The following is a 54,445-nucleotide window of genomic DNA, read 5'->3' as shown; positions in this document are numbered from 1 at the left end:
TTCTTTTCTTTCTAGCCATCGTGTACTCACCTCTTGATCTTATTGTAGAAAAAGAAAAACCGCGAAGCAACCACCTACCTAGGATTAATGGTTACTTACACGGTTTATATTACACTCTCATTTTATATGTCCACTTCTACATTATTATTCACATGTACCCTTTAATTACCGACTATTAAACTAGTTTAATATTACCTTAAAATCGCTATTTTTATATTGATCAATGATAATTTGATTTCTGAAAATAGAAGAAAGTGTTCGCCCATCAACTCTAGATAAATCTAAGTCTTCCCTAAATATGATTTTCACTTGTTCTTTGACAGAAATTAAAACATATTCCTCAATTTTTTCATACAATTCATCAATATTATCGTCTAACCAATTTTTTAGTTCTTCAAAATTGTCATGAGTTATTTTTTCTAATCTTATACCGAAATAACTTAGAAGTTGATCACCCATTATTAATGCAATAAAATAGTTGCTAAATCTTCTAATAGCTTGAATTTCAGAATTCATAGAATTTTTTTTCCTGTAATTATCACAATATCGATAAATTTCTACTGCTAAAACCATCTGTGAGGCATTTAGATTGGAGAATATTTCTGAGTAATAGGTAGAAAAGTGTTCACTTTTCTTACTCTTTGCAATATTAGGATGCTGTCTCCAGACTGTCAAAATAGCTTCTGCCGCCACGGATGAAGGTATTCCTGCGCTACTAGAGTTATCTCGTTTACGTTTGTAGTTATATCCTAGCAATTCAGCGTCCTTCTCCAAAGAAACTTGCATATCTTCATTTGCTTGTAGGTCTCTTAAATCAACAGGATTTTGACTATTTGTAGCTAAAGTAATATCTCTAATTAAATCTTTATCATCATCAACCGAATATATTCTTACTAATACTGATACATCAGAATAATCTCTGTCTGGATTATTTTTAATTGTATCATGAATAGTTTTACAAGTTTGCCCACCGTTGATAATTTGCAAATCATCGATTTTTAATTTCCAATCTTTTTCTGCCAAATAATTCCCCGTAAATTTTTCACAAGTGATTGTAATACCGTTATTGTAGAAGAAGAAATTAGTATTTTTTTCCTCATCAAGTAATGTAGTTCTTATTGCATCATTTACTTTGTTTTTCCCTAAATAATTTCTTATGTTCTTTTCCAAAAGAGTGTCCCCAAACTCTTCAACTAATCGATAAACTTGCATAACATCTATTTTTCCAACAATTACGGATTTATAATTGAAATCTTCTCTCAAGGCAACTCCATTTAAATCCAGTTGTGTAGAAATTTTCTTATGTTTGTTACTACTACGTAAAATATCATCATGGTTATAGTGTTCAAAACAAATCTGAGAAGAATTAGAGAATGCATTATTAATAAAATCATCTCCCTCTCCTTTCCACCGTAAACCATTATTCAAATTCACAAAAGTGATATCTGGAATATATCCTTCATCTAGAAAAGATCGAATTTCATCAACTACTGCTTTGCTGTTATCGTTCAAAGCCATTGATTTTGATGGATCGAAAATTGTTTTTATTGAATTGATTGATTTTTCTATCGAATTTGAAGGGAAATTGGAATCTTTTTCCAAATCTCTAACATACTTTGACTGAAAAAGAACAACTTTTATAACACTTTCCGATGCTTCTTGTATTGATGCTGCATCAAATCCGCCATCCCTACCTCCATCAGTTACGCAAGAGTTAGCGCTCTCCACATCAATATCTAAATAAGAAGCTACACCTAAAATTAAAAATGCTTTTGATAGCGCCCTTGATTTATCTAGACCATCAAATAGTTCTGGTGATTCCTCCAACATCTTTTTCACTTGGTTATCAACGATTTGTTTATTAATATCAAATACCAATGTTATCCCTCCGTTGTTCTATATAATTAAATCAACTTTTTCATTATAATATCACAGAAAAACCTGAGATACTATTAGATTTCACTTCATCAAAACATCAGTTGCTGATTAAGAATATACTCTTAACCAAGTAAATCTTAAAAATATTATGAAACAGAACTACTTGGCAATTTAACGACAATCAATTTAGATTCTTCATGTCTCTATAATGAAGAAATAAGATATGTTAACTTATTATGCAGGTATGATGTATAAGTATGCTCCTGTGTCACATTTCACTTTAGTGTCAATTACCTTGTCATTCCTAAATTCTTTTTTTCATATCACAACACACAATTTATTGAACAAAACATTTTTTATAAGAGGTTACAATAAATTAAGTTCTATATTAATCCGTATTGATATCTCTGGACAATGTTTTTTTATAGCAGGCATCTTTAAAAATATCAAATTTTCTATACAGAGTCTTTTTCATACCTTTTCTATTATCTTTGTTTTTGCATTTAATCTGGACTAATTTAAAAACTAATTCTGAAGAGTGGTTTGGAACTTTAATACTTCTTTTCCTTGGAAATTCAACTTCAATAGTGCACTCTCCATTAGCAGTTTTAGTTTCAAACTCATAGACTATCTTTAATGAAGATAAAATTAATGAAGAATGATAACCCGTATCTTGTAAAACTTCAGTTTCATGAAGAGAGTCCCCTTCAAACCTTGCCATTCTTACTTTATCTTGCATCCATTGCAGATTATTCGTCAACTCCTTATCAGGATCAAATAGAATATCAACATTAGTTATTTTAGAAAATTTGAAAGTATCACTTTCATCTAATGTATCGTCCACAAAATTCAATAAAAAATTAATTCTGTTTTCATTTGTAAAATTTCCAAACGTTATTGACTTTTCGGAGCCTTTTTCAATATATCCTTCTGTTTCTAAGATCCCTTTGGCTTCTTTCAAAATCAAATTATTCAATTCTTTTGTTTCTTCAGAAGAATGTTCAGAAGAGAGAATAAGATTTTTTGAATCATTATCTACAGAAAATTCAAGTGAACCAACATGTATACTCTCTTGGTTATACCAGTCTTTTGCATAATTTTGTCTTATAATTTTATATTCATAAACTATACTATCTTTGTATCGACTAAAAGTTCCCTTATCATAGATTTCGTAATTTTCGGTATCCCATCTTTTTAAATCAGTTATATCTATTTTATTGAGCATAGGAATTGCTTTGATAACCTTCGTTTCTTCGTTGAAACTATAAGTTTTGCTTCTTCTTTTCGGAATAGATTCTCGATCTTTTCTACGCTCTCTCAGTTCATTGAATTCATAAGGTGATAAAAGTGATGTTAACATTAATGGAATTATCTGATCCTTATCTTTTGAATTAATGAAAATACCTTTTTGAGCTAAACAACTCCTTATTTCAGATATACTGAGTTCTGAGGCAGTAGTTATTAGCGGTTTTAAAGTATTTCCAAATGGAAGTACAGTTTCAGTGTTCTTTAATTTCTCTCTATTCATATTATTTTCTCCCTAATGAACTAATTCCTTCGTTAAAAGATAGAACTTCTACATTTTTAATAAAATCATCTGTTTCGAATAATCCCTTAATGCTACTAGTATCGTTACCATTATCTAACTCATTATATTCTGGGTATAAGATATATGTTTTCTGAGGCCAATCGTTTCCTAAAACTTTTGCAAATCCGAGTACTTTTTTTAAAGATTCAGCACTATAGTTTTCATTAAGAAATACTGCAAGAGAAGGTTTTCCTTCTTTCGTTACCCTAATAGGTAACATATTAGTTGTTAAAAGTTGGACAGGAAAAATTTTCCCACACGATTTCATTCCTGTAGGATCAGTATTATTGTACCCGGTAAAATGATATTCAAAATTATAATCATCAAAATGATATTTCGCATAATTTATTACCTTAGTAATAAAGAACAATTTTTCATTGTCCACTAAATAAATCGGCCCAAAATCATATTGATTTGTGTTTCTGAAATTATAAATTTCTTTTGTGATACTCTTGCTATCCTTTTCATCCTTAGCAAGCCAAAATAGAACTCCTGATAATTTTCTTTCAAGGATATGATTCATTTTTTTTGCTCCATAGTTTTTATCTAAGGGAAAACAATCCATCCACTTTGCTATTTCGTATAAATGCTCTTTAAACTTAATTGAGCTCTTTGGATACTCATTAACAGTGTGTTTCGTCGAAAAAAGAATATCTTCTTGGACAGAACTACTAAATAGATTGCTTCTATATCTAAAGTACCCATCCACACCATGAGTACTAGATTTTGATTCGTGCTCTTCTTCAACACAGTCAATAGTTATATTTTTTTCCGCAGATTCCCAACCTATAAGGTTTAAAAAATTTATTACAATTCGTTCACCATAATCACCAGAACTTTTTGACTTTTCACCTGACACTCAATATCCCTCCAAATATTTATTTTTTTTTATTATAAAAAGTTTTTATATAGTACATATTTTTTTCCTCATCATATCCCTCCTCTACACAATCAAAGCTCGAGATACTCAAATCTACTCCTGTATCTAATTTATAAGTTGTTCTTGGCTTAAACTTACTACGGTCAAAAGTATCGCGATCAATAGAAAAATTTTCTATTGGTAATAAATCATTTTGTTTCTCATAATCATTTTTATATTTTAAAAAAACTTTTTTTTCTTGGTCATCTTTAAAGGTTCTCTCACTAAACAGAGATTCGTTATATTCATCAGATAAAGATAAATAGTTCGCCGCTTCTTTTTTAAATTTAAATATATCTTTAGAACTTCGGTCTAACTCTTTTTCTAAAATATTTTTAGAGAAATCATTTACCAGTTTTATTATTTCTTTAGTCTTAACTGAGTCAGTTTGTGTTCTCCTAACATTCAAAAAATTCTCTTTCCAATATTTTGCTATCTCTTTTTCTTTTCTTGAAGATGAATCAATGATGAAGACTTGCAATTCTTCATTATACTGTTCGTTGAGTATGAGGCATCCTTTATCTATTCTGTTTAAATTCAACCCCTTTTCACATGAAAAAGAAAAGAAGTCGAGTTTTGATTCTATTTTCAAAAAAGTATCCATATTTTCAGCTTTGAAAATACCTAATGCTTTTTTTTTCTGTTCATTATCAACAAAAAGAGCCATATAAAAATCACCTGACTTAATGTTGACGTTTGCTGAAGTATTGTAAAGATGCTTAACAATACTAATTGATTGCTCATAAAAATTATTTGGATCTTGAAAAATTTTTTTAGAAAAGCAATAAACTTCATTCAAATTTAAATCTGAATCATGATAAAAATGGTGTTCTTCTCTATTTGTAAAAAGTCTTAAAAAATATTTTTCAAGAATACCTCTCAGATTTTCATTTTCTATCCTATCCTCTTGATTCGATAAGTGATATGATTCGTCTCTTAATTTATTTCCTACTTTATGAATTACAACTTTATCTAAAAATAATTCTTCAAAATCTAGCATATCTGACTCCTTTTTAAAAACACTATTTATTTATCATTTTACCAAATATAATTTTTATTATAACTATTTTGTGGAAACATTCATTTTGAACGGCTGAAAAATCTTTTTATAACTTTTTTAATTTTTTATCTTTAGAAAACAGAAAAGCGTCCAAAAAATTATTTTATCAGTTTTTGGATACTCTATTTTTTATACTTTCTTTAATGGTTAGGGTGTCAAAAGTCATAGTTAACGGAGAAATTGAAGATTAAGATGGTATAATTACTTCAACAAATCATTAGTAGAAGGTGATTAATATGGGGTTCAAACGAAATGATGAACATCAGCTCGATTTATTAAACGATACCTTTCTCAGAACTTCAGAACGAACTCAAAAAATCGTTGAAAAATCTTGGGCAAGACCATTTGCCGAAATTATTTTTTCTTCGATTAATGAAGACCGTTTTGAAGTCTTATATAGCGAAAATAAAGCGACCAGACCTAATACACCTGCCAATATAATGATTGGTTCTCTAATCTTAAAACAAATGTTTTCCTTGACTGACGAGGAGTTGCTTGAAAGTGTGATTTGCGATGTTCGTTTTCAATACGCGCTTGGTACAACCAGTTGTAAAGAGCAGCCTTTGAGTGATCGAAGTTTTAGCCGATTTCGCGAACGGTTATACAATTACTATGAAGAAACAGGGACAGATCTAATCAAAGAGGAGATGGAATCCTTAGCGGATACCTTCTGCTCTTTTTTTGATCTTCAACCAACGATGAAACGAATGGATAGCTTTTTAGTAGCCAGCAATTGTCAAAAAACTAAATCGATACGCTCTTTTTTATAGATGTGTATCTAATTTAGCAAAAACACTGCACAAACTTGGTGCAGATGAATTATTAAAAGAAAAAGAGCATTATTTAAGCAAAGATTATTTCAACAAGGTCGTATTCTATAATAAGCATAATGATATCGAAAAAGACTGGCAGAAATGTATTGGAGACGGATTGATGCTTCTGCAAGAAACCAAAGAATTATTAGAAGAGAACCCCGACTACCAAAACTTAGACCGATTAATTAACGAACAGATCACTTTCGTAACAGGTGAACCAAAATTAATTAGCAAAAAAAAGTTATCACCAAACGCTTTACAAAATCCTAGTGATCCCGATGCAAGCTACAAAAAGAAAAATAGAAAGACATATATCGGCTATGCAGCAAATGTCATCGAGACCTTTAATCCAACGCTAGCCCTCATTACCTCCTACGAATTTGAGAAAAACACAGTTAGTGATTATCAATTTATCTACCGTTTTATTGAGCAGTGGGACCCAACAGTTCCTTGCACACTGATTACAGATGGAGGGTATGGAAGTGAGGAAACGTTTGTAAAATCGGTTGAAAAAAATATCGATTTATATACAACCGCACTAGGTTCCAAATCTCTTCAAACTTGGGAAACCGATTTTTTATTTGATAAAGAGACACATGAACTATTGCGTTGTCCTCAAGGACACACACCTAAGAAAACAAACTATTATGAGTATCTTCAACAAACCAGATCCACCTTCGATAAGGCAACATGTAAAGCCTGCCCATTCTTTAAAGATTGTGTATATCAAGAACAGAAGAAAACAGCAGTAGTAATAAAATCAGAAAAAACTGTATTTCGAGCACAACAAGTTCAAAAATGGCGACCAAAGAGTACAAAAAACTTGGAAATCTTAGAAATGGCATTGAGGGAATCCCCTCAGTTATGAGAAGAAGATATAAAGTGGACACAATGCCATTCAGGGGACTCATACGCACAAAAATAGATTTCGGATTCAAGATAGGTGCAATAAACGCAAAAAGAGCAATCAAAAAGATAAAAGAATCAACTAGTTTCTATTTTCAAAACAAAAAATCGCTAAGAAGAACAAGCTGTATCATCGGGCTTGTTCTTCTTAGCGATTTTTTTGTGCTTTTGACACCCTAACCTTTAATGCAAAAAAACTCGAAACGCTGATATAACAACGTTTCGAGTATATGTTTAAGTACTACCCCACAGACCCTTCCATCTCATACTGAATCAGACGGTTCAACTCCACAGCGTATTCCATTGGTAATTCCTTCGTAAATGGTTCCACAAATCCCATAACGATCATCTCCGTCGCTTCTTGTTCAGAAATTCCGCGACTCATTAGATAATACAATTGTTCCTCAGAAATTTTTGAAACCTTCGCTTCGTGCTCTAAAGAAACATTTCCATTCAAAATCTCGTTGTACGGGATCGTATCGGAACTTGATTGATCATCCATGATGATCGTATCGCACTCGATGTGGCTGAATGAACCTGCACTGTTTCGTCCGAAGCGAACAGTTCCGCGGTAGTCTACCGCGCCGCCGTCTTTGGCGATGGATTTTGAAACGATCGAGCTGGAGGTGTTTGGTGCGTTATGGATCATGCGGGCACCGTTATCTAGCACGATGTTCTTGCCGGCTACGGCGATCGATAGCATCGTACCGCGGGCGCCTTTGCCTTCCATGTAAACACTTGGGTATTTCATGGTTACTTTTGAGCCTAAGTTTCCATCGACCCATTCCATTGTCGCGTTTTCTTGGGCTTGACCACGTTTCGTTTCCAAGCTGTAAACATTGTTTGACCAGTTTTGGATCGTAGTATAGCGGCAATAACCGTCTTTTTTAACGAAAACTTCTACGACTGCGGCATGCAGGCTGTCAGAAGAGTACGTTGGTGCGGTACAGCCTTCGACATAGTTAATACTTGCGCCTTCGTCCACGATGATCAGTGTCCGTTCGAATTGTCCAGTGTTGGCCGAGTTGATTCGGAAGTAGGACTGGATCGGAATATCGGTCTTCACGCCTTTTGGTACATAGATAAAGGTTCCGCCTGACCAAGCTGCTGAATTTAACGCAGCCAACTTATTGTCTGATGGCGGTACTAATGTTCCGAAATATTCTTTGAATAATTCAGGGTATTCCTTCAAGGCTGAATCGGTGTCCGTAAAGACGATCCCTAATTTGGTGAACTCGTCCTTCATGTTGTGGTACACCACTTCTGATTCGTATTGGGCAGAGGCACCCGCCAAATAAGCACGTTCTGCTTCTGGAATCCCTAAACGTTCAAAGGTCGTTTTGATTTCTTCTGGTACATCATCCCAATCACGAGCAGGTTTGTCGCTGGAACGGATGAAGTAGTTGATTTTATCGTAATCCAGTTCGGATAAATCTGGTCCATAACCGGGCATCTCTAATTTTCTGAATGTTTCTAAGGATTTCAAACGGAAATCCAACATCCATTCTGGTTCTCCTTTTGCGCGGGAGATCTCGCGAATGACTTCTTCCGATAGACCTTCACCAGTCGTAAAGACGGGTTCGATATCATCGTGGAAGCCAAATTGATATTCCTCTTGCATTTCAGGTACACTCATGTAGTCCCGCTCCTTATTCGTATTAATGTATTTATTTTCCCTTCAGAAAAATAAGTTTGATTCTCATGCCGTATACCATTCTACTAAATCTGCTAAAGCAGAAAGTAGAACTGACATCCTCATTCATATTAAAGTATTTATCTTGCTAATCTTTATGATATTGCCCTTCCCGAGCTTTGCCTTGTTCATCGGTCAATGCTTTGCCTAAGGCTTTCCACGCTAAGGTCGAGCATTTGATGCGGGCTGGGAATTTTGCGACCCCGCTAAGCATTGCTGCGTCTCCCAATGCTTCTTCATCCTTTTCAGGAATCGGATTGCCTTGAACCATTTGGGCAAAAATAACTGCTAAATGTTCTGCTTCTGAGACTGGTTTGCCGATTACTGCGTCCGTCATCATAGAAGCACTAGCGGTTGAAATCGAACAGCCGCTGCCGGAAAATGCGATATCTGTGATCACGTCGTCTTTGACAATTAGTTCAAGCTCGATCACGTCGCCGCAAGTAGGATTGTTCATCTCGATCGTTTTCGTAGAGTCACTTAGCTTTCCACGATGATGAGGATGAGCGGAATGATCCAAGATCACTTGCCGATATAAATTGTCTAATTTATTTAGCGCCATCTTTGAAAAACTCCTTCGTCGCCTGAATTGCTTCGATCAAACGGTCCGCATCTTCTTTCGTATTGTAGAAATAGAAGCTGGCCCGCGCCGTCGCTGGCAGATTCAAATAATTCATTAACGGTTGCGCACAGTGATGACCGGCACGCACCGCGATCCCTTCCATATCCAAAGCAGTTGCTACGTCATGAGGATGGATGCCATCCAGATTAAAGGCAATCACACCGGTATGATGTTTTGGATCTTGTGGTCCATAAGTCGTGATTCCGTCGATCTCATGTAGCTTCGGTAAGACGTAGTCAACCAATTCTTGTTCGTAGCGATGGATATTCTCCATCCCGATCTCGTTCAAGTAATCAACCGCTGCGCCTAAAGCGATGGCTCCTGCGATGTTCGGTGTGCCTGCTTCGAATTTCCATGGCAGTTCTTTCCAGGTACTATCAAACAGATTGACAAAATCAATCATCTCGCCGCCGAATTCTACCGGTTCCATCTGTTCTAACCATTGACGTTTGCCATATAATACACCGATTCCCGTTGGTCCGCACATCTTATGCCCGCTAAAAGCAAAGAAATCGGCATCAAGTGCTTGAACATCAACGGCCATATGTGGAGCAGCTTGCGCACCATCCACGATCATTACCGCGTTATTGGTATGAGCCATTTCTGCTAATTCTTTGATCGGATTAATCACACCCAGCACGTTTGACACGTAGGCCAATGAAACGATCGCTGTTTTTTCGTTGATGATGTCTTTTGCGGCTGCCATATCAATGAAGCCTTGATCCGTTAATGGCAAATAACGCAAAACTGCACCTTTGCGTTCGACTAATTGCTGCCACGGAATAATATTAGAATGATGCTCCATATAAGAAATGACGATTTCATCGCCTTCTTTAATAAAAGCCTCACCATAACTGCGAGCCAACCAGTTCAAGCCGGTGGTCGTTCCACGCGTGAACAAGACTTCTGCTGTTTCCTTCGCATTGATAAAGGCTCGGACTTTTTCGCGACTATTTTCATAATCGGCTGTCGCCCGTTCAGCTAACGTATGCACCCCACGATGAACGTTGGCATTGTCATGTTCATAATAATAGCGCAAAACATCCAAGACTTGCGTCGGCTTTTGCGTGGTCGCCGCATTGTCTAAATAAACAAGTGGTTCGTCATTTACTTCTTGGAAAAGAATCGGAAAATCTTTTCTAATAGTAGAAAAATCCCTCATTATTTACTCAACTTCCCTTCGATCGTATCGATCAGTTGCTCTTGAGTGGCTTTAACTGGAATAGCAGTAATAACAGGTCCTAAGAATCCGCGAATAACCAAACGCTCCGCTGTCGCGCGCTCTAGTCCGCGACTCATTAAATAGAAGAGTTCATCTGGGTCAACCCGACCAACGCTGGCAGCATGTCCGGCAGTAACTTCATTTTCATCGATCAGAAGAATCGGATTGGCATCGCCGCGAGATTTCTCAGACAGCATCAATACACGACTTTCTTGTTGTGCGTCCGCACCCTTCGCTCCTTTTAAGATATGCCCGATCCCGTTGAAGGTCAAGGTAGATTTATCAAGAATAACTCCGTGTTGTAAAATATGCCCGATCGTATGTGGGGCCTTATTGGTTACATGAGTATCGATCCCTTGAATCTGTTTGCCATCGCTGATCGCCACGATCTTGACTTCTGAATGTGAGCCTTCACCCACCAAATCAGAATCAAAGTCTGCAATCACATTGCCGTCATTCATAATACCGATTGCCCAATCGATCATAGAATCGCGCATTAGGTAACCACGACGGTTCATATAAGTCGCGATATTCGTTCCCATTGAATCTACCGCTGAGAATTTCACGCGAGCACCTGGTTTCGTGATCACTTCGACCACTACGTTCCCAGAAAGTTTCTTCGCTGTCTCGCCTTGTGATTCAAAACGTTCTAAGTAAGAGAACTCACTATTATCTTCAGCCACGATCAAGACGTGCTTGAAGAAATGCACATCGTCATCGCCGTTATGCAAGAAAAGACTTTCGATTGGTTCTTCGATCACCACGTTTTTCGGTACATATAGGAAGATCCCATTGTTCATGAAAGCGGCATGTAACGCCGTCAATGAATTTTCTTCAACGGGTACCGCTTTTTGCATGTAGTATTCTTTGACTAATTCAGGATGCTCTTGCATCGCTGTCACTAAATCAGTGAAGATCACCCCTTGATCCGCAAGCTTAGGTGAGATTTGTTCGAAAACAGTCGTCTCCCCGCTTTGCACGATCATCGGATTGTCCTTCATTTGATCAAAGCTTGGAATGGTCCCCGCTGCTTCTTGATGCTCAGGTTTTACATTATAAAGATTCCAACGAGCGAATTTTACCTTTTCAATCACTGGTAAAGGCAGCTCATCGATTTTTGTTAACGCATTGACCCGTAGATCGGTCATCCATTGAGGTTCGGCCCATTCGGCTGAGAAAGCTTTGACGGCCTCAAGATATTCTGTCCATTTTTTCATCTATCTTGCCCTCCTAAACTTCTTCTTTGTAATCGATACCTAATTCAGCAGAGATACCTGCGTAGCCTTCAGCTTCTAAACGTTTCGCTAATTCTGCATCGCCAGTCAAGACTACTCGGCCATCCATCATAATATGCACCACATCAGGTACGATGTAGTTCAATAGACGTTGGTAGTGGGTAATGATCAACGCGCCAAACTCTTCGCCGCGCATTTCATTGATCCCTTTCGCTACGACCTTCAAGGCATCGATATCAAGTCCTGAGTCGATTTCATCTAGGATTGCAAAAGTAGGTTCGATCATCAATAATTGTAAAATCTCATTGCGTTTCTTTTCCCCACCAGAAAAGCCTTCGTTCAAATAGCGTTCCGCCATTTCTTCCGGCATATTCAACAATTCCATTTTTTTATCTAATTTTTTCAAAAATTGCATCACGGTGATTTTTTCATCTTCTTCACGACGAGCGTTGATCGCTGCTCGCATGAATTCAGCATTACTGATTCCCGGGATTTCGCTTGGATATTGCATCGCTAAGAATAATCCTAGACGTGCGCGTTCGTCGACTTCCAAGTCTAAGATATTTTTTCCATCGAAAAGGATTTCGCCTTTCGTTACTTCATAGTTTGGGTTGCCCATGATTGCTGCAGATAAAGTTGACTTACCAGTCCCATTTGGTCCCATGATGGCGTGGATTTCGCCTGTCTTCATCTCAAGGTTTACGCCTTTTAAAATTTCTTTATCGTCAATGGCAACGTGCAAGTCTTTGATTTCTAAAACTGACATGAAAGTACCTCCAAAATTTTTTTCTCGTTCTCACATATTTTAGACTAAATGAGAATGGAATACAAACCGATTCACCAATTTTCTTCTAAAAAACTATCCTTTATTTAGAATAATTATAAAAATGCTTTTTCTCGACTGAACTAATCAGAATCTGTAAAGAGTTTTTGTAAGAACGCTTCCTCGGTTAATTTTTCTGTCGGCTCCTTAAAATGAAAGAAAGCCGGCTTCTGATCATAAAAAATTTCCGTCGTCAGCTTCGCTTGATCGATTTCATCAAACAAGCCTACTGGAAAATAATATTCGTCATCTGCCAAGCTATGATAAAATAGACTGCTGCCGCATTGTTTGCAAAATCCCCGTTCCGCCCATTCCGATGACAGATACCGCTGAATCTGTTCTTCTCCATCAATCTCAACATCCTTTGGCAACACACCCGCTAACGACAAGAATGGTCCACCAAAGAATTTTTGACACATATGACAATGGCAGACAGTGATTTCTGGTTCAACTTCTTCTATTGTAATCGTCACCGAATTGCACAAACAACTTCCATTTAGCTTCATATAGTCCATCCTTTCGAGCTGATTTAAAATTTATATTTCCAGTGTAACAGCTAGTAGTTAAGTAAAGTATGATTTTTTTTATACCTTTTCAGTAGAAAATAGGCTGAAAAAAAGCGCTGAAAGGTTTTACTCCTTCAGCGCTTAATTAAATTATTTATCAACTGGTTTTACAGAACCGTCCCATTTTTCTAAGATCCAATCTTGAACATCTTTTTCATGTAGGACTTTGTTCAGTTTTTCAATCCGAGGATCGTCTTTATCCTCTGTACGAACGGCTAAAATGTTGGCATATGGAGAAGTATCTTTTTCAAGTAAAACGGCATCCTTCACTGGATTTAAACCAGCACCATAAGCGAAGTTGGCATTGATCGCTACTAGATCGCCTTCATCATTGCTGTAAGTCGTTGCTAGCAAAGCAGGGTCAATTGAATGATCGAATTTTAATTTCTTAGGATTTTCAGCAATATCATCAAATGTTGCTGTTTCCAAATCAACACCGTCTTTGACTTTGACTAAACCAGCATCTTGCAGGATCGTAATGATGCGTCCCCAATCTGATTCAGAGCTTGAAGTGATCACTGTCGCTCCCTCTTTTAAATCTTTGATGTCTTTGATCTTTTTAGAGTACAAGCCCATTGGTTCGATATGAACAGCACCCGCATCCGTGAATTTGTAGTCATTTTCTTTCACTGCCTTTTCAAAGAAAGGTTTGTGTTGGAAGTAGTTTGCATCGATATCTTTGTCTGCTAGCGCTTTGTTTGGCAACACATAGTCATCAAATTTTTTGATTTCCAAAGTTACGCCTTCTTTTTCAAGCAATGGCTTTACGTGCTCCAAGATTTCCGCATGCGGAGTTGGTGATGCACCGACGACTAATGTGTCTCTCTTTTCTTTACTGCTGCTGTCTGCTGAGTCTGAACCGCCATTTCCGCAAGCTGCCAAGCCGACTGTTAATAACGCTGCTGCCGCAAAACCTAAAATTTTCTTTTTCATTGATAGTTCCCCCTATATTTTTGGATTTATTTTTAAGAATAATTGCTATTCTGTGTTAACGCTTGTCTGTTCGTTTTGTCAAGAAATCACCAAGACCTTGAACGATAAATACGATAATCAAAATAATTACTGTCGCTACCAGTGTGACTGTGTAATTCCCACGTTGATAGCCTTCTTGCCAGGCCAATGCTCCAAGTCCACCTGCACCAATTGCACCCGCCATCGCGGTAAAACCGATCATCGAAACCGAAGTAACTGTTAATCCAGAGATCAACGCTGGTAAGCTTTCTGGAATTAAAACCTTATAGATTGTTTGGAAATAACTAGCTCCCATCGAATCTGCCGCCTCTAACACACCGGAATCAACTTCACGAAAAGCAATTTCAACTAAACGTGCATAGAACGGTGCCGCTGATAAAACCAATGCTGGAATGGCAGCTTTCGCACCCAACATCGTGCCGACTAACGCTTTAGTAAATGGAATAATCAAAACCATCAAAATCATAAACGGCGTTGATCGGAAAATGTTACTAAGAATTGAAACCAGTCCATATAAGATACTGCGAGCAGCGGAGCGTTTCCGACCTAATGAGTAAAGCATCAGTCCTAGCAATAACCCTAAGACAAACACGATCAACATAGAAACGATCGTCATAAACAAGGTGTCATTGATGGCTTCCTTTAGCGTATCCCATGATACCTGCCGAAAGTTTAAATACGTCTCTGAAAAACTCTTATCCACGATGCAGCACCTCCACTTCCACTTGTTGATTTTCAATAAAGGCGATCGCTTCTTCAACCTTATCCGCATCGCCAGTCAATTGAACCGTCAATGTGCCGAAGGAATTTCCCGTTGCTCGTTCGATATTGCCATAAACGATGCTGATATTCACTGGAAAATTACGAATTACTTGTGATACGACTGGTTCATTGGCATTATCCTCTAAAAAGTGCAATGTCGCTAATGTTCCGTTGGGATTTTCTTTAATAAATTCCTTCAACAATTCAGATGGATCGGCTTTTGGCTCAAGATCCTGTTGAACGAAAATCTTGGTCACTTCCTGTTGTGGATGGCGGAAGACTTCACGAACAGAACCTTCTTCTACGATTTTTCCTAACTCCATCACAGCGACCTTATTACAAATTTTGCGAATTACGTTCATCTCATGAGTGATCAACACAATCGTCAAACCCAATTTTTTATTGATATTGGCTAGTAAATCTAAAACCTCTTCCGTTGTTTGCGGGTCCAGCGCACTAGTCGCTTCATCACAGAGTAGGATATCTGGGTCATTCGCTAACGCTCGTGCGATCCCGACCCGTTGTTTTTGTCCGCCTGATAGTTGAGAAGGATAAGCATCTCCTCTGCCATCAAGACCGACTAGACTTAGCAGTTCTTCTGCTTTTTTGCGACGTTGGTCTTTTGCCACGCCTGCCAATTCTAAAGGTAATTGAATATTCTCAATGACTGTCCGTGACCATAATAGATTGAAATGCTGGAAAATCATCCCAACTTTTTTTCGAAACGTTCTTAATGCTGCTCCTTGCAGCTTGGCAACATCTTCACCATTCACTAACACTTGTCCGTTAGTAGGTGTTTCTAGTCCATTCAACAAACGAACCAACGTACTCTTCCCCGCGCCTGAATAACCAACGATGCCATAAACATCCTTTTCTTCGATCGCTAAATTGATTCTATTGACTGCGTGGATTGGGCCAGTCTTGCCGGCAAAACTTTTCCCCACTTGATTTAACTCAATCAATGCCATGTTTCTTACACCCTTTCCCAATAACTGATTAGCTTTTAGCTAGTTCAGATATATAACTATTTTTCATTTCGCTTGTCATTGCACTAATCTGCGAAAATTTTGATGAAGCAGTTTGACAGCTACCTCGTTGTAATGAATTTATTTTTCCAAAAACGGGAGAAATAATTCTATTCTCATTACGCATATCGTCCAACTAAAGCACGCGTATCCTTATAAAGCTTCAAAATTTCATTTTGTCAGTCCAACTATGAGCTGCTGCGAGAAGTTGGACTGACAGCTATCTCGGAAGAATAGTAATCATTTTTCGAAAAACACGAAAAATGAATCTGATTCTCGCCTCGCATACGATTCCACTAAAGTGCTCGACACTTTCGACAGCTTAAATCGTTATCAAGCTGATACGAATAATAGATACTGCGAAAAGTGTAACTCGCAAAAAAAGCTTCCGCCCTAAAAATGTACGAATGTACACTTAGGACGAAAGCTTTGACTTCCGTGTTACCACCTAAAATTCGTTCTGACCTTGCGATCACAACCTCTGCCAGTACTTGCTTCACGCGTATACTGAGGTGCTGTAACGGGCACTCCCGTGATAGACTTAGCACCCGCTTCGTCCATCCTGCTCAAAGACCATTTTCCATCTCATTGCCATAACTCCTTTTCAGCATACCGGAGCTCTCTTTGTACTTTAATCAGATGTACTTTTCTTTTCATCGCTTTCTCATGTGTATGAAAGGATTATATCAGGCTGATTTTCTCCTGTCAAACATCAAATGAAAATTTCTTTATAGGTTTTCAAACTCGTCAACATCGACTTCTCGTAAAGACAAGATCCATGCATCCAATTCTTCTTTCACATTCAACGCAGCAGGATCAGCTAGTACCTTCTCACTAACCGATGAAACCACGCCTGTTAATGGACTTTTGAATTCTTGGACTGCCTTTTCTGCTTCAATTTCTAGTAATGGTTCGCCAGCTTTGACCGCTTGTCCAATTTTTGGCAACGAGATGAAGGTCACATCACCAAGGGTATCCGCCATTTCAGCAGTTAGCCCCATACAAAAATCTTTATCATTGTGTAAGATCCATAGACCTTCATTTTTTTTCAAGTAACTCATTTATTTAGAACGTCCCTTCGTAAGTTGTTTCTTTAAATCCGTTTAATAAAAATTGATCATTTTTGATCAGTAATGGGCGCTTCACTAGCATCCCGTCACTTGCTAATAATTCACTGGCTTCTTGTATCGATAAATCCGCCATTTTGTCCTTCAAGCCTAATTCACGATATTTCATACCGCTAGTATTAAAGAATCTGCGGACTGGCAATTCACTAGTAGTCAGCCACTTTTCAAAATTCTCCGCTGAAGGTGTCTCTTGAACCAAATCAATTGTTTCAAACTCTACACCTGATTGTTCTAACCAAGCTTTAGCTTTGCGGCAAGTTGAACATTTTGGGTACCAATAAAATTTAAGCACTGCGTGTCCTCCTGATAGGTTGTTTGTCTGCACTTTGATAACGCATCGATAGAATCAAACCGATTCCAATCATATTTCCCAGAATCGATGATCCGCCTTGACTAATAAATGGCAACGGAATCCCCGTTAATGGTAACAAACCGATATTTGCGCCGATATTTTCAAAAACATGGAACAGCATCATCATAACGATTCCCGATGCAATATAGGCATAGAACTCATTATTCATGTCAAAGCATAACCGAATCATACGATAAATCAAAATAAAATAAATCAAAATTACAAAAGCACCGCCGATGAACCCAAAGTTTTCACCAATGACTGTAAAGATCATATCCGATTCCCGTACCGGTACATAGACATTGCTGACATTATAGCCTGTCCCGAAAACTCCGCCAGAACCAATCGCCATTAAAGCTCGGGCTAATTGATAGCTTTTACCTTGAGGGTCATGAAATGGTTCCAACCAAGAATCAATCCGTGCGAACTGGTAATTTTTGAATCCGATGTGCGTTAAAATTTCTCTCCCCGCATCTGTTGTTACTAAAAATATCAAAGTCCCGCCCACAATAATTGCTAAGATAATTGTTGGAACTAGGATTAACCATGAGATTCCCGACATCAAAAACATTCCTGCAAATATGGCTAAAAAGACAAGCATTGTCCCAAAATCCTTCTGGGCTAAAATCAAACCTAAAACTGGAAGAGTCACTAATAACATTTTAGAAATAAGAAGCGCATCCGTCTTAAGAGAACGAACTTTATTTGCGACATTATGTTTAGTGATAATCAAGGCCATCATTAAAATATAAGCAATCTTCATAAGTTCCGAAGGTTGGAAGGTCAGTGTCCCAAACTTGAACCAGTTTTTTGACCCTGTCGAATCGAATAGAGCTGTATCGTAATACTTCAACAAAGCAAGCATGACTGCTAGACCTATTACATACAGGAACGGGGTTAAACGCCATAGGAGTTTTGCATCAAAATGAATGATAATTACAACCGCCAATGCTCCAACTACATACCAAATCCCTTGCATCGCAAGCCCACGAAAAATATTTGTATCCCTATTAGTATCATGAGCTAGAGCTACATAAAGTGACAACATCCCAATTAAACACAATATAAAAACAGGTAAAATAACGCCGTAATCAATTCGGCTGTCATTATTATTCTTTTTAAGTCTATCCATTGTTCATCTCTTTTCCCACAGTATACTTGCCTTATTATAGACGCTTCTTTGCTTAAAGAAAAGTCAGCATCGCTGACTTTGTAAAATCTTTATTCTTCTTGAAAATCATGTTGCAGAAAGTAGATCAATCCCCAAATTCCCAACTGCAACATACTAAACATTAAAACAAACTGCACTTTTTCAGAGCTCCAGTTGCCAACAAGTAATTTCGGCACGTTCATCGGTTGAACAAATAATTCGATCGAATGAACACGATCAAAGCGTCCAATGTAAACTGCGATACTAGAAAGAACTGACAGTACGGTGAAGCTCCCGATCTTCTTCATCAACTGCAATCTGATTACTGAAAATAGTTTGAACACCTGCGCCATGCCCAGAAAAACCATTATAAGAGCTGGCAATAATAATAAAAGATAGGACCACCAGCTATTACTGTCACTCAAAAAATGCCCGCCAGGCTGATAGACCTTCAAACTAGCCAAATGAAACATATCTGTCATTAAATATGGAACATTGGGGAAAAACAACAACGGCATAAAAAACCAGCGCCATTTACTTCTCAATTTTAGAAAGAGCTGTGCAAAAACAATTGGCAGCCATGCCAAAAAGACATTCAACGCCATAAAAGAAAAGGTTGTTTGGGTGAAATACATACATAAAATATATATCCATACGCCAAGATGGAATCCATAAACTTTTTCCATAACTCTCCTTCATTTATCTACTATTCTTAAAAAAACTATTCAACGTTGGCTATTGACTCATGACGAGATAGTAAAAAGCCGTCATCATCGAAGGATAAACCTTGATACGACGGCTTTTATAAGTAGTGCCAGCTGCAGGATTCGAACCTGTGACCTACGCGTTACGAGTGCGTTGCTCTACCAACTGAGCTAAGCTGGCGATTAGTACAAAAGAAATTATAAGAAACTTCTGCGAAAAAGTAAAGTAAGATTCTTCTCAAAAAGCGATTACATGAAAAAAACTTGAAAATGTGCTAAAATTAAGTATGTGAAAAAAGGGGGCGTTTAAAAAATATGGCTACATTTGGCAAAATAGAGACGCACGTTGATCCTTCCGAAGTTGGAAAAGAATTTCCCGTTAAGACACACGTCATGTTCACTATCCGCGGCAAATCCCAAACTGGAGTCGTCGCTAAACAATTGAAAAACGCAGCTGTCGTTGAAATCGATGAAAAGCAAGACAATGAAGAGCTAATCAGTCATTCCAATGGCGTTGTCGTCATCAATTATAAACAAATGAAGAAGATTTAGAGGCTTTATGAGTTTGCTAAGCACAAGGCAAATACACAGAACCAGTCTTCTTAAGCATAAAAGGTATGCCAAGTCATTTGGCCTACCTTTTTTTGCGTAAAAAAACGTGATCGAGTATTCGACCACGTTCACTTTTATTTTGTTCCGAATAAACGGTCGCCTGCATCGCCTAAACCTGGAACGATGTAGCCTTGTTCGTTTAATTGTTCATCTAACGCCGCTGTATAAATATCAACGTCTGGATGAGCATCTTGTAATGCTTTTACGCCTTCAGGTGCAGCAACTAAACAAACAAATTTCATGTTTGACGCACCACGTTTTTTCAATGAGTCGATCGCCATGATCGCCGAACCACCAGTAGCTAACATAGGGTCAACGATGAATAGTTGACGACTGTCGATATCTTCCGGCATTTTGAAGAAATATTCATGTGGTTCCAATGTTTCTTCATCACGGAACATACCGATATGTCCGACTTTTGCTGCCGGGATCAATTCTAGGATGCCATCTACCATACCAATACCTGCACGCAAGATTGGTACGATCGCAACTTTTTTACCTGATAACGTTTTTTGTGTAGATAACGTGATCGGTGTTTCGATCTCGATATCCTCCAATGGCATATCTCGTGAAACTTCATAGGCCATCAACATCGCGATTTCATTGACTACTTCACGAAACACCTTCGTTCCACAGTTTTTATCACGAATGATCGTTAATTTGTGTTGGATCAGTGGATGATCAATTACTTGAAACTTACCCATAATAAATTGCTCCTTACTCATTTTAAAGTATTCATTTTTCTTGTAGAAAAACGAGGCAGAATGTTATTCCGCAGGTCATTGCTGTAGCCTTGAGAAACAGACATCATTATTCTGCATTTCTCCTAATTATAAGACAACTAGTGTCAGAAAACTAGTCTAATGTGACTGAATTGGATGAGATTCTGTTAATTCTAATACTGCTTTGCGAATCTCCGCCAGTTTCGTTTCATCGCCTTTAGAACGCAAGGTTTCAATCATTAATTCCGCCACTTGTTTTGCATCTTCCTCTACAAATCCACGACTCGTAATTGCCGGTGTCCCGATCCGGACGCCGCTCGTTTCTTTGAAGCTTTTTGATTCAAAAGGAATAGAGTTTTTATTAACGGTAATATGCACGCTGTCTAACAATTCTTCTGCTTCGCGTCCAGTGATATCAAAGCCTGTCACTTCGATTAAAAGTAAATGATTATCCGTAGCGCCAGAAATCACACGTGTCTCTGGTGCTTGATTAAAGATCTTGACCATTGCCTGCGCATTTTTTAAAACCTGCTCACTATAATCTTTGAAATCCGGAGCTAAAGCTTCCTTAAAAGCTACAGCCTTGGCTGCAATTACATGCTCTAATGGTCCGCCCTGCAGTCCAGGGAAAACTGCACTATTAATTTTTTTAGCTAAATCTGCATCATTGGTCAGGATTAAACCTCCGCGTGGTCCACGCAAGGTTTTATGTGTTGTTGAAGTCACAATATCTGCATAAGGTACTGGGTTAGGATGTAAGCCAGTTGCTACTAGTCCCGCGATATGGGCCATATCTACCATCAATTTTGCATCTACCTCATCGGCAATTTCACGGAAACGGGCAAAATCAATCGTCCGGCTATAAGCGCTCGCTCCTGCTACAATTAGTTTAGGCTGATGTTTCCGTGCCAAAATACGAACGACTTCATAGTCGATCGTTTCTGTGTGAGGGTCCACGCCATAGCTAACAAAGTTATACAGCTTTCCACTGACATTCACTGGTGAGCCATGAGTTAAATGGCCGCCCGCAGATAAATCCATTCCTAAAACGGTATCGCCAGGCTGGATCAATGAAAAATAAGCTGCTTGATTGGCTTGTGAACCAGAGTGCGCCTGAACATTCGCAAATTTCGCATCAAATAATTCTTTCGCGCGATCTATTGCTAAATTCTCTACAACATCGACAAATTCACAACCGCCATAATAGCGTCGACCAGGGTATCCTTCTGCATATTTATTTGTCAGAACACTCCCTTGTGCCAATCTTACAGCTTCTGACACGATGTTTTCTGAGGCGATCAATTCGATATTCTGTTCTTGACGCTCCGCCTCGTTTTCAATTGCTCCCCATAGTTCGGGATCTAGTGCTTTGTAATCCATCCCAACGCCACCTTTCAATTTTCTGATTTAAGTATACGAAAGATTCAACAGATAATCGAATCTTTTGTTTACTTTTCTGTAAAATATTTTTGTGCTGCCGCTTTCTTCAAGCGATTCATATACGCCAAGCCTAGATGATCCTCTGGAAAGACTTCTGCAAAGATTACGTCGCTTTGTTTTGCTTCATCCAATGCTCTCAACCCGCTGAATAATCCGCGAGTTGCCGCCTCGATTGAATCCTCTTCAAAAACAAAGCGATCTGCTGAAGGATAGCTATCAGCAATTTTAGGCGTCGCTAGTAAACCGACTGTTTTCCCGTTTGTATTGGCCCAAGCGATGGCTTTTTCCCAATCACCCGGTTTAATCATTAAAACTGGCACATCAGGCGAGTAATGTTTATATTTCATCCCAGGCGCTTTCGGCGTTTCACTCTCTTTGACTAAATGTTTGTCTAAAGGAACTTCAATCCCCAAAACTTCTTCCAGTTTTTCTTTTGTCACTGCGCCCGGACGTAAAATCGTCGGTACTTCACCACTCAGATCTAGGACAGTCGACTCTACCCCGATTTGTGTTGCCCCATCATCTAAAATCCCAGCAATTTTGCCTTTCAGGTCATGAAAAACATGTAACGCTGTTGTTGGACTCGGCTTGCCAGATGTATTCGCACTGGGCCCAACTAAGGGCGCACCTGTTTTTTCAATCAAAGATAATGTTTTTTTATTATCTGGCATCCGAAAGGCAGCTGTGGATAAACCACCGGTCACAATCGGACTTAAACTCCCCTTTTTGATCGAAAAAATCAAAGTCAGCGGTCCTGGCCAAAAATTTTGAACGATTTTTTCAGTTAAAGGATGGTAGCTTTCCACAAATTCTTGAGTCATCAAAAAATCAGCTACATGGACGATCAACGGGTTGTCACTAGGACGTCCTTTAACCGCAAAGACTTGCTTGACAGCCTCCGGTAAAAGCGCGTTAGCTCCCAATCCGTAGACAGTCTCCGTAGGAAAAGCCACCAACTCTCCTTGGCGCAATAACGCCGCCGCTTGATTTATTTGATCCGTTTGAAAAATTTTCGTTTCCACAGCTTCTCCACAGCTCCTTTACTCTAGTTTTCCTCATTTATACACTTTCTTTCGCAACTTATCCTCACATTGTGGATAACGCGATTGTCAAGTGTGTATAACCATGTTGATAACTTTTTGTGCTTTTGAACACTGCTGTATCAGTGTTCTTTTATTATTTTTTTCGCTAAAAATAATTTTTAGCGAATGACAACCATCCGATCATGTCCCGACATATCCTGATGGATACGTATGTTCTTTTGCGGAAAGGCCGCTTGAAAAATTTCTTGAACCGCTCGCCCCTGTTGAAAGCCAATTTCCAAGAAAATCATGCCCGTTGGCTGTAGAAGCTCACGACTTTCTGACGCAATTTTTTGATAGATCGCTAATCCGTCATTTTCCGCAAAAAGCGCCAGCTTAGGTTCGTAAGTTAGAACACTTTCATCCATTAAATCCCATTCACTTTGACTGATATAAGGAGGATTACTGATGATGATATCTTGCTTTTCAGTAATTGCGGACAACACATCGCTTTGCTGGAAATTAATTTGTACCTGTAATTTTGCCGCATTTTCTTCCGCGACACGCAGGGCTGCCTCCGAAATATCCAAAGCAGTTATATCCCATGCTGGACAAGCTAGCTTCAAGCTAATCGCGATGGCTCCAGTTCCTGTACCAATGTCAACAACTTTTCTTGCCGTCTTTTCATTCATGGACAAGCATAGCGCGACTAATTCTTCGGTCTCTGGTCGCGGAATCAAGGTATCTGTAGTGACCTTGAAGCGATGTTCAAAGAAATATTCATACCCCAACAAATATTGTGGTGGAATATTTTCCATTAAGCTTTCGATGTCTTTAGCAATCAACGCTTCATCCGCTGGTAAGATTTCCTCCCGCATATGCAAGAGCCATTGGGTTTTATCCCAATTTTTACGAGCTAGAAAAAGATATTCGATCGCATAACCTTCTTTTCCATGAGCCTCTAAAAAAGAAGAAGCCCCAGACAGGACTTCTACGTAAGTTTTAGCCATTTTGCATCTCTTCCAATTTCTGCGTTTGATCATACATAATCAAGGCATCAATAATCTCGTCTAGCTTACCTGCTAGAATTTGATCTAGTTTTTGGATCGTTAAGCCAATCCGGTGATCCGTCACCCGATTTTGTGGGAAGTTATACGTACGAATACGTTCTGAACGATCCCCTGTTCCGACAGCCGATTTACGACTCGCATCATATTCGCTCTGTGCTTCTTGCTGGATTTTATCATACACACGTGCGCGTAAAATCTTCATCGCTTTTTCACGGTTTTTGATTTGAGAACGCTCGTCCTGCATCGCAACAGCGATCCCTGTTGGTAAATGAGTCAAACGAACCGCAGATGCCGTCTTATTGACGTGCTGACCGCCGGCACCAGATGCGTGATAAATATCTGTCCGAATATCTTTGTCTGCGATATCAATCTCAACTTCTTCAGCCTCTGGCATCACCACAACCGTCGCAGTCGAGGTATGGATACGACCTTGAGATTCTGTTGATGGTACACGTTGAACACGGTGTGCACCGCTTTCGTATTTTAGCTTCGAGTAAACATTGTCACCCGTAATCATCATGATGACTTCTTTATATCCGCCGATACCAGTTACATTGGCTTCCATGACTTCTGTCTTCCAGCCTTGGTTTTCTGCGTATTTTTGGTACATATTGAAAAGATCGCCAGCAAATAGTGCCGCTTCATCTCCACCAGCAGCCCCGCGAATTTCCATGATGATATTTTTATCATCATTTGGGTCTTTTGGTAACAGAAGAATCTTGATCTCCTCTTCTAAAACTTCTTTTTCCTTCTTTAAATCTGACAGCTCTTCTTTTGCCATTTCTGCCATATCGGCATCTAGATTCTCACCTAATAATTCTTCTGTATCACTAATACCCTCTACCACTTTTTTATAGCGACGATAAGTGGCTACCGTGTCGCGAGTATTGGCTTCTTCTTTTGACAGCTGCATGAAGCGCTGCGTATCACTAATGACTTCTGGGTCGCTTAATAATTCGCCAAGCTCTTCATAACGATCTTCGATGGCTTGCAGTTGATCGTACATGGATTAAATTCCTCCTAATTTCTATAAAAGTTTTTCTAATTTCTTCATCTATGTCCAATAAATAGTTATTCCGGACTGGTAATTTCTGGGTGCAAATAATGCTTACGACAAACAGGATAATAGGCTTCATTACCGCCGATTTGTACTTGATCGCCTTCATAGACTGGATGACCATCAATATAATGCAGATTCATGGTTGCTTTTTTATGACAGAACCAGCAAATTGTTTTTAACTCTTCCAACTTATCCGCATACAGCAGTAAATATTTTGAGCCCTCAAACATTTCATTACGAAAATCATTTTTCAACCCAAAGGCCATGACTGGAATATCTAAGTCGTCTACGACTTGTGCTAATTGAATGACATGCTCTCTTGATAAAAATTGAGACTCATCAATCAATACACAGTAAGGCTTGTAGTCAAGCTCCTTGATGAATTCAAAAATATTAGTCTCTGCAAAAATTGGTACAGCAGGTCGGCTCAAGCCGATCCGACTGGAGATGGTTCCCACACCTTCGCGGGTATCTAATCCGCTAGTCATCAATACTACCGGTTTGTTTTGTTCCTCATAATTATGAGCGACTTTCAATATTTCAATCGTTTTGCCGCTGTTCATTGCACCGTATTTAAAAAAAAGCTGGGCCATTTCTTGTCACCTTTCCCTTTTGTTCCTATCGTATTATAGCGGAAAAGCCAGATTATTTACAGTAATAATTTTCATTAATACCTCATCTTAGAAGATTCAATAATTAATTTCAACAAAATCACAGGCTATCTTTTTAAGAATATAAGGGCTCAGTGCTATACTTTTCGTTGGTAATTATTTTTATTAATATAAAACTAGGAGGCATTTTCATGCAACAATCTGGTAAAAAGAAGCAGCGGAGTTTCCCTTCTGCGTACACAGTTATCATTATTGTACTGATCTTGGTTCAAGCACTAACATTTTTTATTCCCTCTGGTAAGTATAGTACACTGACCTACGACAGCGGAAAAGATCAATTCGCGATTACGGATGCTCATGATAAGACGGTCATGGAGCCAGCAACGCAGAAAACATTGGACAAATATGATATTCACATCAAGGTTGGCAAGTTCCGCGATGGCACGATTTATCGTCCTGCTGCTATCCCAAATTCCTATGAAGGAATCAAAAAGCCTGCGCGTGGAGTGATTGGAACCATTACTCAATTTTTGAAAGCTCAGGTTCAAGGAATAACTGAAAGCGTCGATATCATGATCTTTATTTTGATTTTAGGTGGTGTTATTGGAATCGTTAATGCCACTGGGGCTATGGACGCCGGCATGATGCGCCTTTCTGAAAAGTTAAAAGGAAAACAAAAATGGTTGATCGTAATCGTGACTACTTTGATTGCCATTGGCGGGACTACTTTTGGTTTAGCAGAGGAAACCATTGCCTTTTACCCGATTTTAATCCCGATTTTCTTATTGGCAGGCTATGATACGCTCACGGCAGTCGCCACGATCTATTTGGGAACCGCAATAGGAACGATGAGCTCAACGATCAATCCCTTCTCCACGGTGATTGCCTCAAATGCTGCAGGGATTAGTTTTACGGACGGTATGCCTTTACGTATCTTGATGTGGATCACCGCAGTTGGTATCTCAATCCTTTATACGATTCGTTACGCAGAAAAAGTTCGTCTGAATCCCGCTGCCTCGCTTGTTGCCGATCAGGCCGAAAGTGATCGTGAACGCTTCTTAGGCGGACAAGTCCGCGACAAAAATACGGACTTTACTAAGCGGCAAAAGTTTTCATTGATCGTTTTTGCTTTAGGCTTTGTTGTAATGATTTATGGCGTGCAGCAACTAGGCTGGTACTTTACCGAGATCGCAGTGGTCTTCTTAGCAGTTACTTATATACTAGCCTTCGTCTCAGGGTTAGGAGAAAAGAAATTCATCGACAGCTTCGTTACTGGCGCTGCGGATCTATTAGGGGTTGCATTGATTGTCGGGTTAGCTCGTTCGGTCGGTATCGTGATGGAAAACAGCTTTATCAGTGATACGATCATGAACTTCTTCAGCAATGCTATTAGTGGGATGAACAATGTCATTTTCATTTGGTTTATGTTCTTAGTCTATGTCATTTTAGGTTTCTTTATTCAATCCTCCTCTGGTTTGGCGGTATTATCAATGCCGATTATGGCACCTCTAGCCGATGTTGTCGGGATCGACCGTGCATTGATTATCGATGCCTATAACTGGGGACAGGGCTTGATCGGATTGATCGCCCCAACAGGATTGATTTTAGTTTCCTTGTCTGTGGTGAACATCGGCTTTGATAAATGGATAAAATTTGTCACGAAATTATTAATCACCATCATTATATTGATCCTCGCCTTCTTAGCGATTGGCGTATTGATCTCATAATGAAAGGCCCGAATCTTAAATTGATTCGGGCTTTATTGTCTCTAGATACTTTTGACGCCATTTCTTATCAACTTGACGTGTGCCTAGTTTAAAAAAGATTTCCTCTGTCGCTGCTTCATTCGCAGTCTGGTAATACCATTTTTTCCAGCGTAAAAAATCAAGTTGAGCCTGTAATTCATGGATTTTTTTCTCTAAGGCTGCTTCTTGCTCCACCATAAAAGCGTAGCGCTGCGGCAAGGTTTTATCACCTTCTACACACCAATCCATAAATTTCGCAATTTCCTTAACAGGAATTCCAGAGCGCTTCAAACAATCAATTACTTCGATATAACCAAGATCATCCTCAGTAAATACTCTGCGACCTGCTTGATTCTTTTTAACAAACGGTAATAGGCCCGCTTTGTCATAATATCTCAGAGTGTCTTGGGAGATGCCATACATCTTTGAAATATCACCAATCAAAAAAGTTTTCATTTTTTTCAACTTCCTTCTTGACCTGGAGTTAACTCCAAGTAGTAAAGTCAGTGTATCATAGTTTTGAAAGAAGGCAATTTATATGGAAAAATCTTTAGTTGTAATTACAGGCGCAAGTTCCGGATTTGGTGCAGAGATCGCCAAACTTTTTAACCAAGCTGGCAATCCGTTGCTGTTACTGGGGCGTCGCGTAGAAAAAATCGAAACACTGCCATTGAACTTTGAGAATATCATGATTGAAAAAGTTGACGTGACTGATCAAAAGGCGTTTGAAGCCAGCATTAAAAAAGCAGAAGCTGTCTACGGTCCAGTAGATTTATTAGTCAATAATGCAGGTGTGATGTTACTTGGAAATGTCTTGAACCAAGATCCGACAGAATGGCAAACCATGCTGAATACTAACGTAATGGGTGTACTAAACGGAATGCAGATTGTATTGCCTAGTATGACCGAACGTAGACATGGAACAATCATCAATATGTCATCTCTTGCCGGTAAGAAAACCTTTACCAACCATGCTGCGTATGTCGCATCAAAATTTGGTGTCCACGGTCTAAGTGAAACAATTCGTGAAGAAGTTTCCGGCTCAAATGTCCGCGTTTCTTTAGTCGCTCCTGGCGCTGCTGAAACAGAATTGCTTACACATGTGACAGACCAAGGAGCATTAACAGATTACCAAGCCTGGAAAGAAAGCATGGGTGGCATCACACTTGATCCAGTTCATGTCGCTGAGACAGTTAAATTTATCTATGACATGCCGCAAGAAGTCAACATCCGTGAAATCGACATTGCAGCAACTGCGCAAGACAACTAATCAAACACAACATTTATCTCCTCTACTCCTACCAAAACGGTGGGAGTTTTTTTCATGGAAGCATGCTATACTAACTCTATTGTAAAAAAATTCCCACAGATGATTGAAGGAGTCTTCTATGAATTTTGATCGCCGAGTAAATTTTCTCAAAAAAAGCTGGCAAAAGCTTAATAATCGATTTTCTTCGATTCAAATCATCGTCTTCTACTATTTAGCGATGACCATTCTTTCTTTGATCTTGTTTCATTTACCAGTTTTCCGTGAGCCAGGTTCACACGTGCCTTTTCTTGATATGGTATTTATGGCTATTTCGACCATTTCAGTGACTGGTTTAACCACCTTTGATATCAATTCAGTCTTCAATGATACCGGTGTTTTAATGTTGGAAGTGTTGTTCCATATTGGTGGATTAGGGATCATGATGATCACTACCTTCTTTTTTATCGTATCAAAGCGTCGAATTACGTTGAAACAACGTCAACTAATCATGACAGACATGAATCAGCCGCGTCTAAGCGGGATTGTCAACTTGATTCGAATTACATTTACGATGTTGTTAGCAATAGAAGTTCTTTTTGGTACGATTTTTTCGGTTTATTTTTATCTGGCAGGCTATTATCAAAAACTGTCAGAAGCGATCTTTTTTGGCTTCTATCAGGCTATCTCGGCTGTGACGAACTCGGGCTTTGATGTGACTGGTGAATCGATTATTCCTTTTTCTCATGATTACTTTTTCATTATCACGATCATGGTGTTGATTTTTATCGGCGGGATCGGATTCCCCGTTTTAATGGATTTTCATGGCTGGATTTATCATAAACGATCCAAATCTCGGATTCCGTTTCGGTTTAGTCTCTTTTCTAAAATTGCGCTGCTCGCTTTTTTTGTTCTCTTTATTGGTGGTACAGTAGCTATCTGGCTATTAGAGAAAGATCACAATTTCGCTAATATGAACCTATTTGACCAATGGTTGAACTCGTCCTTCTATTCCATGACAACGCGCAATGCCGGCCTGCAGATTCATGACCTGAACTTGTTCCAAAATACGACCTTAATCATCTTTTCCTTATTGATGTTTATCGGCTGTTCTCCTAGTTCAGTGGGCGGCGGGATTCGAACCACAACGATCGCGATTATCGGACTATATCTGTACTCATTCTTAAAAAATGAGAACGACATCAATATTTTTGGACGAAAAATCGCTCAAGAAGATGTACGAAAATCTGTGGTAGTGTTCATGCTATCTGCTGGAATGTGTCTATTCAGTATTCTCTTTTTAACGGCAACGGAGGACCATTCCTTGATTTCGATCATCGTTGAAGTTACCTCTGCTTTTGGAACGACTGGACTTTCTTTAGGAATCACTGATGACCTTTCAAGTACCGGAAAAATCATGATCGCTGTTTTGATGTTTATCGGGCGCATCGGCATGCTTTATACCCTGATGCTCTTTGTTCCAAAAGAAACACAGGACTTAGGCTATGAATTTCCAGAAGAAAAGATTATTATTGGCTAGGAGCAAAACTTTGCCCTAGCTTTTTTTCTATAGAAAATTTAAGAATAGGAAAAGCTATTTAAACTTTTTTTTTAAATATGATAAGATGAATTAAATTTGTTACAGACATGGAGGATGTGTAATGGGGTTACGAAGTCAACTGGCGATCTCTGCCGGCAAGACCGCCCAATGGGTATTAAAAACGTTCTTTAAAGGTGGATCCAGTTATCCTGGTCAGCTCGCTTTAAAGATGGATCCGAAGATTTTAGATACATTGGTAAAAGATTATAAAGTGGTTGTAGTGACGGGGACCAACGGAAAAACCTTGACTACCGCCTTGACCGTTAATATTTTGAAACAAGAATTTGATTACGTATTAACGAATCCAACAGGTGCCAACATGGTCCAGGGAATCGTATCAACTTTTTTAAACGCCAAAGGAAAAAAAGGCGGCAAAAAAATTGCAGTTCTTGAAATCGATGAGGCCAGCTTAAGCAAAGTTACCGAGTACATCAAACCAGAGCTATTTCTATTTACCAATATCTTCCGCGACCAGATGGACCGTTACGGTGAAATCTATACGACCTACAAATTGATCGTGGACGGCGCAGCTAAATCCCCAAGTGCACCGATCTTGTGTAATGGCGACTCACCGATCTTCAATTCACTGGAAACAGCCAACCCAAGAAAATATTACGGTTTCGATCATTTACCAGATGAAGATCAGGATGCACATTATAATACTGACGGCTTGCTTTGTCCTAAATGTCAGCACATTTTGAAATACAAAATGATCACGTATGCCAATTTAGGTAAATACTATTGTCCTAACTGCGGCTTCCATCGCCCTGAGTTAGATTACAAATTAACTGAGATGAAAGCGATGGACAACAAATCTTCTGAATTTGTGATCGATGGACAAGATTATAAGATCGAAGTCGGCGGCATGTACAATGTATACAATGCCCTTGCTGCAACTGCTGTGGCGGAATACTATGGTGTTTCAAAAGAGAAAATTAAACGTGGCTTAGGCTACGATGAAAAAGTTTTTGGACGCCAGGAAGAATTTGAAATTGATGGCAAAAAATGCACGCTCGTTTTAGTAAAAAATCCAGTCGGCTTAAACCAAGTTATCGATATGATCGGTCTAGCACCTTATCCCTTCTCATTGGTTTCCTTATTGAATGCCAATTATGCAGATGGTATCGACATCAGTTGGATCTGGGATGGCAACCACGAAGCCTTCGCTGAGATGGAAATCCCGGCAGTGATCGCAGGCGGTGATCGTCACGAGGACATGGCTCTTCGTCTGAAAGTAGCAGGAATTTCTGAAGATAAACTAACAGAGACGGAAAGCTTGACGGATGTCATCGAAAAGATCAAACTATTGCCGACGGAGCATGTGTATATCCTAGCGACCTACACAGCCGTTTTACAGCTGCGCAAAGAACTAGCACAAAAGGGCTACATTGATGGAGGTATGGATCGTGGCTAAATACGAATTGAACTTAGCACATTTATACGGAAACTTATTAAACACATACGGTGACAACGGCAATCTCTTAACCCTAAATTACTATGCCAAACAAATGGGCATCGAGATTCATTCAGAGATCGTCAGCATTTATCAAGACTTTGATCCCGATAAATACGATTTTGTCTTTATCGGTGGCGGACAGGATTATGAACAAGTCATCGTATCAAAAGATATTCAAGATAAAAAAGAAGCATTGATCAAGTACATTGAAAACGACGGCGTCATCCTATCAATTTGCGGCGGTTATCAGTTACTAGGTCACTACTATATTGGTGCAAATGGTGAAAAAATCGATGGTATCGGTGCATTGGATCATTACACTCTAAGCCAAGACAACCATCGTTTCATTGGGGACATCGAGATCCACAACGAAGAATTTGGCGAAACCTATTATGGTTTTGAAAATCACAATGGCCGTACTTTCTTAGGTGAAGGCGAACGCCCACTAGGCACGATCGTTAAAGGCAATGGGAATAACGGAGAAGACCAAGGTGAAGGTGTCATCTACAAAAATGTTTATGGCTCGTACTTCCACGGTCCGATCTTAGCTCGCAACAAAACATTGGCTGTGCGTTTACTTCATACCGCTTTAAAAAATAAGTACGGGGAAGATGTTGATCTGCCAGAATTACCATAAAATAAAAATGCTCACCCAACTATTGTGGATGAGCATTTTTTTGTATATGAAAAAACATTTACTATTTTGTTCCTGGAGTTGAAGCGATAATCTTCATTTCGCCTTCAACCTTCCATTCGGTAATTTGTGCTGGTAAAATGCAGCTTGTTCCAGGCTTCATTTCATAACTTTGACCATCAACGATCAAATTCCCGTACCCTTCAACAACTGTTACTAACGTGTAATCTCCTTCTTTTTTAAGAGCAAGTTCACCCACAACATCCCATTCATACACATTAAAGAAATCTGTCTTCAAGTACGTAATTACTGAAGAGGTTCCCTTTTTGCTTTCAGAGATTTCTAATTCAGGACTGATAGCTGGAACAGTTGTCACATCAATTGATTGCTGGATATGCAATTCGCGTGTATTGCCTTGATCATCTTTACGATCATAGTCATAAACGCGGTATGTTGTATCTGAACTTTGTTGTGTTTCTAAAATCATGATGCCTTTACCGATTGCATGGATCGTACCACTTGGGACATAGAAAAAGTCACCTTTTTTTACAGGAACCCGTCGCAATAAATCATCCCAACGTTCGTTTTCAATCATTTCTGCCAGTTCTTCACGAGATTTCGCATTATGTCCGTAAACGATCTCCGAACCTGGTTTCGCATTAATAATATACCAGCATTCAGTTTTACCTAGTTCTCCTTCGTGCTTCAAGCCGTAGCTGTCGTCTGGATGAACTTGAACAGATAAATCATCTTCTGCATCTAAAATCTTGGTTAGTAATGGGAATACGTCGCCCTCTGCATTACCGAACAATTCACGATGCTCATTCCAAAGATCGCTGACCTTCCAGCCTTTGTAAGGACCGTTTTCTACGATACTAACACCATGCGGATGCCCGCTGATCGCCCAATCCTCACCGATTTTGTCATTTGGAATGTCAAAGCCAAAAACAGTGTGTAATTGATCGCCACCCCAAATTTTTTCTTGAAAGACTGGTTGTAAAAATAATGGTTCCATACTTCTTGCTCCTTTTTCTGATTAATATTTTTTATTTCGCTCTAGGCAAGCTACGAAAAGCTGTTCAATTTAAGTTAATAAAAGCACTCGCCTGCACTATTTTTTGTATCGTTCCATACGTTCATTTAAATAGCAGTCCAAAATTTCATCGCGATGACTCACATAGCTCGCACGATGATCCTCTGTGTGAACACGATTCGACAAAAAAATGAACGCTGATTTTTTGACGACATCCAGTAGCAGGAAGGTTCCAGTATACCCAGTGTGGAAAAGTAGCGGTGCTTGATCTAACGAACTATGTTTCAAATCCCAGCCGATTGAACGCTCACCTTTTCCTGTAGGTGTATGATCATGAAGTAATTCTTGAACTGTCTTATCCTGCAAATAAATCATATCGCTAACAACCCCAAGATTCAAATACATTTTTGCAAATTTACTTAAATCTTTCATATTCGTAAACAAACCCGCGTTACCAGCATGCTCTGCTAATACCCGAGCCTTCGGATCATGTGTACGACCTTTTAAAATTGTTCCATCTGATAATTTTTCAGTGGGAATAACCCTATCATATGGCGGCTGTAGTAGAAAATGACTATTGAACATGCCCAGAGGCCGCAAGACTTCCTGCCTAAAGACGTCGATCACATCTTTTTGATAAAGTTTTTCAAGTAGAAATCCCAACAAAATTGTTCCTGCATCAGTATATTTAACAACTTTTCCCAGGTCCTCTCCCGGTTGCAGGCTTAGATACGCAGTCCGCAATTCTTCTGCATTTAACTGATCCCGATTTGGAATGTAGGTTTGAATATCTGATGTATGGGTCAATAAATGGCGTAAAGTAATCGTTTCATTTTGAAATTCCGGTAATAAGCTGTGAAGAGATTGATCCCATGTAACCTTTCCTGCTTCCTTTAATTTCAACATAACAGTTGCCGTGCAGACCACTTTTGTTAAGGAGGCTACATCAAAAAGGAAGTCTTCCTGCATAGAAACAATTGTCGGTTCTACTTGTGCATTTCCTAAAACTTGCATCTCATCTTCCTCATCCTCAACAAAGCGAAGAACTGCACCAGGAAAAACACCTTCTCGCATTTTTTCTTCTATTAATTGAAACGTTTCAGGGTACATAACAACCTCCATAAGTAGTAATTCTAAAAAAGTATAGCATAAAATAATAAACCATTACTTTTGAACCTGTTAAAAAATACGAATAGCTCAAGGGGATGTTTTCAGGTAAAATGATAAGAATAAAAAATTGCTGTAAAAGGAGAGTCATCCTGATGAAAAAGAAACTTAAACAAATCCTGCAAACACGAAAAAATCTTATATTTTTATTGTCTTTCACATTGGTCTTTTTAATAGATTTTTTTGTTGTTGACTGGCAGTTTAAAATTATCGGTTTCTTTCTAGTATTACTGATCGACAATCTCCTGCTGTATCGATTCACTAATTATTTTTCTGAAACCGGTATATTTATCCGGCCTTCTTATAATTTTGTATCGAATCTATTTTGGAGTCTTTTGATAAGCTTGGTCATTTATTGCACTCAAGCGGTAAGACCGGATTTTGAAGTCATCCTTCTGCTTCTAATTTTTCATATGAGTTGGAAATAAAAAAGCCGCGATTTCTCGCGACTTCATAATCATTACTTCAATACGAACCACCATTCAATTCCGGCCGCATCATAAATCGTAATTAAGGATTTCTTCTTATCAATGAAGTAATCGAACTGCTTACTGCTAAGATGTTGGGACAACTCCATTAGTTTCGTTTTCGATACTTTAAATTGTAAAAAGTCCAAACCGAGTACTTTGTCCGTTGGCAAATCAATCGTGCCACCATTTGCAGTCGTTAAACCGACATTAAAGTCTCCGCGATTCAACAACAATTCTTCTTCACTTTCATCGTGAACTTTCAATCCTAGAATATCTGCCAAGAAGCTCTGCTGTTTATTCAGATCGCTGACATTTAAGTGAAGCTTATCGAAATAGGCTCCGTGGATTTTTTCTCGCTTAGTCGCTTTCTTTGCTAATTCATTAAAATCTAGTTCAACTGGCTCTGAAGTTGAACGTTCTTTACTAGGAGCAAAGAAAATTTCGATTTCATTTCCTTCGGGGTCTTCAAATAGAAGTCCCTTTTCATCATCGGCTTGTAACGCAGATTTAACAGGATAGTTTTCTTCTTTGGCACGGTAATAAACGTTTGCTAATTCCTCTTCATTGGGCACTACTAATGAGACCCTTTGCATTTTTTTAATCTCTCCACGATGTTCATCTGCTCGTGGACTCTCCTCCAACCAAAGTAATTCACTGGCCGGATCTTTGTATCCTAGAATCGCCAATTCGTTTTCTTCACGCAGCAAGTGCAATCCGATAATATCGCGATAAAAATGAATCATACCATCACGATCTCTCACACGAATAGCGATTGTTTTCAAACTAAGTTTCCCTAAATGAAAATTTTCCATTGTTCTCTTCCCTCCGTCACTACTATTCTAACGATGCCTTCTGATTCACGCAAGTAATATCTTTTTTTAAAGACTCTTCATCTACTTCCCTATCCGAGAAAGTGCAACTAATAACAAAAAAGTGATATTTTCATTGTATTCATGAAAAAAACTTGTCAATTTTTTCTAGTTTTGAAATTTTTTTGAATGTTAGCTTTACTTTTCGTCAAATTCAAGTAAAATGTCTATGATAACACTTGTAATAAGACGATAAATACATTAACCTTGTAATCACTATTAAGAAAGAAAAGGCTGTTGAAAAAAATGAATTATTCGGTAACAACAAAAGAATTTATGCTACTTGCTGCTAAGGAACCCGTGGAAGTTTTAGACTTAAGAGACCCTGATTTTATCGACTCCTTTGATTTACTAGAAGGATCAAACGTAACTCGTATCCCATTGACACAATTGCCTAATCGTTTGAACCAACTTGACAGAAGTAAAACGTATTACCTATTTACTCAATTCGGTGGTCGTTCAAAAACGATGGCGCAATTTTTAAGAAATGAAGGCTTCCAAGTCACAAATGTGATTGGTGGTACTGCTGCGTATAAAGAATATCTTGCGAGTTAACAAAATACATTTTTATTTAAAGCTTCCGAGCAGATAAATTGTCTGCTTTGGATATTTTGTGTACGATTCGTTTGTAATTAAATTTAAGGAGTGTTAGTTTTGGCAAATGTTCTAGTAGTGAATGCTCACCCGTTGTCCGCAGAAGACTCACAAACTGTAACTATTCTGGATACTTTTATTGAAGCACATCAAGCCAGTCATCCAGAAGATGTATTCACCATGTTAGATTTGTATTATACAGATCTCCCTGAGATTGACGGCGACTTACTGTCAGCTTGGAAATCTTTACAAAAGGGAACTAATTTTACAGAATTAAGTAATGTTCAGCAAGAAAAGGTTCGCGTTTTCAATGAATTTACTGATCAATTTTTAGCTAGTGAAAAAATCGTCATCGCCAATGCCTTATGGAACTTGAATATTCCAACGAAGTTAAAGGCTTGGTTTGACACGATCAACGTCGCAGGTAAAACCTTCAAATATACAGCAGAAGGTCCAACTGGATTGATTACAGATAAAAAAGCTCTTCACATCCAATCAAGTGGCGGTACATATAACGGTCAAGATTTCTCAGCACAATACGTTAAAGGAATTTTGAATTTTATTGGTATCACTGATTTTGATTCCATTTACATTGAAGGTGCGGATTATGATCCAGCAAGAGCACCTGAGATTATGGCTGCGGCAAAAGAAAAAGCCAAGTCATTGGCTACACAATTTTAAAAAAATGCCTGTCGATTATTCGTCGACAGGCATTTTTTCTTTCGCTTCATCCTCGTATAAGTTTGACACTCCTTTGTACCACTCAAATACATGGATTGCAATGACTTTCGCCACCGCATAAAATGGAATCCCCAATATAACTCCAACGATTCCAAAAATTTTCCCCGCTGTTAACAATACAAACATAATCGTGACAGGATGAATTTCTAATTGATTCCCTAAAACTAATGGCGAGACGATCCGCCCTTCAATGGTTTGTTCGATTGCAAAGACGATAATCACTTTTACCAGCATAATTGGTCCAGTAACAATGGCAATGAAGACCACTGGCACCATTGCTAAGAAAGATCCCAAATAAGGAATTAAATTTAAGAAGCCGGCCAAAATGCCTAAAGTAATTGCATAGTTCATTCCTACTAAAGAGAATCCAATAATGAACATCACAGCTACTGCAAAGGCCACCGTTAACTGTCCGCGGATATATGAAGCTAATTGCGAGTTCATCTCCGTCATGACCTTCAGTGTAGGTTTTCGTGCTTTTGTTGGTAAAAGCTTAAGAATATATGGCGCTAATTGATCGCCATCCTTTAGCAAGAAGAACAAAATGATTGGCGCTGTAATCAACGCGATCACCACTGTTGCTAATGTAGAGACAACACTCCCTAATCCCTGTAGCGTAACCCGAGAAATTCTTTGTGCTGTATCCGTCAATGACTCTAAAACTTTCTGCAAGCTATTATCAATATGTTGTTGAAACGGCTTGAAAGCGGGGTCCTTAAAGATATCATTTAATTTATCACTTATGGTGTCAAAATAACCTGGCAGACTTTTCATCATTGAGCCAATCTGCTCTCTGATCTGTGGAATAATCACTACGATTCCCCAAATAAGTAAAGCAACTACTGCGATGAAAAGTAATACAATCGCAAAGGTCCGCTTCAGTCCTTTACGCTCCAGAAAATTGACAACCGGGTTCATCAAATAATAGAGAATGCCGGCGATTACCATTGGAAGACCAACGATTGCAAAGAACTGTCCCACTGGCTCAAACAAATAGGATACTTTTGTAAAGACCAACGCGATCAATAGCAGCAATAATACAATGATCAATGCTACAACCACTTGGCTATTTAAAAACCATTTCCAAAACCAAGAAGTTTTTTGCGTTAATTTCTTTTTATCCACTCACTCACACTCCTACTGATAGGTAATTTTCATCCCTACTTCCAAGTTTGGAAGCTTTTCTGGGACAACATAGATTGCATTTGGAATCACTCCGACTTCTTTCTGAAAGAAAACTGTCGCATGTCCAATTTCATTTAAATTTTGATTGGCTAATGGCCCCATTCCAATCACCTGATAGGTCTGATCGCCAAAGATTAATTGACCACCTTCTTCTAACGCGATTGGTGTATCGCTAATTGGCTTTTGAACGATCGATACATCTAACAAGTCTGGTGTAATGCTTTCACCAAAAAGCACCAAAATATTTTCATCATTAACCGCATTTTTTCCAATTTGAGTAATTTCCATTTCAGTCATAGGTCACGCTCTTTCCACATTTATTTTTCAATTATATCACAAAGTTAGCGCTATCCAAGTGAGAATAAACTTGTTAAAATGTAGATACATTGAAGGAGGTTTTTTAATGATCCACAAAATAATTTTAGGTACGTACACACGACGCATCAGTCAAGGTATTTATCAGATCGAATTAGATACGGCGACTGAAACGTTAAACAATTTGGAACTAGTAACGGAAGAAACCAGCCCTACCTACTTCGCAAAAAGTAAAGAAGGTTTTCTTTACTCAGTCACTAGTCGCGATGGCCAAGGTGGAATGTCTAGTTACGATGCACAAACCAACTTTTTGAATGCGGTGACAGAAGAAGGTGCCCCACCTTGTTATGTAGCTGTCGATGAGGCACGCCAACTTGTCTATGGTGCCAATTATCATAAGGGTGAACTGAATACCTACAAAATTCAACCAGACGGCTCTCTTGAGGCCGCAGCGACCCTTTTTCATAAAGAACCAACAGGTCCACATAAAAATCAAGATCACGCTCATACTCACTACACTGATCTTGCACCCGATCAACGCTTAGTGGTCTGTGATCTTGGCACAGATCGTGTCTACACCTATGATGTCTCAGAAGCTGGTGAGGTCGAAGAAGTAGCCGTTTATGTAGCAGAACCAGGTACTGGTCCTCGTCATTTAGTTTTTCATCCGACTAAAATGATTGCGTATCTTTTTGGTGAGCTGGACAGTAGCGTCACTGTTCTAACGTATGACGAAGCAGATGGCAGCTTCACTCAAACACAGAAAGTCTCTACATTACCAAAGGATTTTGATGGTGAAAATGGCGGTGCAGCGATTCGTGTCTCAAATGATGGACGTTATCTGTATGCGTCAAATCGCGGACACAACTCAATTGCTGTTTTCGCAATCGCTGAAGATGGATTAAGCATTGATTCGATTCAAACGATTTCAACTGAAGGTGATTTTCCAAGAGACTTCGCATTGAGTCCTGATAATAAGTATGTAGTCGCAGCAAACCAAAACAGTGACAACTTAACACTTTATCGTCGAGACAGTGAGACTGGTCTTTTGACGATGATTCAAAAGGACGTCTTTGCACCGGAAGCTGTTTGTGTCTACTTTGATTAGTAGACAGCAAGACTCTATTATGGAGGTAATACTATGAATAAAGAGGAAGTTATTGAACGATTGAAAAAAGATTTGGATTTACCAAATTTTAAAGGACGTTTAGAAGAAAAAGAATATAGCGAAGAAGAATATCAAAAAATTAAAAATGATTTGAATGATTACTTCGAAAATTATGTACGAAATATCGAAAATTAAACAAAATGAGAGCTGACTACTGAGTATTATACTCGGTAGCCAGCTCTTTTGATAATTTACTATATTTAGTATTTCGAAAATGATTCTATTTAATCAGTATACTTTTAATTCATCACCAATGGAAATGGAATTCATAATTATAGTAAGATTTTTCTAAAGTAAAAATTTAAAAAAAGAAGCACCGATCGGCAAATCGGTGCTAAAGGAGTATTACCTAAATGCAATGAAAAAGAAAAGGTTGTTATTGGTTATGAACTAATAATACTCAATTCTTCTCCATTTGTATTTAAAATAACGTTATAAAAAAATTAGAAAACCTTTGTTCTTTTTGATGTTTCACTTGTTTACTATTTCAATAACAGATTAGTTATCTTTTGAATCGTTTTGTAGATCGTGTCCGTTGCAGCATCTTGTTTTTTTTCTGCTGCATTGAAGGCTTCCTCATTCACTTCTGGTAACAAACTATCCGTCATTTCTTGACAGCCAGCTACATATTGAATGTATGCTTTTTCGAAGCTTTTATGATTCCCCATTACTTTTGCTGGCGCTTTTAACATCCCAATTTTTTCTAAATTCAATTGATAAAACTGAGTGCCTTCTTTAAAAAGTTCATGGATTTCTGATAAACGTTCTTGGTCAAAATCAGCCATTTTCTTTTCATCTAAAGCAGTACGAATCTCTTCATAGCTCGGATGTAAACGTTCACCCATTTTTTCCGTATTTTGAACGATTTCGTTGATTTCTCTAGCATAAAACCCTGTATTAGGTCGCATCCATTTATTCCTACTTTCTTTTTTTAATACTTTCATTTTACCGATTTTCGCACAATATGCAAAGCAGCTCAGAAAATATTAAAATTTGCTTCATTTATTATTTGTTTGATGATACCTTATAAGAAATACATTTTATAGGGAGATCAATTATGGATAAGATTATCAGAAAATGGCGCAGTAAGGATGCAGGAAATTTAGCAAAAGCCCTAAACAATAAAAAAATTCAGGCAAATTTACGTGATGGTCTTCCTTATCCCTATACTGAGCAAGACGCAGCAGATTTTATTCGAAGCATGCTAGAAGCTGATCCGAACAAAACTTTTGCTTTTGCAATCGTGAATGACAAAGATGAAGCAATTGGAAGCATCGGTGCTTTTCGTTGTGAGAACATCCATCGCCTAACTGCTGAGATGGGCTATTATGTTGCAGAAGAGTACTGGGGAAAGGGAATTGGAACCAAAGCAATCAAACAGCTGACAGATCATCTTTTCAGCGAAACAGATATCATTCGAATATTTGCTGAACCCTTTTCAACCAATCATGCATCTTGTCGTTTGTTGGAGAAAAATGGGTTTCAATTAGAAGGTACCTTGAGGAAAAATGCAATAAAAAATGGTGTGCTACTAGATATGCAAATGTATTCTTTGATCAAATAAAAAACTCGCATGAGAGCCAAAAGTAATGGCTTCATGCGAATTTTTAGTTAAACTATTTTTTTTGCGCACTTCGTTGGAAGGCTTTAACAATCTCAACGATTGGAATAATCGCAAAGGATGCTCCAATTACAATCCCCCATTGATAGAGATCAAGATGTGCTACCCGGAAAATATCATTCAAGCCCGGTACAACAATGATCACCATCATCAAAACAAAGGATAACAAGATTGCCCAGTTAAAGCTCTTGTTGCGGAACGGGCCAACTTGGAACAATGATTGATGAACAGATTTTACGTTAAAGGCATGGAACAGTTGCATCAAGCCTAATGTCGCAAAGGCCATTGTCAACGCGTCAGAATGAATCTCTGCATACGCTGTATGAACGGGCCACTGGATTGCAGACCAGTAAACAAAGAGCACTGTACCTGCTTCTAAGATCCCTTGATAGATGATACTTGATAAGACACCACCTGAAAACAGGTTCGAACTACGGCCGCGAGGCTTATGCTGCATTAAATCTTTTTCAGCTGGTTCCATCCCTAACGCAATCGCTGGGAATGTATCTGTTACCAAGTTAATCCACAACAAATGAATCGGTAATAATGTATCCCAACCAAGTAAAGTGGCGATAAATAAGGTCAATACTTCACCCAAGTTCGCAGCTAGCAAATACTGAACCGCTTTTTGAATGTTTGAGAAGACTTTACGACCTTCTTCAACGGCAACGACGATCGTCGCGAAGTTATCATCAGCAAGTACCATGTCAGAAGCTCCCTTAGAAACTTCCGTACCTGTGATTCCCATACCAATACCAATATCCGCTTGCTTTAATGCTGGTGCGTCATTGACACCATCACCAGTCATAGCAACAACTTTACCTTCTTTTTGCCATGCTTTGACGATCCGAACTTTATGTTCCGGAGAAACCCGCGCATAGACAGAGTAGTGTTCCACTTTTTGTGCAAATTCTTCATCAGACATTTCATTTAATTGCGCACCGGTTAAGACAGAAGCATCGTCGCCTTTTTCGATGATTCCTAGACGAGCTGCGATAGCTTCGGCGGTATCCTTGTGGTCTCCTGTAATCATGATTGGACGAACACCAGCCTCTTTGGCAACACGTACGGCTTCAGCTGCCTCTGCACGCTCTGGGTCAATCATGCCGACTAAACCAGCGAAGATTAAATCATTTTCCACTACTTCAGTTTCTAATTCAACCGGAACAACATCAACATATTTATAAGCCATACCTAGAACACGTAATGCTTGTTGTGCCATGTCCTTATTATTAGCTAAGATATCTTGTTTTTCTTTGTCAGTCATTGGTACGACTTGACCATTCAATAAGATTTGTGACGTACGACCAAGTAACACATCTGGCGCACCTTTCACAGCCACCAAAATTTTACCATCTTTTTCTTCGTGCAACGTGCTCATTAATTTACGATCAGAGTCGAAAGGCAGTTCACCTACGCGTGGTTCTTCAGCTACCTTTTCACGAACATCAAAAGCATTATTTAAGCCAAACTGTACCAAAGCTGTTTCGGTTGGATCACCGATTAAGCCACCTTCTTGGGTGAACTTCGTATCATTCGCATAGTTCATGACTTTCATCGCCATACTATCTACTGGCACTTCACCATTTGCATCGTATTGATGATTATCAACATATAATTTTTCAACCGTCATCTGATTCAAGGTTAATGTCCCAGTTTTGTCAGACGCAATAATATCAGTTGAACCCAATGTTTCAACAGCTGGCAGTTTACGAATAACAGAGTTTCGTTTTGCCATTACTTGTGTTCCAAGAGCCAAGATAATCGTTACAATCGCAGGCAATCCTTCTGGAATCGCCGCAACCGCCAATGAGATCGAAGTCAAGAGCATATCAACCCATGAGGTATCGTTGAAGAAAATCCCAACAAAGAACATCACGATAGCTATAATAATAATTGCAAAGGTCAAGAATTTACTCAATTGGTTCAAGTTCGTTTTAAGTGGTGTTTCAGTCTCATCTGCCTGCGCCAACATACCAGCAATTTTACCAACTTCGGTATTCATTCCTGTATTGACAACGACACCCTTACCACGACCATAGGTTACATTACTATTTGAATAAGCCATATTAACGCGATCGCCAATTCCAACTTCCCCATCCTCAATCACGATCAATTCTTTTTCAACTGGTACGGATTCACCCGTCAGTGCCGCTTCTTCAATCTTCAATGAAGCAACTTCAATCAAACGCAAGTCTGCAGGAACGACATCTCCAGCTTCTAGCATCACGATATCACCAGGAACAAGATCTGTTGATTTTACTGAACTGATATGACCATCACGTAAAACATTCGCATTTGGTGTAGACATTTCCCGTAAAGCTTCGATCGCTTCTTCGGCCTTTGATTCTTGTACTACACCCATTACCGCATTGATGATAACAACGGCTAAGATAATGATCGAATCCACTACTTCATGAGAGACGACTGCGGAAATAATTGCCGCAAACAATAGGACAATGATCATTAAATCTTTAAATTGTTCGATAAAGCGAGCGAGCATACTTTTCTTTTCGCCCTCTTCTAATTCGTTCAATCCGAACTCACTTAAGCGTTTTTCTGCTTCAGCGGATGTTAATCCTTCTTCCGTCGTTTGAACTTCCGCTAAGACCTGTTCTGTTTCCTCCGTGTAAAAAGGCTTCAGCAGTTGTTGTTTTTTCTCCTCTGACATTAATATCCTCCTTATTTGTTTCGGATGTCCTATACTATTCAACTAAAATGTGTACACTTACTGTTGAAACGTAAATATAAACAGACATCCTTAAAATGATGTTCCTTTTGGGAATAAAAAAAATAGACTTGTGTATGCGAAAGACACATACATAAGTCTCACTATTTAAGACAACACCAGAAAATTACTTTTCTTGCTGGTGGCGTTGCCACAGCTTGCGCTGCTAGTTACTCCCTCATGAATACAAAACGAATTATAGCATGAGAAAAGGCCGGAATACAATCACTACTTTTCAATTAATGAATTGTAAGAGTTTCCAACAGAGACTTTTGTCCAGAAATCTTCAGCAGTTCCTTGTTCCATGCCCATTATAAACTTTTCTCGGATATCTGGGTAGTTTTTAGCAAGCTGCGACACCAAGTTCTTGATTTCTTCCCTTTTTGTTTTTTTATCCACAGGACAAGGATTAAAAATTACAGGAAGTTCTTCACGTTTCACAAGTCGAATAATTTGTTTCTCCTCTAAATAGATCATTGGGCGTACTAATGTCACCTTCGTTTTTGATAAATAGCTTTTTGGTTCAAAACTATTTAAACGTCCGTGAAACAAAAAGTTCATAAAGTAGGTTTCAATCGCATCATCTACGTGATGACCTAGAGCTACTTTTTGACACCCTAGCTCACTTGCCCGATTATATAAGATTCCACGGCGAAGCTTTGCGCATAAAGAACAGGGCGACTTTTCTTCACGAATATCAAAAACGACTTTCGCGATATTTGTCGGAACGATTTCTAATTGATACCCTAAGTTTTCAACGAAATTTTTCATTGGAGTAATGTCACAGCCCTCAAAACCCATATCAAGAGAAATCGGTACAAGCTCAAAGTCAAAACCTAAACGCCGTTGACGTCGAATCCGATCTAATAAATAGAGCAATGTCGTGCTGTCCTTTCCGCCACTCATTCCAATCGCCACTTTATCACCAGGCTCAATCATTTGATGAGTTAAAATTGCCCGACGAAGCGGATTGTAGTAATTTTGATTGTCCTTCTTTTTAAACCCCATATTTACTCCCTTAATCCTTTGTTTATTCAAAAAATTTTTCCTTCAAGCTATATTGATTACCAGCCGTAATGTCGTATTGGATCATTTGGTATTCCTGATAAATTTTCTCTTGCTTTTGATTGAAACGAGCTTCTTTAAACCATTGTCCACTTTGGTAGTACATTCCTTTTTCAAAGGCAGGAAACTCTTTTTGCAAAGCCATTAATAAATTTTGAAATCCAGTCATTTGAAGTCTGCCCTGTTGGAAAAGATCTGCTGCAAAATAAAAGGGACTTGTTGTAACTTGCTGTCTATTGAGTTTATGGCGATTGTCATACATCAGAAATTCTGTTTCATGTAGTAAGTGCCCTTGGTTTTTCTTTTGAATATCGTCTGAATAAATTCCTGGCAAATGATCTCCCCAAAAAACAACCAGTGTTCGTTCAGGTAGATCATCTAATTTTTGCAGAAAATCCTTCAGCGCCTCACTACTATACGCAATATCTTGCAAATAAGCACGAACAGACAAGCTATCGTCCCCTTTGACTAAATAAGGGATATTCGAGTATTTATTTTCATACGGCATATGCGTCTGCATTGTCACTAAATGTAAAAATTGTGGTTTTTTATTTTTATCTAATTGATCAAAGATTTCTTGGTATGCTGCCGCGTCTGAAATATATGGATTGTTTTCAAGTTTATCCGTATGCTTCATTGTTTTTTCATCTAAAAACTGATCAAAACCAAATGTTTCATAGACATCTTTTCTCTTATACATGGACGTATTGTAGGGGTGAATGGCAGTCGTTTCGTACCCGCGTTCTTTCAATGTCCCAACTAATGAAGGAAATGAATCAAAATCCGACATCAGCATTGTATAAGGCGTAGTCATCTGTGCGTTGAAAAGCTCCATGGAGAAACCAGTTAAGGCTTCAAATTCGATATTTGCCGTTCCGCCGCCATAATTTTGCGACAGCATCTGACCACTATAGGTTTGATCGGCGATGGCACGATAATCTTGTAGTGGATCTCCACCTAAAATTTCTAAGCCGTTCAAACGAGTTGGATCAGAAAAACTTTCACTCATCACATAAACAATATTCGGTTTTTCTTCTTCATTTGTTTTTGTCTTCTTTTGATACTTCTTCGTGATTTTTTCTACATTAGCTTGAGAGTAATCCTCTGGCTTTTCCATCGCCTCAACAGGCAAATTATATAGAAAACCACCCATAAATCCAGTGTTGTAATAATTCATTTTTTGACTGTAAGGAATCCATAAAGCTGTTTTATTATAAGCTTTGCGCAATAAATTCCCTTGTTGATTAAATCCACCTATATACAGCAACAAGCCGCTGGTTAAAACGAAAAAGCCCAAACGAATCCATTGTTGTCTTTTGTCTAACTTCAAACTTTTCTTAAAGCTAAAGAGAACTAAAGCAATTCCCGACACTAAAATCAGAATAAATAGAAGGAACAACGGAAGCCCAACCATGTCGTAGATCATTCCGAATTCAGTAATCATTTTCAAATCACTTGGATAGATTGGTTCCATCCGATACCTCATCTTTAAATAATTCGCAATTCCTACCCCAATCACCGTTAAAAGATAAAATGCACTTCCCGTTTTCCATGACCCTAAAAGACTACTGAGCCAACCATAAAAGATAAACAGTACAAAGCAACCTAAAAAGAATTTTTCGGTATGCCAAGAAAAAGCAAATTTGAACATTAATTCAAAGGAAAACTCATTTTGCGTTAGTTGAAAAAAAAGATTTGAACTTACAATTAATCCTAGTACACCAACAAATTTCAACAGTTGACGCCAAGGAATATTTCGAAGTTTTTGCATGTGTCTCTCCTATCCATGGACGACTAAATCAGATTGATACTTTCAATACGAAATAGCGATCCAATGCCCCTCATACATATCTTTCTTTCAGCCAGTCTGTTTAAACTGTTGAAATAAGAGGACATCTTACATAGTTTAGCGAGAAAGTAGAAGAAAGTAAAGAACGATAAATTTATACTAGTATCATAATATAGAGCAAAAAAGTCTAGCAGAGTTAACGCTCCGCTAGACTGCAATTCATTTACTATTTCCAAAAATCATCGAAGATCGTAATTGGTAAATGGCGCTTATGCTGCGTTTTATTCCACCAATTTTCAATCGTTGCTTGCGCCTTTTCGTCAATTGACTTACCTTCTAAGTAATCATCAATGTCATCATAGGTTACTCCCAATGCCACCTCATCAGAGATTAAAGGTTTCCCATCTTCTAAATCAGCCGTCGGAATCTTCAAGTACAAAGCCTCTTCCGCTCCTAATTCTTTCAACAGCATTTTTCCTTGACGTTTATTTAAGCGAAACAGCGGCAAAATATCCGCGCCACCATCGCCAAATTTAGTAAAGAATCCAGTGATATTCTCGGCTGCATGATCTGTTCCGATAACAGCGCCTTGATTGTCACCAGCAATTCCATACTGTGTGATCATTCGTTGACGTGCTTTGATATTCCCTTTGTTAAAATCACTGATAGCAACACCAGCTTCTTCTAACGCAGCAACCTCTGCATCGACAGCTCCTTTGATATTCACACTCAAGCTAACATCTGGTTTGATAAAAGCTAATGCTCGCTTAGCATCTGCCTCATCCGCTTGAGAACCGTAGGGTAACCGCACAGCGATAAATTTATACGTATCATCGCCTGTTTCTTCTCGCATCTCCTCCATCGTAAGCTGAGCGAGACGACCAGCTAGGGAAGAATCTTGCCCTCCGCTGATTCCTAAAACAAATGTTTTTAAAAACGGATATTTACTTAGATAGGCTTTTAAAAACTCAATGCTTTTGCGAATTTCTTCTTTAGGATCAATTGTAGGTTTCGTTCCTAATTCCTTAATGATTTCTTCTTGCAGCTTCATCATAAGCTCCACTCCTTTAATCTTCTTGTTCTGTTTTTACCACAGATCTACGCACTTGGTCCATAATTTTGTTTTTATGATTCCAACACTCAGTAGAGAGATCAACTGGATATTTTTGTGGATTTAGGTCACGTTTGTATTCTTCCCATAGTGAATCTAAGCTGTCTTTAGCCATCTGTTTTACTGCTTCTAAATCAGGCAGTTCATAAGTAAGCTTGCCTTCTACATAGATGTCTCTCAAGACGGGTCGAGCCTCAAAATTCTTCACCGTTTTATTGATATAAGGATACACTGGATGGAACATATAGATTTCTTTTTCTTCCCGAGGATCCTCATCCCACAGCGTGACATAATCACCTTCTGATTTACCATCAGATTTACGAGTGATCCGCCAAACTTGTTTTTTACCAGGAGTCGTGACTTTCTCCGCATTGCTAGAGAGCTTAATGGTATCCACCATTTCCCCCCGCTCATTTTCGATTGAAACCAATTTGAAAACGGCCCCAAGCGCTGGCTGATCATAAGCCGTAATTAATTTTGTGCCAACTCCCCAAACATCAATTTTTGCGTGTTGCATCTTCAAGTTTAGAATCGTGCTTTCATCCAAGTCATTGGATGCATAAATCTTTGCATCAGGGAATCCAGCTTCATCTAATTGTTGGCGTACTCGTTTAGAAATATATGCCATATCACCGCTATCGATTCGTACGCCTAAGAAATTGATTTTATCACCCATTTCTCGGGCAACTCTGATTGCACTTGGTACACCTGATTTGATCGTATCATAGGTATCTACTAAGAAAACACAGTCTCGATGAGTTTCGGCATAAGCTCTAAAACCATCATAATCATTGCCGTAGGATTGGATCAATGAATGAGCATGGGTACCGCTGTCAGGAATACCAAAAATTTTTCCTGCTCGTACATTGCTTGTGGCATCAGCACCACCAATGTAGGCTGCCCGTGTTCCCCAAAGTGCCGCATCTAGTTCCTGAGCTCGACGTGTCCCGAATTCTAGCAATGGGTCATCACCGATTACAGATTTGATACGAGCTGCTTTGGTTGCTATCAGTGTCTGGAAATTCACAATATTTAAAAGTGCCGTTTCTACCAATTGACATTGAAGTAATGGACCCTCAACCTGAATAATCGGTTCGTTGCTAAAGACCAATTCACCTTCCACTGCAGAACGAACAGTACAAGCAAATTTAAAATCTCGCAAATAATCGATAAAATCAGTCGGGTAATGTTCTACCTCAGATAAATAAGCCAAATCACTCTCGCTGAAAGTCAATTCTTCCAAATATTTTACAAGTCGTTCAAGACCGGCAAAGATGACATAGCCATTATCAAATGGCATATTGCGAAAATAACACTCAAATACGGAATGAATATCTGCTCGACCTGTCTCCCAATACGTTTTCATCATATTAATCTGATAAAGATCTGTATGAAGTGTCAAACTGTCATCCTCGTACAACTTTTTCATAGTCATGCTCCTCATTTGTTTTTAGTAAAATAAACTATTTCACTTATTATAGCACAAGAATTCCTAGGTAGTAGTAGTGGCTCTCCAACACAAAGAAAATCTATCTAAGAAAAGGACAAATCCATGTTTATCATTTTATCGCTGATTGAAAAAGTAAAAAATGAAGCGTAACTTTGGAAATTTGTTATTTGAGCTCTAAAATAGACTGCCTAGAATGAAACTAATAAAGGACTCAGCTTACAGAAATTTACAAAAAAAAGAAAAAGGCCTTGAGCCTTTCTCTGATTTCTGATTATTCTTTTGGAATTTTATATTCCACCGCGATGATATCTTTATAAGATTCTTTAGGTCGTAGACCCGCTTCTATAATTTGTTTTTTATAACCAACATCTACAGTAACATCTTCACGATCAACTTTTAACAATCGATGAATAATTGTGTCTACTTCCTGATGACTGATTTTACGTTTACGATTCAACAGTAACAAATCAATTGTATCAAAGCGATCAGCATAAATGATCTTCGTTCGATCATATGCAAATAGTTTGAGCAGCTTTACAGCTGGGCGATTATCAAAAAAATATTTGGTTAGATTAGGATATAGTGTTTCTAAGTTAACATTACTATTCAACGGTGTTTCGATTAATTTCATTCAACATTCTCCTATCTCTACATATTTTTATTCTATAAGACTGATTTATTTTCTTTATAATGATTATTTTACCATATGAATCAAACGTTTTTTAATGAATAAAAAAAATCTTAGAAAAAAGAAATAAATTGATAGAATCGCCTTATAATCACTCGCTATCGAAAATACATTTTACTCAAATTGTTTTTTAAAGACATAGAATTTAAAATTTTTCAGTACATTTAGAAAAAAAGTCATCGGAAGTTTTCCGATGACTTTTCACCTTATGCTGAACTGACTACATCATGCCGCCCATCATTGATGGATCCATTGCTGGGGCAGCAGCTGCACCACCTTCAACAGGTTTGTCAGCAACAACTGCTTCAGTTGTTAATAACAACGCAGATACTGATGCAGCATTTTGTAAAGCTGAACGAGTAACTTTCGTTGGGTCAACAATTCCAGCTTCGATCATATTGACATACTCACCAGAAGCTGCGTTAAAACCAGTTCCTCGATCCGCATTTTTCAATTTATCGATTACAACTGAACCTTCAAAACCGGCATTTTCAGCAATTTGACGAACAGGTTCTTCTAAAGCACGAACCACGATTTTCACACCTGTTGCCACATCGCCTTCAGCGTCTAATTCAGAAACGCGCTTGATGACATTGACTAATGCAGTCCCACCGCCTGAAACGATTCCTTCCTCAACAGCTGCACGTGTTGAGTTCAAAGCATCTTCAATACGTAGTTTTAATTCTTTTAATTCTGTTTCAGTAGCCGCACCAACTTTAACCACAGCGACACCGCCAGCAAGTTTAGCTAGGCGTTCTTGTAATTTTTCACGGTCAAAATCAGAAGTTGTTTCACCGATTTGGCGTTTAATCATTTCAACGCGATCAGTTAACGCAGCCTTATCGCCAGCGCCTTCAACGATTGTTGTGTTATCTTTATCTACCACAACTTTGCCAGCAGTACCTAAGTTCTCGATTGTTGCTTCTTTAAGATCTAAACCAAGATCTTCTGTAATGACAGTAGCACCAGTTAGGATTGCGATGTCTTCAAGCATAGCTTTACGACGATCACCAAAACCAGGAGCTTTAACTGCTACTACATTAAATGTTCCGCGAATTTTGTTCAATACCAATGTTGGTAATGCTTCGCCGTCCACATCGTCAGCGATGATCAATAATGAACGAGATTGTTGCAATACTTGTTCTAGCAATGGCAAGATATCTTGAATATTTGAGATTTTCTTATCTGTAATCAAGATATATGGATTTTCAAGTGCTGCTTCCATTTTATCATTGTCTGTTACCATGTATTGAGATAGGTAGCCACGGTCAAATTGCATTCCTTCAACCACGTCTAATTCAGTATCAATCCCTTTAGATTCTTCAATAGTGATAACCCCATCGTTACCAACTTTTTCCATAGCCTCAGCAATTAATTTACCAACTTCATCACTGCCAGAAGATACAGCTGCAACTTGTGCAATGGCATCTTTTGAATCTACTTCTTCAGAAATGCTGTGTAGTTCTTCAACCGCTGTTTTCGTAGCCAATTCGATTCCGCGACGGATACCCATTGGGTTTGCACCTGCAGTTACGTTTTTCAATCCTTCACGTACAATTGCTTGGGTAAGAACAGTCGCTGTCGTTGTACCGTCTCCAGCGATGTCATTAGTTTTTGAAGCAACTTCTGAAACTAATTTTGCTCCCATGTTTTCGAAATGATCGTCTAATTCGATGTCTTTTGCGATCGTTACACCGTCATTTGTGATCAATGGAGAGCCATAAGATTTTTCTAAAACAACATTACGTCCTTTTGGTCCTAATGTAACTTTAACTGTATCTGCTAATTTGTCTACACCACGTAGCATTGCTGCGCGAGCATCTTCAGAAAATTTAATATCTTTTGCCATGATTCTTTCACCTCATTATTATTTTATTCTACAATTGCCATAATATCTTTTGCAGCGATGATCAAATATTCACTGCCTTCATATTTCACTTCTGTACCTGCGTATTTTTCAAACATTACCATATCACCAACAGCTACTGGCATTGGACTTTTTTGACCGTTTTCCAACACATTGCCTTCACCAACAGCCACAACTTTAGCTGTTTGTGGTTTTTCTTTGGCCGCTGAAGCTAAGACTAGGCCTCCAACTGTTTTTTCTTCTTCTTGAGTAACTTCAAGAATGACACGATCACCTAATGGTTTTAACACAATAAATCCCTCCAACTAGTAATGATTTTCTAAATCGTTAGCACTCTTGGTTATCGAGTGCTAACTCACAATTCTTATAATACCATTTTTGTTTCTTTTTGCAAGTCCTTCGTTTACTTTTTTGATTTTTTCTACACTAAGTTTTTAGTGATATATGATATACTTGGGAACAATAAACGTTTAGAAAGGAATACTAATGACTGAAAAAAAATATAGTTTTATTACAATTTTTACTTATGGATTAGTGCTTTTTTCACCAATTCTTTTTCAGAGCCTTCTGAAAGCCGGCCCTTCATTGATTATTCAGTTAACGACTTTAACTTATTTTCTAGGGGCTATCCTGATGATTTTTTATCGTATCAAATCAAAAACGTTTGAGTTAGAAACACGACAAAAAAATCTTCTCATCACTATTTTAATTGGGATAGTTGGGATTCCTGTTTCTTTATTGCTGCAAATGCTTATCTTGCAAATCGAGCAACGCTTTCTTGGGCAATCGGCGGCTTCACAAAATACTCAAAATATCGTCCAACTAATTATGAACAACATGATTTTCATCTTAGCGACTACGATCGCTGGTCCGATCATGGAAGAATTTGTTTTTCGTCGTGCGATCTTTGGGTCATTAGAGAAAAGATTTGGCTTTTTCTTACCTGCATTATTAAGCTCTGCCCTATTCGCTTTTGCTCATAACGATGGCCACTATCTTTTATATGCAGGGCTTGGTTTCTTATTCTGCGGCATGTATCGTTATAGTGGTCGTATCTGGACTTCGATGATTACCCATGTAGGTATGAATCTATTAGTGATTCTGACACAATTGGCATTACAGTCATAAGTGATGTCAAACCAATCTTTTGCTATTTTATAAAATTCTCCTTAGACTAAAGATATGATGTAGTCTAAGGAGGTTTTTTGTATGAGAGTAGCAATTATCGGTGCTACTGGAAATGCTGGTTCACTGATTTTAAAAGAAGCCTTGAATCGTAATTTGGCTGTAACCGCAATCGTGCGCCATCCAGAAAAATTAGAAGTAGAGGTGCCGATCTTAGTTAAAGATTTATTTGAGCTTACTAAAAAAGATGTAGAATTTTTTGATGTTGTGATTGACGCATTTCGTCCACCAGTCGGACAAGAACAGATGCATCAAACATCTTTAAAGCATCTCATCACTATTCTACACGGAACAGAGACACGTTTGATCGTCGTCGGTGGCGCTTCTTCTTTGTTTGTCGATGAGAATCATCGCATGATTGATCTTTCTGATCCAAATGCCGTTTATTATCCAACCGCCTATAATATGTACCAAGCCTTTTTAGATTTGAAAGCAGCTCAACAGTTAAATTGGACTTACTTAAGTCCTGCCGCAAACTTTATTCCAACTGGTTTACGTACGGGACATTATCAGGTCAGTGATGATCGTTTACAAAAAAATGCAGACGGTAAAAGTGAAATTAGTATGGCAGACTATGCCATCGCCATGATCGATGAAGTCATTGAACCGAGACATTTAAATCAGCATTTTAGTGTCTATAGTTTAAGAAAACCTCAGGAGAAAACCGCTCCTGAGGACTTTTTGTTTAGATGAATCATTTTATTGTCGATCACTGATTCTAAATTCGTATCCAAGTACGTTCTTATAATATTCTGGATACAT

The 54,445-nt window shown here is 38.5% G+C and carries 53 protein-coding genes, 1 tRNA gene and 1 other annotated feature; of the genes, 15 read left to right on the top strand and 39 right to left on the bottom strand.

All coding sequences use genetic code 11. The features are described 5' to 3' along the window. Positions 1 to 180: 180 nt before the first annotated feature. The 4 genes from KQI58_RS16900 to KQI58_RS16885 all read right to left on the bottom strand — a co-directional run bounded on the left by KQI58_RS16900 (position 181) and on the right by KQI58_RS16885 (position 5,385). Positions 181 to 1,878, bottom strand: a complete 1,698-nt coding sequence (locus tag KQI58_RS16900; RefSeq protein ID WP_216410193.1) for an AIPR family protein — start codon at positions 1,876 to 1,878, stop codon at positions 181 to 183. A 388-nt stretch (positions 1,879 to 2,266) separates the two neighbouring features. After that, positions 2,267 to 3,406 carry a GapS4b family protein gene (gene gapS4b, locus KQI58_RS16895; protein WP_216410192.1) on the bottom strand — a complete coding sequence of 380 codons (1,140 nt, stop codon included), beginning with the start codon at positions 3,404 to 3,406 and terminating at the stop codon, positions 2,267 to 2,269. 1 nt (position 3,407) lies between these two features. Next, positions 3,408 to 4,325, bottom strand: coding sequence for a GapS4a family protein (gene gapS4a, locus KQI58_RS16890; RefSeq protein ID WP_216410191.1), 918 nt, complete (start codon positions 4,323 to 4,325; stop codon positions 3,408 to 3,410). 19 nt (positions 4,326 to 4,344) lie between these two features. Beyond that, entirely contained in the window at positions 4,345 to 5,385 is a 1,041-nt protein-coding gene (locus tag KQI58_RS16885) for a nucleoid-associated protein (RefSeq protein WP_216410190.1), read from the bottom strand. Between the two features lie 296 nt (positions 5,386 to 5,681). On the opposite strand from KQI58_RS16885, the gene KQI58_RS16880 reads away from it, so the two are divergent. Together KQI58_RS16880 and KQI58_RS16875 are read left to right on the top strand one after the other, a co-directional pair. Next, entirely contained in the window at positions 5,682 to 6,215 is a 534-nt protein-coding gene (locus KQI58_RS16880) for a transposase (RefSeq protein WP_253296004.1), read from the top strand. A 163-nt stretch (positions 6,216 to 6,378) separates the two neighbouring features. Next, entirely contained in the window at positions 6,379 to 7,128 is a 750-nt protein-coding gene (locus KQI58_RS16875) for a transposase (RefSeq protein ID WP_216410189.1), read from the top strand. Positions 7,129 to 7,407: 279 nt separating this feature from the next. Here KQI58_RS16875 and sufB read toward each other — a convergent pair whose 3' ends face one another. From sufB to KQI58_RS16805, 14 genes are all read right to left on the bottom strand, one after another. Beyond that, complete coding sequence (sufB, locus tag KQI58_RS16870; RefSeq protein ID WP_161169054.1) at positions 7,408 to 8,802, bottom strand: Fe-S cluster assembly protein SufB; 1,395 nt, start codon at positions 8,800 to 8,802, stop codon at positions 7,408 to 7,410. Positions 8,803 to 8,947: 145 nt separating this feature from the next. Further along, the gene (gene sufU / locus KQI58_RS16865) at positions 8,948 to 9,421 is read right to left on the bottom strand and encodes a Fe-S cluster assembly sulfur transfer protein SufU (RefSeq protein WP_016180486.1); all 474 of its coding nucleotides are present in this window, start codon (positions 9,419 to 9,421) and stop codon (positions 8,948 to 8,950) included. Continuing rightward, the gene (locus KQI58_RS16860; protein WP_216410188.1) at positions 9,408 to 10,643 is read right to left on the bottom strand and encodes a cysteine desulfurase; all 1,236 of its coding nucleotides are present in this window, start codon (positions 10,641 to 10,643) and stop codon (positions 9,408 to 9,410) included. The genes sufU and KQI58_RS16860 overlap by 14 nt, the downstream gene beginning before the upstream one ends. Further along, on the bottom strand, positions 10,643 to 11,920 hold the full coding sequence (gene sufD, locus KQI58_RS16855) for a Fe-S cluster assembly protein SufD (RefSeq protein WP_216410187.1): 1,278 nt from the start codon (positions 11,918 to 11,920) through the stop codon (positions 10,643 to 10,645). Before sufD ends, KQI58_RS16860 begins: the two co-directional genes overlap by 1 nt. A 13-nt stretch (positions 11,921 to 11,933) precedes the next feature. Then, the gene (gene sufC / locus KQI58_RS16850; protein WP_216410186.1) at positions 11,934 to 12,704 is read right to left on the bottom strand and encodes a Fe-S cluster assembly ATPase SufC; all 771 of its coding nucleotides are present in this window, start codon (positions 12,702 to 12,704) and stop codon (positions 11,934 to 11,936) included. Between the two features lie 140 nt (positions 12,705 to 12,844). Continuing rightward, entirely contained in the window at positions 12,845 to 13,267 is a 423-nt protein-coding gene (locus KQI58_RS16845) for a GFA family protein (RefSeq protein ID WP_216410185.1), read from the bottom strand. 150 nt (positions 13,268 to 13,417) lie between these two features. After that, positions 13,418 to 14,260 (bottom strand): MetQ/NlpA family ABC transporter substrate-binding protein, encoded by an 843-nt coding sequence (locus tag KQI58_RS16840; RefSeq protein WP_216410184.1) that lies wholly within the window; start codon positions 14,258 to 14,260, stop codon positions 13,418 to 13,420. Positions 14,261 to 14,315: 55 nt separating this feature from the next. Next, positions 14,316 to 15,002, bottom strand: a complete 687-nt coding sequence (locus KQI58_RS16835; RefSeq protein WP_216410183.1) for a methionine ABC transporter permease — start codon at positions 15,000 to 15,002, stop codon at positions 14,316 to 14,318. After that, positions 14,995 to 16,029, bottom strand: coding sequence for a methionine ABC transporter ATP-binding protein (locus tag KQI58_RS16830; RefSeq protein ID WP_216410182.1), 1,035 nt, complete (start codon positions 16,027 to 16,029; stop codon positions 14,995 to 14,997). Before KQI58_RS16830 ends, KQI58_RS16835 begins: the two co-directional genes overlap by 8 nt. Positions 16,030 to 16,499: 470 nt before the next feature. Further along, positions 16,500 to 16,752 (bottom strand) — a binding site (T-box leader). 62 nt (positions 16,753 to 16,814) lie between these two features. After that, entirely contained in the window at positions 16,815 to 17,147 is a 333-nt protein-coding gene (locus KQI58_RS16825; protein WP_176673325.1) for a glycine cleavage system protein H, read from the bottom strand. A 4-nt stretch (positions 17,148 to 17,151) separates the two neighbouring features. Then, positions 17,152 to 17,505, bottom strand: a complete 354-nt coding sequence (locus KQI58_RS16820; RefSeq protein WP_216410181.1) for an arsenate reductase family protein — start codon at positions 17,503 to 17,505, stop codon at positions 17,152 to 17,154. Continuing rightward, positions 17,498 to 18,697 carry an FtsW/RodA/SpoVE family cell cycle protein gene (locus tag KQI58_RS16815; protein ID WP_216410180.1) on the bottom strand — a complete coding sequence of 400 codons (1,200 nt, stop codon included), beginning with the start codon at positions 18,695 to 18,697 and terminating at the stop codon, positions 17,498 to 17,500. The genes KQI58_RS16820 and KQI58_RS16815 overlap by 8 nt, the downstream gene beginning before the upstream one ends. A gap of 89 nt (positions 18,698 to 18,786) precedes the next feature. Further along, positions 18,787 to 19,401, bottom strand: a complete 615-nt coding sequence (locus KQI58_RS16810) for a DUF1361 domain-containing protein (RefSeq protein ID WP_216410179.1) — start codon at positions 19,399 to 19,401, stop codon at positions 18,787 to 18,789. A gap of 126 nt (positions 19,402 to 19,527) precedes the next feature. Next, positions 19,528 to 19,600: transfer RNA gene (locus KQI58_RS16805), tRNA-Thr, on the bottom strand. A gap of 134 nt (positions 19,601 to 19,734) precedes the next feature. Between KQI58_RS16805 and KQI58_RS16800 the strand changes: the two genes are divergently transcribed. Then, positions 19,735 to 19,971 carry a hypothetical protein gene (locus tag KQI58_RS16800; protein WP_216410178.1) on the top strand — a complete coding sequence of 79 codons (237 nt, stop codon included), beginning with the start codon at positions 19,735 to 19,737 and terminating at the stop codon, positions 19,969 to 19,971. Positions 19,972 to 20,105: 134 nt separating this feature from the next. Here the strand turns inward: KQI58_RS16800 and upp are convergent, their stop codons facing one another. From upp to KQI58_RS16770, 6 genes are all read right to left on the bottom strand, one after another. Continuing rightward, the gene (upp, locus tag KQI58_RS16795; RefSeq protein ID WP_216410177.1) at positions 20,106 to 20,735 is read right to left on the bottom strand and encodes a uracil phosphoribosyltransferase; all 630 of its coding nucleotides are present in this window, start codon (positions 20,733 to 20,735) and stop codon (positions 20,106 to 20,108) included. Between the two features lie 156 nt (positions 20,736 to 20,891). After that, positions 20,892 to 22,133, bottom strand: coding sequence for a serine hydroxymethyltransferase (gene glyA, locus KQI58_RS16790; RefSeq protein ID WP_216410176.1), 1,242 nt, complete (start codon positions 22,131 to 22,133; stop codon positions 20,892 to 20,894). A gap of 68 nt (positions 22,134 to 22,201) precedes the next feature. Next, positions 22,202 to 23,215 carry an L-threonylcarbamoyladenylate synthase gene (locus tag KQI58_RS16785; RefSeq protein ID WP_216410175.1) on the bottom strand — a complete coding sequence of 338 codons (1,014 nt, stop codon included), beginning with the start codon at positions 23,213 to 23,215 and terminating at the stop codon, positions 22,202 to 22,204. Positions 23,216 to 23,394: 179 nt separating this feature from the next. Next, a complete protein-coding gene (gene prmC / locus KQI58_RS16780) occupies positions 23,395 to 24,225 on the bottom strand; it encodes a peptide chain release factor N(5)-glutamine methyltransferase (protein ID WP_216410174.1) in 831 nt (276 codons plus the stop codon). Beyond that, positions 24,218 to 25,291 carry a peptide chain release factor 1 gene (gene prfA / locus KQI58_RS16775; protein WP_216410173.1) on the bottom strand — a complete coding sequence of 358 codons (1,074 nt, stop codon included), beginning with the start codon at positions 25,289 to 25,291 and terminating at the stop codon, positions 24,218 to 24,220. The genes prmC and prfA overlap by 8 nt, the downstream gene beginning before the upstream one ends. A gap of 65 nt (positions 25,292 to 25,356) precedes the next feature. Continuing rightward, positions 25,357 to 25,938 (bottom strand): thymidine kinase, encoded by a 582-nt coding sequence (locus KQI58_RS16770; RefSeq protein ID WP_216410172.1) that lies wholly within the window; start codon positions 25,936 to 25,938, stop codon positions 25,357 to 25,359. 209 nt (positions 25,939 to 26,147) lie between these two features. On the opposite strand from KQI58_RS16770, the gene KQI58_RS16765 reads away from it, so the two are divergent. Further along, positions 26,148 to 27,683, top strand: coding sequence for a YfcC family protein (locus KQI58_RS16765; RefSeq protein ID WP_216410171.1), 1,536 nt, complete (start codon positions 26,148 to 26,150; stop codon positions 27,681 to 27,683). Between the two features lie 15 nt (positions 27,684 to 27,698). Here KQI58_RS16765 and KQI58_RS16760 read toward each other — a convergent pair whose 3' ends face one another. Next, positions 27,699 to 28,157, bottom strand: coding sequence for a MerR family transcriptional regulator (locus KQI58_RS16760; RefSeq protein ID WP_216410170.1), 459 nt, complete (start codon positions 28,155 to 28,157; stop codon positions 27,699 to 27,701). An 82-nt stretch (positions 28,158 to 28,239) separates the two neighbouring features. On the opposite strand from KQI58_RS16760, the gene KQI58_RS16755 reads away from it, so the two are divergent. From KQI58_RS16755 to KQI58_RS16740, 4 genes are all read left to right on the top strand, one after another. Further along, positions 28,240 to 28,971: an SDR family oxidoreductase gene (locus KQI58_RS16755; RefSeq protein WP_216410169.1), complete on the top strand. Its 732-nt coding sequence runs from the start codon at positions 28,240 to 28,242 to the stop codon at positions 28,969 to 28,971. A gap of 118 nt (positions 28,972 to 29,089) precedes the next feature. After that, positions 29,090 to 30,487 carry a TrkH family potassium uptake protein gene (locus KQI58_RS16750; RefSeq protein ID WP_216410168.1) on the top strand — a complete coding sequence of 466 codons (1,398 nt, stop codon included), beginning with the start codon at positions 29,090 to 29,092 and terminating at the stop codon, positions 30,485 to 30,487. A gap of 121 nt (positions 30,488 to 30,608) precedes the next feature. Then, a complete protein-coding gene (locus KQI58_RS16745) occupies positions 30,609 to 31,961 on the top strand; it encodes a Mur ligase family protein (protein ID WP_216410167.1) in 1,353 nt (450 codons plus the stop codon). Next, the gene (locus KQI58_RS16740; protein WP_216410166.1) at positions 31,954 to 32,640 is read left to right on the top strand and encodes a type 1 glutamine amidotransferase; all 687 of its coding nucleotides are present in this window, start codon (positions 31,954 to 31,956) and stop codon (positions 32,638 to 32,640) included. The genes KQI58_RS16745 and KQI58_RS16740 overlap by 8 nt, the downstream gene beginning before the upstream one ends. A gap of 61 nt (positions 32,641 to 32,701) precedes the next feature. Here KQI58_RS16740 and manA read toward each other — a convergent pair whose 3' ends face one another. The 3 genes from manA to KQI58_RS16725 form a co-directional block, all read right to left on the bottom strand. Further along, on the bottom strand, positions 32,702 to 33,652 hold the full coding sequence (gene manA / locus KQI58_RS16735; protein WP_216410165.1) for a mannose-6-phosphate isomerase, class I: 951 nt from the start codon (positions 33,650 to 33,652) through the stop codon (positions 32,702 to 32,704). A gap of 96 nt (positions 33,653 to 33,748) precedes the next feature. Beyond that, positions 33,749 to 34,780 carry a serine hydrolase domain-containing protein gene (locus KQI58_RS16730; protein ID WP_216410164.1) on the bottom strand — a complete coding sequence of 344 codons (1,032 nt, stop codon included), beginning with the start codon at positions 34,778 to 34,780 and terminating at the stop codon, positions 33,749 to 33,751. Positions 34,781 to 35,297: 517 nt separating this feature from the next. Continuing rightward, a complete protein-coding gene (locus tag KQI58_RS16725; RefSeq protein ID WP_216410163.1) occupies positions 35,298 to 36,119 on the bottom strand; it encodes a VOC family protein in 822 nt (273 codons plus the stop codon). Positions 36,120 to 36,422: 303 nt separating this feature from the next. On the opposite strand from KQI58_RS16725, the gene KQI58_RS16720 reads away from it, so the two are divergent. After that, on the top strand, positions 36,423 to 36,731 hold the full coding sequence (locus KQI58_RS16720; RefSeq protein ID WP_216410162.1) for a rhodanese-like domain-containing protein: 309 nt from the start codon (positions 36,423 to 36,425) through the stop codon (positions 36,729 to 36,731). Between the two features lie 99 nt (positions 36,732 to 36,830). Then, positions 36,831 to 37,451 carry an FMN-dependent NADH-azoreductase gene (locus KQI58_RS16715; protein WP_216410161.1) on the top strand — a complete coding sequence of 207 codons (621 nt, stop codon included), beginning with the start codon at positions 36,831 to 36,833 and terminating at the stop codon, positions 37,449 to 37,451. Between the two features lie 15 nt (positions 37,452 to 37,466). On the opposite strand, the gene KQI58_RS16710 is transcribed toward KQI58_RS16715, so the two are convergent. Together KQI58_RS16710 and KQI58_RS16705 are read right to left on the bottom strand one after the other, a co-directional pair. Beyond that, positions 37,467 to 38,636 (bottom strand): AI-2E family transporter, encoded by a 1,170-nt coding sequence (locus KQI58_RS16710; RefSeq protein WP_216410160.1) that lies wholly within the window; start codon positions 38,634 to 38,636, stop codon positions 37,467 to 37,469. Positions 38,637 to 38,648: 12 nt separating this feature from the next. Beyond that, positions 38,649 to 38,993 carry a PTS glucitol/sorbitol transporter subunit IIA gene (locus KQI58_RS16705; RefSeq protein WP_216410159.1) on the bottom strand — a complete coding sequence of 115 codons (345 nt, stop codon included), beginning with the start codon at positions 38,991 to 38,993 and terminating at the stop codon, positions 38,649 to 38,651. Between the two features lie 106 nt (positions 38,994 to 39,099). Here KQI58_RS16705 and KQI58_RS16700 point away from each other — a divergent pair, with 106 nt between their 5' ends. Together KQI58_RS16700 and KQI58_RS16695 are read left to right on the top strand one after the other, a co-directional pair. Continuing rightward, entirely contained in the window at positions 39,100 to 40,119 is a 1,020-nt protein-coding gene (locus KQI58_RS16700) for a lactonase family protein (RefSeq protein WP_216410158.1), read from the top strand. A gap of 33 nt (positions 40,120 to 40,152) precedes the next feature. Continuing rightward, on the top strand, positions 40,153 to 40,314 hold the full coding sequence (locus tag KQI58_RS16695; RefSeq protein ID WP_164872420.1) for a hypothetical protein: 162 nt from the start codon (positions 40,153 to 40,155) through the stop codon (positions 40,312 to 40,314). 347 nt (positions 40,315 to 40,661) lie between these two features. Here KQI58_RS16695 and KQI58_RS16690 read toward each other — a convergent pair whose 3' ends face one another. After that, complete coding sequence (locus tag KQI58_RS16690; protein WP_016180452.1) at positions 40,662 to 41,087, bottom strand: hypothetical protein; 426 nt, start codon at positions 41,085 to 41,087, stop codon at positions 40,662 to 40,664. 149 nt (positions 41,088 to 41,236) lie between these two features. Here KQI58_RS16690 and KQI58_RS16685 point away from each other — a divergent pair, with 149 nt between their 5' ends. Continuing rightward, positions 41,237 to 41,743 (top strand): GNAT family N-acetyltransferase, encoded by a 507-nt coding sequence (locus KQI58_RS16685; RefSeq protein WP_216410157.1) that lies wholly within the window; start codon positions 41,237 to 41,239, stop codon positions 41,741 to 41,743. Between the two features lie 52 nt (positions 41,744 to 41,795). Here the strand turns inward: KQI58_RS16685 and KQI58_RS16680 are convergent, their stop codons facing one another. The 8 genes from KQI58_RS16680 to groES all read right to left on the bottom strand — a co-directional run bounded on the left by KQI58_RS16680 (position 41,796) and on the right by groES (position 52,788). Further along, on the bottom strand, positions 41,796 to 44,471 hold the full coding sequence (locus KQI58_RS16680; protein WP_216410156.1) for a cation-translocating P-type ATPase: 2,676 nt from the start codon (positions 44,469 to 44,471) through the stop codon (positions 41,796 to 41,798). 285 nt (positions 44,472 to 44,756) lie between these two features. Then, positions 44,757 to 45,536, bottom strand: coding sequence for a tRNA 2-thiocytidine biosynthesis TtcA family protein (locus tag KQI58_RS16675; protein WP_216410155.1), 780 nt, complete (start codon positions 45,534 to 45,536; stop codon positions 44,757 to 44,759). Between the two features lie 22 nt (positions 45,537 to 45,558). Further along, on the bottom strand, positions 45,559 to 47,364 hold the full coding sequence (locus KQI58_RS16670; protein WP_216410154.1) for an LTA synthase family protein: 1,806 nt from the start codon (positions 47,362 to 47,364) through the stop codon (positions 45,559 to 45,561). Positions 47,365 to 47,608: 244 nt separating this feature from the next. Then, entirely contained in the window at positions 47,609 to 48,433 is an 825-nt protein-coding gene (gene nadE / locus KQI58_RS16665; protein WP_216410194.1) for an ammonia-dependent NAD(+) synthetase, read from the bottom strand. Positions 48,434 to 48,449: 16 nt separating this feature from the next. Next, positions 48,450 to 49,922: a nicotinate phosphoribosyltransferase gene (locus tag KQI58_RS16660; RefSeq protein WP_216410153.1), complete on the bottom strand. Its 1,473-nt coding sequence runs from the start codon at positions 49,920 to 49,922 to the stop codon at positions 48,450 to 48,452. A 292-nt stretch (positions 49,923 to 50,214) separates the two neighbouring features. Continuing rightward, complete coding sequence (locus KQI58_RS16655; RefSeq protein WP_216410152.1) at positions 50,215 to 50,574, bottom strand: DUF1827 family protein; 360 nt, start codon at positions 50,572 to 50,574, stop codon at positions 50,215 to 50,217. 277 nt (positions 50,575 to 50,851) lie between these two features. Further along, complete coding sequence (gene groL, locus KQI58_RS16650) at positions 50,852 to 52,480, bottom strand: chaperonin GroEL (protein ID WP_216410151.1); 1,629 nt, start codon at positions 52,478 to 52,480, stop codon at positions 50,852 to 50,854. 23 nt (positions 52,481 to 52,503) lie between these two features. Further along, positions 52,504 to 52,788, bottom strand: a complete 285-nt coding sequence (gene groES / locus KQI58_RS16645; protein ID WP_010745764.1) for a co-chaperone GroES — start codon at positions 52,786 to 52,788, stop codon at positions 52,504 to 52,506. Positions 52,789 to 52,984: 196 nt separating this feature from the next. Here groES and KQI58_RS16640 point away from each other — a divergent pair, with 196 nt between their 5' ends. Both KQI58_RS16640 and KQI58_RS16635 read left to right on the top strand, forming a co-directional pair. Next, positions 52,985 to 53,626: a CPBP family intramembrane glutamic endopeptidase gene (locus KQI58_RS16640; RefSeq protein ID WP_216410150.1), complete on the top strand. Its 642-nt coding sequence runs from the start codon at positions 52,985 to 52,987 to the stop codon at positions 53,624 to 53,626. A gap of 81 nt (positions 53,627 to 53,707) precedes the next feature. Then, on the top strand, positions 53,708 to 54,376 hold the full coding sequence (locus tag KQI58_RS16635; RefSeq protein WP_216410149.1) for an NAD(P)-dependent oxidoreductase: 669 nt from the start codon (positions 53,708 to 53,710) through the stop codon (positions 54,374 to 54,376). Positions 54,377 to 54,445: the final 69 nt, after the last annotated feature.

The organism is Enterococcus raffinosus (assembly GCF_018917525.1).
GTDB classification, from domain to species: domain Bacteria; phylum Bacillota; class Bacilli; order Lactobacillales; family Enterococcaceae; genus Enterococcus_A; species Enterococcus_A raffinosus_A.
The sequence above is the reverse complement of the archived record's forward strand: the minus strand, read 5'-3'. Positions and strand labels throughout refer to the sequence as shown.

Coding starts and splice junctions, on each gene's coding strand:
- KQI58_RS16670 (WP_216410154.1), bottom strand. CDS start 47,364: ATGCAAAAACTTCGAAATATTCCTTGGCGTCAACTGTTGAAATTTGTT.
- KQI58_RS16760 (WP_216410170.1), bottom strand. CDS start 28,157: ATGAAAACTTTTTTGATTGGTGATATTTCAAAGATGTATGGCATCTCC.
- KQI58_RS16800 (WP_216410178.1), top strand. CDS start 19,735: ATGGCTACATTTGGCAAAATAGAGACGCACGTTGATCCTTCCGAAGTT.
- glyA (WP_216410176.1), bottom strand. CDS start 22,133: ATGGATTACAAAGCACTAGATCCCGAACTATGGGGAGCAATTGAAAAC.
- KQI58_RS16695 (WP_164872420.1), top strand. CDS start 40,153: ATGAATAAAGAGGAAGTTATTGAACGATTGAAAAAAGATTTGGATTTA.
- sufD (WP_216410187.1), bottom strand. CDS start 11,920: ATGAAAAAATGGACAGAATATCTTGAGGCCGTCAAAGCTTTCTCAGCC.
- KQI58_RS16680 (WP_216410156.1), bottom strand. CDS start 44,471: ATGTCAGAGGAGAAAAAACAACAACTGCTGAAGCCTTTTTACACGGAG.
- KQI58_RS16655 (WP_216410152.1), bottom strand. CDS start 50,574: ATGAAATTAATCGAAACACCGTTGAATAGTAATGTTAACTTAGAAACA.
- KQI58_RS16885 (WP_216410190.1), bottom strand. CDS start 5,385: ATGCTAGATTTTGAAGAATTATTTTTAGATAAAGTTGTAATTCATAAA.
- KQI58_RS16685 (WP_216410157.1), top strand. CDS start 41,237: ATGGATAAGATTATCAGAAAATGGCGCAGTAAGGATGCAGGAAATTTA.
- KQI58_RS16660 (WP_216410153.1), bottom strand. CDS start 49,922: ATGAAAAAGTTGTACGAGGATGACAGTTTGACACTTCATACAGATCTT.
- KQI58_RS16745 (WP_216410167.1), top strand. CDS start 30,609: ATGGGGTTACGAAGTCAACTGGCGATCTCTGCCGGCAAGACCGCCCAA.
- prfA (WP_216410173.1), bottom strand. CDS start 25,291: ATGTACGATCAACTGCAAGCCATCGAAGATCGTTATGAAGAGCTTGGC.
- groL (WP_216410151.1), bottom strand. CDS start 52,480: ATGGCAAAAGATATTAAATTTTCTGAAGATGCTCGCGCAGCAATGCTA.
- KQI58_RS16640 (WP_216410150.1), top strand. CDS start 52,985: ATGACTGAAAAAAAATATAGTTTTATTACAATTTTTACTTATGGATTA.
- prmC (WP_216410174.1), bottom strand. CDS start 24,225: ATGGCTAAAACTTACGTAGAAGTCCTGTCTGGGGCTTCTTCTTTTTTA.
- KQI58_RS16765 (WP_216410171.1), top strand. CDS start 26,148: ATGCAACAATCTGGTAAAAAGAAGCAGCGGAGTTTCCCTTCTGCGTAC.
- KQI58_RS16815 (WP_216410180.1), bottom strand. CDS start 18,697: ATGGATAGACTTAAAAAGAATAATAATGACAGCCGAATTGATTACGGC.
- KQI58_RS16770 (WP_216410172.1), bottom strand. CDS start 25,938: ATGGCCCAGCTTTTTTTTAAATACGGTGCAATGAACAGCGGCAAAACG.
- KQI58_RS16635 (WP_216410149.1), top strand. CDS start 53,708: ATGAGAGTAGCAATTATCGGTGCTACTGGAAATGCTGGTTCACTGATT.
- KQI58_RS16830 (WP_216410182.1), bottom strand. CDS start 16,029: ATGGCATTGATTGAGTTAAATCAAGTGGGGAAAAGTTTTGCCGGCAAG.
- KQI58_RS16840 (WP_216410184.1), bottom strand. CDS start 14,260: ATGAAAAAGAAAATTTTAGGTTTTGCGGCAGCAGCGTTATTAACAGTC.
- KQI58_RS16810 (WP_216410179.1), bottom strand. CDS start 19,401: ATGGAAAAAGTTTATGGATTCCATCTTGGCGTATGGATATATATTTTA.
- KQI58_RS16705 (WP_216410159.1), bottom strand. CDS start 38,993: ATGACTGAAATGGAAATTACTCAAATTGGAAAAAATGCGGTTAATGAT.
- KQI58_RS16880 (WP_253296004.1), top strand. CDS start 5,682: ATGGGGTTCAAACGAAATGATGAACATCAGCTCGATTTATTAAACGAT.
- KQI58_RS16690 (WP_016180452.1), bottom strand. CDS start 41,087: ATGCGACCTAATACAGGGTTTTATGCTAGAGAAATCAACGAAATCGTT.
- KQI58_RS16860 (WP_216410188.1), bottom strand. CDS start 10,643: ATGAGGGATTTTTCTACTATTAGAAAAGATTTTCCGATTCTTTTCCAA.
- gapS4b (WP_216410192.1), bottom strand. CDS start 3,406: ATGAATAGAGAGAAATTAAAGAACACTGAAACTGTACTTCCATTTGGA.
- KQI58_RS16875 (WP_216410189.1), top strand. CDS start 6,379: ATGCTTCTGCAAGAAACCAAAGAATTATTAGAAGAGAACCCCGACTAC.
- KQI58_RS16755 (WP_216410169.1), top strand. CDS start 28,240: ATGGAAAAATCTTTAGTTGTAATTACAGGCGCAAGTTCCGGATTTGGT.
- nadE (WP_216410194.1), bottom strand. CDS start 48,433: ATGAAGCTGCAAGAAGAAATCATTAAGGAATTAGGAACGAAACCTACA.
- KQI58_RS16700 (WP_216410158.1), top strand. CDS start 39,100: ATGATCCACAAAATAATTTTAGGTACGTACACACGACGCATCAGTCAA.
- KQI58_RS16720 (WP_216410162.1), top strand. CDS start 36,423: ATGAATTATTCGGTAACAACAAAAGAATTTATGCTACTTGCTGCTAAG.
- KQI58_RS16730 (WP_216410164.1), bottom strand. CDS start 34,780: ATGTACCCTGAAACGTTTCAATTAATAGAAGAAAAAATGCGAGAAGGT.
- sufU (WP_016180486.1), bottom strand. CDS start 9,421: ATGGCGCTAAATAAATTAGACAATTTATATCGGCAAGTGATCTTGGAT.
- upp (WP_216410177.1), bottom strand. CDS start 20,735: ATGGGTAAGTTTCAAGTAATTGATCATCCACTGATCCAACACAAATTA.
- manA (WP_216410165.1), bottom strand. CDS start 33,652: ATGGAACCATTATTTTTACAACCAGTCTTTCAAGAAAAAATTTGGGGT.
- KQI58_RS16825 (WP_176673325.1), bottom strand. CDS start 17,147: ATGAGTTACTTGAAAAAAAATGAAGGTCTATGGATCTTACACAATGAT.
- sufB (WP_161169054.1), bottom strand. CDS start 8,802: ATGAGTGTACCTGAAATGCAAGAGGAATATCAATTTGGCTTCCACGAT.
- KQI58_RS16845 (WP_216410185.1), bottom strand. CDS start 13,267: ATGAAGCTAAATGGAAGTTGTTTGTGCAATTCGGTGACGATTACAATA.
- KQI58_RS16750 (WP_216410168.1), top strand. CDS start 29,090: ATGAATTTTGATCGCCGAGTAAATTTTCTCAAAAAAAGCTGGCAAAAG.
- sufC (WP_216410186.1), bottom strand. CDS start 12,704: ATGTCAGTTTTAGAAATCAAAGACTTGCACGTTGCCATTGACGATAAA.
- KQI58_RS16725 (WP_216410163.1), bottom strand. CDS start 36,119: ATGGAAAATTTTCATTTAGGGAAACTTAGTTTGAAAACAATCGCTATT.
- KQI58_RS16675 (WP_216410155.1), bottom strand. CDS start 45,536: ATGGGGTTTAAAAAGAAGGACAATCAAAATTACTACAATCCGCTTCGT.